This window comes from Micromonospora sp. NPDC047740 (assembly GCF_043204735.1).
In the GTDB taxonomy this organism is placed as follows: Bacteria; Actinomycetota; Actinomycetes; order Mycobacteriales; family Micromonosporaceae; genus Micromonospora.
Window position 1 is genome coordinate 1 of the sequence record NZ_JBIDCT010000007.1, and the last position, 42102, is coordinate 42102.

Consider the following 42102-nt stretch of genomic DNA (forward strand, 5'->3'; position numbering starts at 1 on the left):
CCGAGAACTCGTGCGGATACTGGTCGAACCGCTTCCCCGGCTGCGGAATCCCCACCCGACCCAACATGTCCACCGCCCGGCCGCGGGCCTCCCGCCGGCTGGCCCTCGGGTGGTGCACCCGATACGCCTCAGCGATCTGCCTACCCACCGTGTAGTACGGATGCAACGCCGACAACGGATCCTGAAAGATCATCGCCATGTCCCGGCCCCGCAGCCGACGCACCTCCTCCTCCGGCAGCCCCACCAACTGACGGCCACCCACCGAGATCTCCCCGCTGATCGTGGTGCGCTTGGCGTTGTGCAGACCGAGGATGGCCAGCGAGGTGACACTCTTGCCCGAACCGGACTCCCCCACGATGCCGAGGGTGCGACCCCGCTCCACCGAGAACGACACCCCATCCACGGCGCGAACCACACCGTCCTCGGTGTCGAACCGCACCCGCAGGTCCTTGACCCGCAGGTAGGGACCCTCGCCAGAGCGCTGCTCCGGCACCGCTGGGCGGTCCGGTTCCCCGGACGGCGCCGACTCCGACCTGCCCACGACCGCCTCCCCCTCAGTGACGAAGAGAACTTACAGCAAAGTTCTGGAGGCGAAAATAAGCTACAAAACGTGGGATGTCAGCGGCCTGAGCGTAACGAGTGGGTTTCGGGCTTGACCAGCCCCTCAGCAGGAGATTCACGTCCGCAACTCGATGTCTTCGTGCCGTGAGCGCACCGCAAGTGCGACGATGAATGCGCCAGTCACGTGAGGATTCCCGCCGGCATGAGGTGGAGGTGACCATGACCGCGGCGGTGTTCGACCACAACGGCCCGTGGACCGAAGAGGAGTACCTCGCCCTCGGCGAGACGCAGCAGCGCGTCGAACTCTTCGACGGGAGCCTTCACGTGACGCCAGCCCCCACGCCGCGGCATCAGCGGATCTCACGCAAGCTCGGCAACATTCTCGAGGCGGCCGCCGAAGCCGTGGGGCTGGAACTGCTGGAGGCGGTGAACGTGCGGCTCCGGCCCGGCCGCATCCCCATCCCCGACCTCGTCGTCACCGAGCCGGTTGACCTCGATGAACTCATCATCGAGGCGGATGCGGTGCGGCTGGTCTGCGAGATCATCTCGCCGAGCAATGCGGCCACCGACAAGGTGCTCAAGATGCACTACTATGCCGCCGCCGGCATCGAGTGGTACCTACTGGTCGAGCAGGAGACTGGCAGCTTGCGCCCTTACCGTCGCCGGGGCGGCCACTACACCGAACAGTCCGTCGCCAAGCGGGGCGAGGTGCTGGAGCTGAGCGACCCCGTGCGGGCGACGATCCGGCCCGAGGATCTCGTCTCCTGACGGATGTCGGTGCGCTCGCCTAGGGTCGGGCGCATGAGCGAGTTCGACGCGGCGAGCGCCGCCGTCCAGGCCGCCCTCGACGCGGGAGCCCGATACGCGGACGCCCGGGTGATGCACCGCCGCTACGAGTCGATGTCGGCCCGCAACGGCGACATCGAGGAGCTGACCCAGGACGAGAGCATCGGGCTGGGTGTCCGGGCGCTGGTCGGATCGAGCTGGGGCTTCCACGCCGTACCCGATCTGTCGGACGCCGCGGCCCGCGATGCCGGGCGGCGTGCCGCGGCGATCGCCGCCGCGAGCGCGCGGGTCCCCGGCCCGCCGATCGACCTGGTCCCCGTCGCGGCCACCGTGGCGAGCTGGGCCTCCGGGTGCGAGGTGGACCCGCTCGGTGTCGCCCTCTCCGACAAGGGCGACCTGCTGGTCCGCGCCACGGAGACGATGCGCGCGCACGGCGCCGACCTGGCCGAGGGGCTCTACCAGATCTGGGACACCGCCAAGTGGTTCGTCTCCAGCGAGGGGCACCGGATCGACCAGCGCATCCGGGAGTGCGGCGGCGGCATCTCGGCGACCTCGATCGGCGACGGCGAGACCCAGCGGCGGTCCTATCCGAGTTACCGCGGGCAGTACGGCACCACCGGCTGGGAGCTGGTCACCTCGCTCGACCTGCCCGGGCACGCCGCCCGGATCGCCGAGGAGTCCCGGGAACTGCTCACCGCCCCCGAATGCCCGGCCGACGAGACCGACCTGATCCTCGGCGGCGAGCAGCTCGCCCTGCAGATCCACGAGTCGGTCGGCCACGCCATCGAGCTGGACCGGATCCTCGGCTGGGAGGCCGCCTTCGCCGGGACGTCCTGGCTCGACCTGACCCGGCTCGGCGCGCTGCGCTACGGCTCCGAGCTGATGAACATCACCATCGACCCGACCATCCCCGGGGCGCTGGGCAGCTTCGGCTTCGACGACGAGGGCTCCCCGGCGGTCAAGCGGGACGCGGTCCGCGCCGGGCGCTGGGTGGGGGTGCTCGCCGGCCGCGACTCGGCCGCCGTCGCGGGTCTCGGCTACGGCGGCAGCGTACGGGCGGACGGCTGGGCGCGGCTGCCGATGGTGCGGATGACCAACGTGGGCCTCGAACCGGGCCCGCACACCCTCGACGAGATCATCGCGGCCACCGACGACGGGGTGCTGATGGACATCAACCGCTCCTGGTCGATCGACGACAAGCGACTGAACTTCCAGTTCGGTTGCGAGGTCGGCTGGGAGGTCAAGAAGGGCCGGCGGGGGCGGATGCTGCGCAACCCCACCTACACCGGGATCGGGCCGGTCTTCTGGCGCTCGATGGACATGCTCTCCTCGGAGATCGTCCCGTGGGGCACGCCGAACTGCGGCAAGGGCCAGCCCGGCCAGGTCGGACACACCGGCCACCCGGCCGCACCGGCCCGCTTCCGAAACGTCCGGGTGGGGGTACGGGCATGAGCGAGCGTCAGCGAGCGAATCATCAACGCAGTGCGGAGGTGCCTCATGCCGGCGCCGAGCGGAGCGAGGTGACGGCATGACCGAGCGTCAGCGAGCGAATCATCAATGCAGTGCGGAGGTGCCTCATGCCGGCGCCGAGCGAAGCGAGGTGACGGCATGACCGAGCTGGACATCGCCGGGCACGTGGTGGAGCTGGTCCGCCGGCTCGCCGGGCCGGACGCGCAGGCCGAGGTCACGGTGACCCGCGCCGACCTGGCGCTGACCCGGTTCGCGAACTCGTTCATCCACCAGAACGTCGCCGAGTCGGGCACGGCGGTGCGGCTGCGGCTGCACGTCGACGGGCGGACGGCCGCCGGCAGCGGCAGCCTGGTCGACACCGACGGGCTGACCGCCCTGGTCGAGCGGACCCTGGCGGCCGCCCGGCTCTGCCCACCCGATCCGGCCTGGCCCGGGCTGGCCCCGCCGTCGCCGGTGCCGGCGGGCGCGGTCTTCGACGAGGCCACCGCGTTCGCGGAGCCCGATGAGCGAGCCGCCCGGGTACGCGCCTTCGTGGACGCGGTCGGCGGGCTGGAGGCGGCCGGCTACTGCCGGACGGCGTACCGGTCGGGGGCGTTCGCCAACTCGGCCGGCCATTCCGCGTCGGGTCGGATGGCGGAGGCGGCGATGGACGGCATCGCGCGTGCCGGCGGAGCGGACGGGGTGGCCCGGCGCTGCGCCGACCGGCTCGCCGAGCTCGACGGCGCCGCGCTCGGCGGCCGGGCGGCGGCGAAGGCGCGGGCCGCGGCGGATCCGGTCGAGCTGCCCCCGGGGCGCTACGAGGTCGTGCTCGAACCGGCCGCCGTCGCCGACCTGCTGCAGAATCTCTCCTGGTTCGGCTTCAACGGCAAGCGGTACGCCGAGCGGCAGTCCTTCGCCGAACTGAGCGTTGCCCAGTTCGACCCGGCCGTGACCCTGGTGGACGATCCGCTGCACGGCTCGGCCCTGCCGTATGACCTGGAGGGCACCCCGCGACACGCACTGACCCTGGTCGACGCCGGCACCACCAGGGCGGTGACCCACGACCGGCGCAGCGGCGCCGAGGCGGGGGTGGCGTCCACCGGGCACGGGATTCCTGGCGCCGCCACCTTCGGCCCGATCCCGACCAACCTCCGCCTGCTTCCCGCCGCCGCCCGCACGGCCGGTGGTGACAGCCCGGCCCCGGTGGGTGGACCGGCCGAGGGGATTGCGGCGGGCGGCCCGACCGGTGGCACCCCGGCGGGGGCGGTGGCCGATGCGGACACCGCGGCGCTGGTCGCCGGGGTGGAGCGCGGGCTGCTGGTCAGCGACTTCTGGTACACCCGGGTGCTGGACCCGAAACGCCTGGTCATCACCGGGTTGACGCGGAACGGGGTGTGGCTGGTCGAGGACGGGGTGCCGACCCGGGCGGTCCGCGACTTCCGCTTCACCGAGTCGTACCCCCGGGCCCTGGGGCCGGGCCGGGTGCTCGGCCTGGGCCGGCTGCCGCTCCGCCAGCCGGACCGGACGGACGGCGTCTGGTGGGAGGCGCCACCGCTACGGCTGGCGTCGTGGAACTTCACCGGCGGCGCGTCCGGGTGACCCGGGCCGGACACCCGGACGCGACCCTGCCTGCTGCGGCGGACAGCCGCGCTACCCGCTACGAACTTGATGGCGTGGCCGACTCACCGTCTCCCTGATTCATTGTCGTCATCAAGTTCGTAGCGTCCGGAGAGACTTGCCGGGGCCCGTGACGGTGTACCGGAGGCAGCCGCTGGCCCGGGCCGCGACAGCCGCTCGGATATTGATCATGGCTCGGGTCTTTCCAACGTGCGGGACACACGGGACACTGCGTTGCGCGGCCGGGCCGCGAAGATCGGCGTAACGTGTGTCATTTAGCTGCGCCGGTTCGCCGGCGCGGTCGCATGCGTGCGCAAGACGTGGCAGTGGACGCGGTCTCGCCCGGTCCGCTGGCCGGTACGGAAGGTGATCCGCCGCCCCCGCGAGGGCGCCGTCAGGGAGACGACTCGAATGACATCAACGGCAACGAGGCCGCGGGGGGCGCGGGCACGCGCCGCGATCGCGGCGAAGACGTTGCGAACCGACCGCTGGTGGCTTGCGCCACTGATCACCGTCGTCGGGCTCAGCGCCTGGGTCATCTACGCGACGGTCCGGGTCTTCATGCACAAGTGGTACTGGGTCGACGAGTTCCACTACCTGACGCCGTTCTACTCCCCCTGCGTGACCGACCGGTGCGTCGAGGGCTCCGCCCACGTCGGCACCTTCCTGCCCGGCTGGTGGATCATCCCGGACGCGGCGCTGACCCTGCCGTTCCTGCTGCTGTTCCGGCTGACCTGCTACTACTACCGCAAGGCCTACTACCGGTCGTTCTGGTTCACGCCGCCGGCCTGCGCGGTCCCGGACGGGCACCAGGCGTACGGCGGGGAGACCCGATTCCCGCTGCTCGGACAGAACCTGCACCGCTACTTCTTCTACGCCGCCGCGATCATCTCGATCATCAACACGTACGACGCGATCTACGCCTTCCACTCCCCCAAGGGCTTCGGCTTCGGGCTCGGCAACCTGGTCCTGCTGGCCAACGTGGTGATGCTCTGGGCGTACACGATCTCCTGCCACTCCTGCCGGCACATCATCGGCGGGCGGCTCAAGCACTTCTCCAAGCACCCCTTGCGATACAAGGGCTGGACGTTCGTCTCGTGGCTCAACGTCCGGCACATGCAGCTCGCCTGGATCACCCTCGGCACGCTGGCGCTCACCGACTTCTACGTCATGGCGGTGGCGGCCGGCTGGTTCAACGACCTGCGGTTCATCAACTAGAGGCCCGGACATGACTGAGACCCGAATCGAACGACACCACTACGACGTCGTCGTGATCGGCGCCGGCGGCGCCGGCCTGCGCGCGGCGATCGAGGCCCGGCTGACCGGCAAGAAGACCGCGATCATCTCGAAGTCGCTCTTCGGCAAGGCGCACACCGTGATGGCCGAGGGCGGCGCCGCCGCCGCGATGGGGAACGTGAACCCGCGCGACAACTGGCAGGTGCACTTCCGCGACACCATGCGCGGCGGCAAGTTCCTCAACAACTTCCGGATGGCCGAGCTGCACGCGAAGGAGTCGCCGCAGCGGATCTGGGAGCTGGAGACGTACGGTGCGCTCTTCGACCGGACGAAGGACGGGAAGATCTCCCAGCGCAACTTCGGCGGCCACGAGTACCCGCGGCTGGCGCACGTCGGCGACCGGACCGGCCTGGAGCTGATCCGGACTCTCCAGCAGAAGATCGTCTCCCTTCAGCAGGAGGACAAGCGGGAGTTCGGCGACTACGAGGCCCGGATCAAGGTCTTCGCCGAGACCACCATCACCGAACTGCTGCTCGACGGCGACCGGGTCGCGGGCGCGTTCGGCTACTACCGGGAGTCCGGCGAGTTCATCCTCTTCGAGGCACCGGCCGTGGTGCTGGCCACCGGCGGCGTGGGCCGCTCCTACAAGGTCACCTCGAACTCCTGGGAGTACACCGGGGACGGTCACGCGCTGGCGCTGCGCGCCGGAGCGACGCTGATCAACATGGAGTTCCTCCAGTTCCACCCGACCGGCATGGTCTGGCCGCCCTCGGTGAAGGGCATCCTGGTCACCGAGTCGGTCCGCGGCGACGGTGGGGTGCTGAAGAACTCCGAGGGCAAGCGGTTCATGTTCGACTACGTGCCGGACGTGTTCCGCAAGCAGTACGCCGACAACGAGGCGGAGGCGGACCGCTGGTACAAGGACCCCGACAACAACCGGCGTCCGCCCGAGCTGCTTCCCCGCGATGAGGTGGCGCGCGCCATCAACAGCGAGGTCAAGGCCGGTCGGGGCACCCCGGCCGGCGGCGTCTACCTGGACATCGCCTCCCGGCTGCCGGCCGAGGAGATCCGCCGCCGCCTGCCGTCGATGTACCACCAGTTCAAGGAACTGGCCGACGTCGACATCACCAAGGAGCCGATGGAGGTCGGCCCGACCTGCCACTACGTGATGGGCGGCGTCGAGGTGGACCCGGACTCCGGCGCGGCGGCGGGCAGCGTACGCGGGCTCTTCGCCGCCGGTGAGGTGTCCGGCGGCATGCACGGCTCCAACCGGCTCGGCGGCAACTCCCTCTCGGACCTGCTGGTCTTCGGCAAGCGGGCGGGTGGCCACGCCGCCTCGTACACCGATCAGCTGGCCGCGCGCCCGAAGGTCGCGGTCGCCGCCGTGGAGGCCGCGGTGGAGACGGCGCTGGCGCCGCTGCAGCGGGACACTGGGGAGAGCCCGTACGTCCTGCAGCAGGACCTCCAGGCGGTGATGGGGGAACTGGTCGGGATCATCCGGCGCGAGGGTGAGCTGGCCGACGCCCTGGGCAAGCTGGCGGAGCTGCGGGAGCGGGTGGCCAAGGTGAGCGCGGCCGGCGGACGGCGCTACAACCCGGGCTGGCACCTGGCGCTGGACCTGCGCAACATGCTGGTGGTCTCGGAGTGCACGGCGAAGGCCGCCCTGGAGCGGGCGGAGTCGCGCGGCGGGCACACCCGGGAGGACTTCCCGGCGATGGACCCGGCGTGGCGGCGGGTGAACCTGGTCTGCTCGCTGGACGGCGGCGCGGTCCGGTTGGAGCGCAAGCCGCTGCCGAAGATGCGCCCGGAGCTGATCACCTTGTTCGACCGGGCGGAGCTGGCCAAGTACCTGACGGACGAGGAACTCGCCGAGTTCGACGCCCTCACCGAGGAGGCGGGCAAGTAATGGGGAACAAGCGACAGTTCCGCATCTGGCGGGGCGACGAGAGCGGCGGCGACCTCCAGGACTACACCGTCGAGGTCAACGAGGGCGAGGTCGTCCTCGACGTGATCCACCGGCTGCAGGCCACCGACGCGCCGGACCTGGCGTGCCGGTGGAACTGCAAGGCCGGCAAGTGCGGCTCCTGCTCGATGGAGATCAACGGCAAGCCGCGGCTGAGCTGCATGACCCGGATGTCGACGTTCGAGGAGAACGAGACCGTCACGGTCACGCCGCTGCGGACGTTCCCGATCATCCGGGATCTGGTCACCGACGTCTCGTTCAACTACGAGAAGGCCCGGGAGACCCCGGCGTTCGCACCGCCGGCCGACCTGGCCCCCGGCGAGTACCGGATGCAGCAGGTCGACGTCGAGCGCTCGCAGGAGTTCCGCAAGTGCATCGAGTGCTACCTGTGCCAGAACGTCTGCCACGTCATCCGTGACCACGAGGAGAACAAGCAGGCGTTCTCCGGTCCCCGGTTCTTCATCCGGGCCGCCGAGCTGGACATGCACCCGCTCGACGCGAAGACCGACCGCAAGGAGTACGCGCAGTCCGAGATGGGACTCGGCTTCTGCAACATCACCAAGTGCTGCACCGAGGTCTGCCCCGAGCACATCAAGATCACGGACAACGGGATCATCCCCATGAAGGAGCGGGTCGTAGACCGCAGGTACGATCCCCTCGTGTGGCTTGGTAGCAAGATCTTCCGGAGGGGTCAGGTGCCTCAAACCAGCGTGACCAGCGAGCACCACAGCGGCGGCGCGGGCTCCGCCCAGAGCGGGGTGCACTCGCACGCCGGCGGCTCGCACGACGCCCGGTCCGAGGCGCAGGCGCAGAAGGGCGTCAACTGGCACCGCCAGGTGCCGCACCCGACCACGCCCCCGCTCGACGCCAACGGCAAGCTGCCGCTGACCGAGCTGACCTTCGACAAGGCCGCCGCGCCGTCGCCGTTCGGTGACGACGTCACCTTCCCGCTGCCGCCGGAGCACCTCAACTTCGCGCACCCGCAGCAGGACCAGCCGAAGCACTGAGCAGCACGACAACGAAGACGGGGGCCGCGGCACACGCCGCCGGCCCCCGTCCCGTTTCCGCCCCCGCGTCCCCTTCCCCCGCTCAGGGGTTGGTGAGCAGGGGGCGCAGGGCGGCGACGATCGGCGCGTCGGCGGGGAGCCAGGCGACGGTGTCGAGCTCGGCGACCGAGAGCCAGCGCAGCTCGGAGTGCTCCAGGGCCTTCGGCTGGTCGCCATGGAGGAGGCGGGCCACGTACACCCGGAGGACGGAACGGCCGTGGGCCATCCGGACGTCCCGGCCGACCCGCGCGCCGATCTCCACGCGTACGTCGAGTTCCTCGGCGCACTCGCGGACCAGCGCGGTCGTCTCGTCCTCCCCCGGCTCGACCTTGCCGCCGGGGAACTCCCAGCGGCCGGCCACCTCCGGAGGTGCGGACCGTTCGCAGGCCAGGACCCTGCCGTCCGCGATGATGGCCGCCCCGACGACCACCTTCGGCTCCCGCCCGCCCTGCCCGTTGCCGCTAACCCGTTCGGTCCGCACGGGCGTCCAGGGTGCCAGATCAATCGGCGGTTTGGGTAGCTGAGCATCGCCGTCAGGTCAGCAGAACACGGAAGTGTGGGCGTGGACACACGATCTGTACGACGACAGACTAGAGGGCGTCGACTGGGACACGGGATGGCGACGATTTGGCCACAAGCCAGCAACGACGCCTGGGAGGTGCGGTGATGCGCGTGCTGTTCAGCGGCCGGGCGAAGCACGACTACCTCAGCGACGCGCTCGCCCTGCTGTCCGGGTGGACCCGGGAGGGTGAGGAGATCCGCCGGACACTCGTCCTGGACGACACCCAGCACGCCGCGTTGACCGAGCGGGTCAAGGTGGTCGCGGACGCGCTGCGCCTGCGGCCCGAGATCAGCCGCCGTGCCGACCGTACGCAGATCCGGGTGGGCCACGGCGACGGCGAGCCGCTGACGGAGGGTGAGGTGCTGCTGGCGGCCCGCATCGAGGACGCCGTCCGTGCGGTCACCGCACCCTGAGCCGGCTGGCGCGCGCCACCTACCGTCGGGGACATGACCACCCCGACGTACGACCGCAAGGAACAGTTCCAGCAGATCCAGAGCGGGCTCCTGGCCGGCGAGCAGATCATCGCCGTGTACGACGCGGTCGGCGCCGGCACCGGATTCATCGGCCTCACCGACCGCCGCGTGATCATTCAGGACCGGTCCTTCATCGGCAAGCGGTACGCCATCACCAGCATCCCGTACTCGAAGATCACCAGCGTCAGCGTGGTGAGCAACAAGTCATGGGGCGGCTCCTTCTTCTCCACCGGGGCGATCGCCATCCACGTCGGCGCGCAGACCTACGAGGTCGAGTTCCGGGGCGCGCAGAAGAGCCACCACGTGCACAACGTGATCCTCCACCACATCTCCTGACCCCTATCCTGATCAACCATGGCGGACCTGCACGCGCACCGGCCAGCGGACGTCGACCGGTTCCTGGCCGAACTTGACCACCCGTTGAAGGCCGAGGTGGTCGCACTGCGGGCGATCATCACCGGGGTCGACGTGCGGATCACCGAGCAGATCAAGTGGAAGGCGCCGTCGTTCAGCCGGGGCGACTACATCGCCACCTTCAACCTCCGCGACCGCAAGCGGGTGCACCTGGTCTTCCACAACCCGCACCTGGCCACCATCGACAGCCCACTACTCGAGGGCACGTGGCCGGACCGCCGGATGGCGTACTTCGCCGACCTCGCGGACGTCGAGGCCAAGCGGGCCGAGCTGGAACGGGTGGTCGCGGAGATCATCCGGCGTAACGAGGCGGCGTGACGCCGGCCGACCGGCTCTTGGCGGCTCTCTACGACGTGGAGAACCCGTGGGGGCGCGACGACGAGTTCTTCCTCGGCGTGGTCGGCGCGGCTCCGGCGGCCCGCGTGCTCGACCTGGGCTGCGGGACCGGGCGGCTCACCCTGGCGCTGGCCGCCGCCGGTCACACCGTCACCGGGCTGGAGCCGCATTCGGCGTCCCTGGCCGCGGCCCGCAGCAAGCCGGGCGCCGACCGGGTCACCTGGATCGAGGGCAGCTCTGCCGACCTGCCCGACGCCGCGTACCAGGTGGCCCTGATGACCAGCCACGTGGCGCAGGAGATCCGGGGCGACGACGAGTGGGCGGGCACCCTCGCCGACCTGCGCCGGGCCGTGATGGACGGCGGGGCGCTGGCGTTCGACTCGCGCGACCCGGCGGCCCGCCGCTGGGAGCGCTGGACCCCGAGCGCTTCCCGCCGCCGGCTCACCCTGCCCGATGGCACCCCGGTGGACGCCTGGACCGAGCTGACCGAGGTACGCGACGGCCTGGTCAGCTACGTCCACCACTACCGGTGGCTGGACGGCGCGGAGCTGAGCAGCCCGGGCACGCTGCGCTTCCGGGCCGAGGCGGAGCTGCGCGAGTCCCTCGCCGGTGCCGGCTTCACCGTGGAGCGGGTGTGCGGCGGTTGGGCCGGCGAGCCGGTCGGCGCGAGCGACGACGGCGAACTGATCGTGGCCGCTCGGGCGGCCTGATCTCAGGCACTGTCCGGACCTGCGCGCTGCCCCTGGGGACTCCGACGGCGTCAGCGCCGGTAGGTCAGCTCGAAGTCGAGCGTCCAGTCGACCCCGTCCGCCGACTTCTCCCAGCTCGCGTCGATGGTGTCGCCGTCGGCGCTAAACGTCCCGGTGAACCGCTGGTGGAAGCCGGCCGCGTCGCGCCACATCCGCCAGACGCCGCCGGCGAACGTCATCCGGTAGACCCGGTGCACGCCGCGCGCATCGGCGTACAGCACGGAAAACTGCTCGTCGGCGTCGTCGAGGCCGACGTGTTGGGTGGTGGGGAACGGTGCGTTGTCCCGCCACGCCTGCGGCGCCGTGTCCGGCACCGGCTCGGCGTCGGTGAACATCCGCAGGTACTGGCCGCCCTCCACCCAGGTGACGTCCGTCCACCCGGTGCCGAGTCCCTCGACCTTCGGCCGCACCGTCCACCGTCCGACGAGCACGTCCAGCCGTGCGAGCGCGGGATGGCGTTCCCTCATCTCGGACCTCCTCCTGCCAGCGTCGGACTCACGCTAAGGCCCGGGCCCGACATCGGGGTGCCCGGCACAGGAACCTGCCTGGGATACTCGTCCGCATGCGGGGGCGGTTCGGGGTCGTCAAACGGTGGTGGAACGTCCGCCGGGTCCGTTGGGCGCTGCTCGCGGTCGCGGTCGGCGCGGTGGTGGCGACCGGCGGCAGCGTGGCCAGCGTGGCGTGGCTCCGCGGTGGCGCCGAGGGGCACATCTTCACCGAGGCCGACGTGCCGGAGGCGCCGGTCGCTATGGTCCTGGGCACCAAGGTGGAGGCGGACGGCAGCCCGTCGGCCTTCCTCACCGCCCGGCTGGAGCTCGCCCAGCGGCTGTTCACCGCCGGCAAGGTCCGGGCGATCCTGGTGTCCGGCGACAACATGAACGCCGACTACAACGAGCCGGAGGCGATGCGGCGCTGGCTGGTCGACCGGGGCGTGCCGACGGGCAAGGTGGTGCTGGACTACGCCGGCTTCGACACGTACGACTCGTGTGCGCGGGCCAAGCGGATCTTCGGGGTGGACCGGATGACGGTGGTGACGCAGTCGTTCCACCTGCCCCGCGCCGTGGCGCTGTGCCGGCACTTCGGCATCGAGGCCAACGGCGTCGGCGACGACACCGTCCGGCAGTACTCCAAGTGGCGGATCGGCTCGGTTCGCGAGTACGGCGCCTCGGTGAAGGCGGCGGTGGACGTGCTCTCCGGCCGCGACCCCGTCCGCCTCGGGCGCCGCGAGACCGGCGTCGACGACGCCCTCCGCGCCGGCTGACGGCGCTCAGCATGGCGGCCAGCCGCTCAACGCGGCAACTTTCCCGGAACTGCTGCCTCCCCCGCACTGCAGGCAGCAGTTCCGGGGAAGTTGCGTGAGATCACCCTGATCGCTTCGGCGATCATGAAGCCCTCCGGCGCGACCCGGACGGCGAGCGATATTCGCTTGTCAGCACCGGGAGAGTGAGCAGGTGGACGCCTTCGAGGATCTGCTCGCCCGCGCTTACGCCGACCCGGCGGTCGTCGGTCTGGTGTTGACCGGCTCGTACGCGCGCGGGATGGCGACCGTCCACTCCGACCACGATGTGCATGTGGTGGTCCGTTCCCGGGACGAGCGGTGGCACGCCACCCGGCGGACCGCCGAGCTGGACGAGATCGTCTGCACCGTGGACGAACTGGCCGACACCTCCGACCCCTGGCAGCGGTACGCGTTCCGCGGCGCCAAGGTGCTGCTGGACCGGCTCGGCGGGAACGTCACCGCGTTGGTGGAGCGACAGGCCGTACCCACCGAGGCGGAGGCGACCGCCTGGGCCCGGGACGCCCTCGACGGCTACCTGAACCTGGCGTACCGGGCGGCGAAGAGCCGGCGCGACGGGAATGAACTGGCCGCCACGCTGGACGAGCGGGAGAGCGTGCCGTGGCTCCTCACCGCGGTGTTCGCCCTGCACGGGCGGCTGCGGCCGTACAACAAGTACCTGCACTGGGAGCTGGAGACGTACCCCTTGCCCGGGCCCTGGACGGCAGTGGCCTTCCCAGCGCGGGCGCTGCGTGACCCGGTCGGGCTGTTCTCCGACGTGGCACGCCTGGCCCGGGAGCGCGGACACGGCGACGTGCTGGATGGTTGGGGCGACGATCTTGCGCTGCTCCATCCCGGCGCCTGAGTACGCGACCTGCGACGCGATCATTCACGGTCCGCACAAGTTGACGGGCGCGCCCGCGGTGGGCTTCGACACGTTCGGAGCGGCGTGCAACCGGGGGTCCGGTCACCGTGTCTTGTGCCCCGTGTCCGCCCCGGTTGGGATGGAGCAGGCCGCCGACAACGCGGCCAGCACACCAGCCGGATCATGCACGATGCGATGCCCCTCAGTGATGACTCGGCGGGTGCCTGAGTCGACCGGATCGGTGTCGGCCCAGCTCACCGGCACGACTCCCAGCTCGACCTCGAGCCCGGACGGACGTCGTACCCGGACCTCCCGCAGCGGCCCCCACTCGGCCAACCGGACGACCTCACCACCGAGCAGATCCGCCCAGACACCCGCCTCGGCGTGGCCCGAATTGTCCGTCAGGACCACGATGTCGACGTCGGAGTCCATCCGCGCGGCCCCGCGTGCCCAGGAGCCCACGACCACCACCCCAGCGACGTCCGCGCGCTCAGCCGACCACCCCGTCACCAGATCCACCATCGAACGCACTTCCCGGGACCGCTCCTCCGTCACCATGATGTGGAGTCTGGCACGCACCTCAAAACGGCTGTGTGGACCTAGGCTGCCGATATGGACGGTCAGCCGGCGAAGACGGCGTTCGACTTCGAGCGGTACGGGCGTCGCGTCCGGCTCGGTCCCTGCTTCGTCTGCGCCTTCGTGCGCGGTGACCCCGACTACCGGCACCACGTCGTCTACGGGGACGACGACGACACCATCGCCTTCCTCGCCCGCAACCCGACGCTGCTCGGCTACTGCCTCGTCGCGCCGAAGCAGCACGTCGAGTGCTGGGTGCTGGAGATGCGGCAGGACGAGTTCCAGCGTTTCCAGGGCGTCGTGCACGCGGTCGCCACGGCGCTCGCGGCGACCCTGCCGACGGAGCGGATGTACTCGATGAGCCTCGGCAGCCGGCAGGGCAACGCCCACCTCCACTGGCACCTCGCGCCGTTGCCGCCCGGCGTGCCCTATCACCAGCAGCAGTTCCACGCACTCATGGCCGAGAACGGCGTTCTCGCGGTCGATGACGGCACCCAGTCAGCCCTGGCCCGGAAGATCCGCGCCCACCTTCAGGTCTGAGGACCACGGACCAGGGTTGCCCGACTGGACGATCAGCTCCCGGTCCGCGGCGGATGCGGGCAGTACGTTGACCGTATGTATTCGACACGCGTCTCTCAGCATGTCAAGGCCTCGCGTCCCGCCGTCTACCGGGCGCTGGTGGATGGCGATGCGATCGCCAGGTGGCGGGTCCCCTCCGGCATGAGGGGCCAGGTCCACCAGTTCGAAGCCCACGAAGGTGGCGCATTCCGCGTCTCGCTCACCTACGAAACGACGGAAGGCACCGGCAAGTCGACGTCCCGCACCGACACCTATCACGGCCGGTTCCTCAAGCTCGTGCCGAACGAGCAGGTGGTCGAGGTGTTCGAGTTCGAGACCGCAGATCCCGCGTTCGGCGGCACCATGACGATGACCACCACGCTTACCGACGCGGACGGCGGCACCGACGTCCTTGTCGTACACGAAGGGATCCCCGACAGCATCCCCGCTGCCGACAACGAGACCGGTACGCGCATGGCGCTGGCAAACCTCGCCCGGCTCGTCGAGTCCGGCGAGCCCTCCCGGTGACCGCACGAAGTGTCTGTTGACCGCTCGGCGTCGCCGTCGGTGCGGTCATCACGCTATCTGCGGCGTCGCTGATCGCCGGCCTGCTTGCCGGGGCCCCGGCTCCGCGAAGTACCCGGCTCAGGCCGGAGTCTCAGCCGCCTTCCCTTGCCCGCCCGCATGATCCACCATGGTGTCTCCATTCATGATCCTCGGGCGGTCGGGCTCGTGGCGCCGCAGCCGGAGTATCCGAGCGGCGAAGGGAAGGTAGGACGTGCCATGACCGGTCAGCTCTCCGAGAATCAGCGAAGGTACAGCCTCCTGGCGATCGTGGCCTGCTGCCTGGGCCTGGTTCCGCTGCTGTACGTCAGCGCGGGCTATGCCTTGCTGATAGACCTGGACATCAGACTTCTCCTCCCTGCGCTGGGGCTCGGCATCTGCGCGGTGGCCGTAGGCGTCGTGGGAACGAAGGAGATCAAGACGACTGGGCAACGTGGTCGCGGTCTGGCGATTGCCGGGTGCGTGGCTGGCGCAGCCGTGTTTGCGGTCCTGGCCTTCTCCTTCGTGTATCTGATGGTGGTGGGCCCTTCGCCTGTCGGCTGCGGCCCGCCCGACCCCTGCTGGTAGGCGGCCCAGGTCGATCCAGGAGCTTGACCTGACCGCAGCGAGAGGGGCATTGTGGTCGAGCGAGTTGGCCTTGACTGAGGGCTCGCGACTCGTTCGGTGCGAACGAACGATCATGAACCGTCGACCTGGCCCGAAAGCAGGTCTGGCCCAGGGCAACTACCAGACTGGCTGGTGACGGATGCGACTCGTCGTCGGGCGACACCTTCTCATAGCGGGGGTGGTCGCGGGGTGCATGACCGGTTGTTCCGAATCACCTGGCCAGAACGCCGACGCTGAAACTCCGAATTTCGCCCAATACTACGACAAAGAGCCCGGCGTCGGCGACAGCGCGCTACTAGAGGGCACTGCGGCGTTTGCCCATGACTGTCTGACCATTACCGATTCCGGTTCGAGCATCACATATGTGCCGGTATTCCCTACCTCTTTGGGTGGTCAAGCGAGGTCCCTGCGGGCGGGCGACAAGGTATCGCTCGGGGGAGGAGCCATGGAAGCACGTCCGGACGGTGTCGACTTGCCCAGCCAGTGCCCAGCATCAGGGCCGTTTTGGATGGTCGTAGCTTCGGAATAGGGTGTGCCCTCCCGCTCGATCTACGCAGCGGCGGTGCTGGCTCGGCTCGTGGGCCGCTCCCCCGTGCTCCGGGTCAGCCTGCCGTCAGCCCACCGGGAACGCATTGTGCCGCTCACCGTGCCTGCGACGAGGCCCATGAATGGCTCTCGACCCAGTTCCAGCGCCCGTTACGGCTGGCGTGGCTCGACGACCCCCGCCGCCGGCCGGTGGCGGCCGACCATGGCGGCCACACAGGCGGCCCACTGAACCTGTCTGACGCCGGACCGCTGCTCGCCACACCACGGGGAAGGAGCCGATTCGCACCCTCGCCCGCTATCGAAGAGAGCACGGGCGAACCTGGTTCGGCGTCCGGCTGGTCCCGATGAACGCGGGTGAGATCCGCCTGGACGACGAGGTCAGGGCCAACTGAGCGCGAGGCAGCGTCCCCCTGGGCAAGGTGCGCGCTGTGCGGTCGATGAGGCGTGGGGTTGTGCCCCTGGTGTGCCCCGGGGCGAAGGCACAGCCTTCTGACCTGCCAAAACGGGCCGGATTCAGACGTTGAAGCGGAACTCCACGACGTCGCCGTCCTGCATGACGTACTCCTTGCCCTCGATCCGGACCTTGCCGGCGGCCTTCGCCGCCGCCATCGATCCGGCCGCGACCAGGTCGTCGTAAGAGACCACCTCGGCCTTGATGAAGCCGCGCTGGAAGTCGCTGTGGATGACCCCCGCGGCCTCCGGCGCGGTCGCGCCGACCGGGACGGTCCAGGCCCGCGCCTCCTTGGGGCCGGCCGTCAGGTACGTCTGGAGCCCGAGCGTCCGGAAGCCGACCCGGACGAGCTGGTCCAGGCCCGGCTCGGACTGCCCGATCGACTCCAGCAGCTCGCGGGCCTCCTCCTCGGGCAGGTCCACCAGCTCGGACTCGATCTTGGCGTCCATGAAGACCGCCTCGGCCGGGGCGACCAGGGCGCGCAGTTCGTCGAGGAACTCGGCGTTGCCCAGCTCGGCCTCGTCGACGTTGAAGACGTAGAGGAACGGCTTGGTGGTGAGCAGGTGCAGCTCACGCAGGTGTTCCAGCTCGATCTTGGCGGCGGCCGCGCCCGCGTACAGGGTGACGCCGCTGTCCAGGAGGTCGACGGCCTTCTTCGCGGCCTCGGCGGCGGCGGCCCGGTCCTTGCGGAGCTTGGCCTCCTTCTCCAGCCGGGGCAGCGCCTTCTCCAGGGTCTGCAGGTCGGCCAGGATCAGCTCGGTGTTGATCGTCTCGATGTCGTCGGCCGGGGAGACCTTGCCGTCGACGTGCACCACGTTCGGGTCGGAGAAGGCGCGCACCACCTGGCAGATCGCCGTGGCGTCGCGGATGTTCGCGAGGAACGCGTTGCCCCGGCCCTGGCCCTTGGAGGCACCCCGGACCAGGCCGGCGATGTCGACGAACGAGACCGGCGCCGGCAGCACCTTCTGCGACGAGAAGATCTCGGCGAGCTTGGTCAGCCGCTCGTCGGGCAGCCCGACCACGCCGACGTTCGGCTCGATGGTGGCGAACGGGTAGTTCGCCGCGAGCACGTCGTTCTTGGTCAGCGCGTTGAACAGGGTGCTCTTGCCGACGTTGGGCAGGCCCACGATGCCGATGGTGAGACTCACGACGAGCCAGCTTACGCGGTTCGCCGCCCGTCCCGGACAGGCAGGCCCGCCGCCGAGCGAAAAGGGACTCCGAGCGCGGCGGGCCCTGCCCAGCAGGCCGGGCTCAGGAGGGCTGAGCGGTCAGCAGCCGGGGCTCGATCCGGGTCTCCCGGACGCTGCCGTCCGCTTCCCTGGTCACCTGGTAGGCGGCGACGCCCTCCTTGTCCGCCACCGCCTCGGCCAGCCGGGTGCCCCGGTAGACCAGCCCGACCCCGTCGTCGGTGCAGTGGCTGGTCGGCAGCGTGCCGTCGCCGACCAGCTTGTGCATGAGCGGCCGGCGCTGCCCCTCGCTGTCGTAGTGCACCCCGTTGCCGTACGGGAGCCAGCCCAGGCCATCGGTGAAGGGTCGCAGGCTCGGGCCGTAGCTGTCGGTGGCCCCGCCGAGGTGCCAGCAGATCGACCCGGCGGAGACGCCGCTTAGCACCACCCCGGCCTGCCAGCACTCGTGCAGGATGTCCTGGAGGCCGTGCACCCGCCAGACCGCGCAGAGGTTGGCGACGCTGCCGCCGCCGACCCAGATGAGGTCCTGGGCGAGCAGGTGGGCCCGGATGTCCTCGACGTTGGGCATCGGGAACAGGGCCAGGTGGGAGGGGCGGAACCGGGTGCCGGCGAACGCGCCGTAGAACACGCTGAACGAGGTGGGCTGGTCGCCGACGGCCTGGTTCAGGTAGCAGATCCGCGGCGCGGGGCCGGCCTCCGCCAGCTCGGCCATCAGCTCGAAGATCGGCCCGGGCTGCGCGTCCCAGGGGCCGCGGCGGCGGCTGCTGAAGCCTGTGCTGGTGGCGACGATGGTCGGTTCGGCAGCCGGCATGAAGTCCTCCCGGTCGGTGGTGTGGCGATCTCCGATCATCCTGCGCCACCGGCCCCGGGCACCCGCAGCCCGCCCGGGTCAGCGACCCGTCTCGGCGGCGGCCAGCAGCGCGCGGAGCAGGTCGGCGAGGCGTTCCTGGTCGGCGGGCGGGAGGGCGTCCAGGAGGCGCCGCTGCACCTCCAGGCCGGCGTCGGCGGCCTCCTCGACGAGGCGACGCCCGGTGTCGGTGAGGGTGACCCGCAGGCCCCGCCGGTCCTCCGGGTCGGGTGATCGGCGGATCAGCCCGGCCCGCTCCAGCCGGTCGAGCCGCCCGGTCATCCCCCCGGAGGTCAGCATCAGCGAGGCGCTCAGGGCCTTCGGTGCCAGGGTGTACGGGTCGCCGGCGCGTCGCAGCGCGGCGAGCACGTCGAACTCGCCCCGGCTGATCCCCCAGCCCGCGTACACCTTCTCCTGGCCGTCGCCGACCAGGCGGGCCAGCCGGTAGATGCGACCGAAGACCGCCATCGGCTCGGGCCGCATGCCGGCCCGCTCCCGGCGCCACTGCTCGACGATGACGTCCACGTCGTCCGCTGCCACGGAGGGATTGTGCCGCACCTCGCACTTCCTTCTTCACTCGGTACTGATTAGCTTAGCTCTAAGCTACTTAGCAGCGAGGGAAGAGGGTCGCCATGCACCGCCGCTGGACCGACGTCGCGCTCACCGCCGTCGCCCCGACCACGTGGGGCACCACCTACCTGGTCACCGCCGAGCTGCTGCCGGCCGAGCGGCCGCTCTGGTCCGGCGCGTACCGGGCCCTACCGGCCGGGCTGCTGCTGCTCGCCCTGACCCGCCACCGACCGCACGGCGACTGGTGGTGGCGGGCCGCCCTGCTCGGCGCGCTGAACATCGGCGCCTTCTTCCCGCTGCTCTTCGTCGCCGCGTACCGGCTGCCCGGGGGCACCGCAGCGGTGCTGGGCGCGACCCAGCCCCTGCTGGTCGTCGCGCTCACGGTGGCCGCCCTGGGCATGCGGCCCGGCCGGCCGGCGCTGCTCGCCGCGCTGGCCGCGCCGCTGGGCGTAGCACTGGTGGTGCTGCGGCCCGGCGCCGGCCTGGACCTGCTCGGCGTGGCGGCCGGGCTCGCCGGCACCGCCGCGATGGCCACCGGGCTGGTGCTCACCCGCCGCTGGGGGCGGCCCGCCGGCGTCGGCACCCTCACCGCGACGAGCTGGCAGCTGGTCGCCGGCGGCCTGCTGATCCTGCCGGTCGCCGCCGCCGTCGAGGGTGCGCCGCCCGCGCCGGACCGGCCGGCCCTCCTCGGGTACGCCTGGCTCGGGCTGGTCGGCACCGCCCTGGCGTACGCGCTCTGGTTCCGGGGCGCGGCGCGACTGCCCGTCACCCGGGTGTCGGTGCTGGGCGCGCTGAGCCCACTGACCGCCGCCGCCCTCGGCTGGCTGGTGCTCGGGCAGGCACTCAGCCCGCTCCAGCTGGTCGGCTTCGCGGTGGCGGTCGCCGCGATGGTGCTCGGTCAGCTGCCGGGCCGGCCCCGCCCGGGCGAACCGTCGGGCCGGCTCACGCCCGCCGCGCCGGGCTCCGGGTCCGCTGCGGGAACTGCCCCGCTCACGTCCCCGGCGGGGGCCGGCCGGCCCGCGTCCGCCGCGGAGGCGAGCCGGCCGGCGCTCAGCCGGCGAGCAGACGGGGCCAGTCCGGCGCCTCGCCGCCCCGATCCGGCAGCGCCCCGGGCGGCAACTCGGCCGCGGCGGCGAGCGGCAGCGTGAACCGATGGGCGGCGGCCGGGCCGGCCGCGTACGACTGGTCGAGCAGCCAGCGCACCTCGTCGACCGTCCAGCCCAGCCCGGCCCGGCCGGCGATCTCCCGGACCAGCCGCAGGCCCACCCGGGTGTCGTCGTCGTAGAAGCGCATGCACCAGTGGTGCGCCCACATGCCGAGCGCCCGCAGCCCCGCCCGGTCGAGCGAGCCGACGAGCCGGCCGCAGGCGGTCTCGGCGAAGGCCCGCCCCGGGTCGTCCGCCCGGTCCCGTTCGATCGCGCCGTACGCGGCCGGCGCCACCACCCGCATCCGGTCGTAGAAGCCCTGCACCACCGCGCGATCCACCCGAATCCGCCCCGACCGCATCAGCGGGCACCTCGCCCGGCCACGCTCGCCATCTCCCCGCACCCTCTTCTTGAGTTGGTTGGCGGGACCGTACCGACCACTACCGACACTTTCGGTGCCGAAAACCGTTGCCGCGTCAGGGATAGCTGGACTGAGCTGGGGCGTCTGTATCACTGACAGACAAGCGCGGGAGGGTGCGTGGACGAGGACGACCGAGCCCGGCTGGCCGCACAGCCCGAGGTCGGCTCGGTCGATCATGAGGTTGACGGCGAAGTGGATCTCCCGGACTGCCGCCAACCTCATGATCGACAGGGCAGGCAGGGAAGGGCGTGCCGGCGGGGGTCAGGCGGGTGGTGGGGAGGGGGCGGGGCGGGGAGTACGGCCGGGTCCGAATCCCGCCAGCCGGGGGCTGGACCTGCGAGGCAGGATCGATGGCGTGGAGTTGGACTTCGAACGGTGCTACCGGGCCGTCGACAGCCGTGACCAGCGCTTCGACGGCTGGTTCTACACCGGCGTGACGTCGACCGGGATCTACTGCCGGCCGTCCTGCCCGGCGATGACGCCGAAACGGCAGAACGTCCGTTTCTTCCCGTCCGCCGCCGCGGCGCAGGGCGCCGGCCTGCGGGCCTGCCGTCGCTGCCGCCCCGACGCCGCCCCCGGGTCACCGCAGTGGGACGTCCGGGCCGACGTGGTGGGGCGGGCGATGCGGCTGATCGCGGACGGGGTGGTCGACCGGGACGGCGTACCGGGGCTGGCCGCCCGGCTCGGCTACACCGAGCGGCACCTGCACCGGATGCTCCGCGCCGAACTCGGCGCCGGGCCGCTCGCGCTCGCCCGGGCGCAGCGCGCCCAGACCGCCCGGATCCTCATCGAGACCACCGGGCTCGGCCTGGCCGAGGTCGCGTTCGCCGCCGGCTTCGGCAGCGTCCGGCAGTTCAACGACACGGTCCGGGAGGTGTACGGGGCGACGCCGTCCGAGCTGCGGGTCAGCCGAGCGGGACGGCCGGCAGCGGGCGGGGCGGGCACGATCACGCTACGGCTGGCGTACCGTCCGCCGTTGCACGCGGCGGCGCTGCTGGACTTCCTCGCGCTGCGGGCGCTGCCCGGGGTGGAGGAGGTACGCGACGGGACGTACCACCGGGGGCTGCGGCTGCCGCACGGAGCCGGCACGGTCGCGCTGACCCCGGCCGACGGCCACGTGGGCGCGACGCTGCGCCTGGCCGACATGCGTGACCTGGCCCCGGCGGTGGCCCGCTGCCGCCGGCTGCTCGACCTGGACGCCGACCCGGTCGCGGTCGACGGCACCCTGGCCGAGGACCCCGCCCTCGCCCCGGCAGTCCGGACGGAACCGGGCGTCCGCCTCCCGCACGCCGTCGACGGCTTCGAGATGGCCGTCCGTGCCATCACCACCCAGCAGATCTCCCTCCAGTCCGCCCGCACCACCCTCACCCACCTCCTCGCCGCCGTGCGGCACGGCCGCGTTGATCAAGAAGTTTGCGTCGAGGAAACAGTCCCCGCTGGACGCGAACTTCTTGATCAACACGAACGGGGGGCGGGGCTGGGGGCGTTTCCGGGGGCGGAGGAGGTGCTCTCGGTGGGGGACGAGGGGTTTCGGATGCCGGGGGCGCGGCGGGAGACGATCCGGGCGGTGGCGCGGGCCGTGGCGGACGGGTCGCTGGACCTGGCGCCGGGCGGGGACCGGGAGGAAGCCGTACGGCGGCTGGTCGCCCTGCCCGGGATCGGCCCGTGGACGGCCGGCTACGTGGCGATGCGCGCCCTCGGCGACCCCGACGTCCTCCTCCCCACCGACCTGGGCGTACGCCGGGGCGCCGCCGCGCTCGGCCTGCCCGACGACCCGAAGAACCTCGACGCGTACGCCGACCACTGGCGCCCCTGGCGCTCGTACGCGGTGATCCGACTCTGGAGAGCAGCATGACCACACTGGACAGCACCGTCATCGACACCCCCGTCGGCCCACTGAGCGTCCTCACCGGACCCGACGGGGCGGTACGCGCGGCCGGGTTCACCGCCGAGCCCGCCGGCCTGGTCCCGCTGATGCACCCGAGCCTGCGCGGTGAGCTGCGGGAGCGCGCCGAACTGGGCCTGGTGACCACCGCCGTACGCGCCTATCTGGACGGTGACCTGACCGCGATCGACCCGGTCCCGGTGGCGCAGCACACCGACGGCATCTTCCTGGCGCACGCCTGGCAGGTGCTGCGCGACGTGAAGCCGGGCGAGCCGGTGACCTACACGGGATTCGCCGAGTTGGCCGGGCGGCCGGCCGCGGTCCGCGCCGCCGCGGCGGCCTGCGCCCGCAACGCGGCCGCCCTCTTCGTCCCCTGCCACCGGGTGCTGCGCACCGACGGCACGCTCGGCGGCTACCGCTGGGGGCTGGACGTGAAGAAGTGGCTTCTCGGGCATGAGGGACGGGTGACGGCTAGCTGACAGCGCTACCGTCGCACCCTGCCGCTACCGTCGCGTAGTGCCTGCGCACGGCGACGGCAACCCCTCGGCGCCTCACCCCCCGCTGCGCAACCTCTGGCGGCTGCGTCCCTACCTGCGGCCGTACGCGGCCGAGTTCGCCTGGCTGCTGCTCGCCGCCGTGGCCGCCACGGCGGCGAGCCTGGCCGTGCCACTGGTCGTGCAGCGGGTGGTGGACGGGCCGGTGGCCCGGCACGACCCGGCCGGGCTGTTCCGGCTCGGCGCCCTCGCCCTGCTGCTCGGCGTGGCCGAGGCGGTGCTGATCTTCATCCGGCGGTGGACCCAGTCGTCGTCCTCGGTCGGCATGGAGGCGGCGATCCGCGCCGACGTCTACGCCCACCTGCAACGGCTCCCGGCCGGCTGCCACGACCGCTGGCAGTCCGGCCAACTCCTCTGCCGGATCACCAGCGACCTGTCGGTGATCCGCCGGTTCCTCTCCTTCGGACTGCTCTTCCTGGTCCTCAACCTGGTCACCTACGCCGCCGTGGTGGTGCTGCTGATCCGGCTGCACCCGTGGCTCGGCCTGCTGGTGGCGACCAGCGCGGTGCCGCTGTTCCTGATCAGCCGCCGGTTCGCCCGGCACTACCACGCGGCGTCCCGGCGGATGCAGGACCAGCAGGGCGAGGTGGCCACGCTGGTCGAGGAGACCGCGCAGGGCCTGCGCACCATGCGGGCGTACGGGCGGGGGCCGGAGTTGGCCGCCCGGTTCGCCGGCGGCGCCCGGCGGCTGCACGACATCGGGATCGGCAAGGCGCGGCTGCTGGCGCGTACCGCGGCGCTGTTCGACCTGGTCCCCAACCTGACCCTCGGGGTGGTGCTGGTGGCCGGGGCGGCGGCCGCCGCCCGGGGCGTGCTCACCATCGGCGAACTGGTCGCCTTCGTCAGCCTCCAGCTCATGCTGGTCTGGCCGGTGCAGTCGCTCGGCTGGATCATCGCGAACGGGCAGGAGGCGGCGACCGCCGCCGACCGGGTCCAGGAGGTGCTGGACACCCCGCCGACCATCGTGGCCGCCCCGCACGCCCGGGCGCTGGATCGCGCCGACGTCCGCGGCCGGCTGCGCTTCGAGCGGGTGACCTTCCGCTACCCCGGTACGGCCGCGCCGGTGCTGCGCGAGGTCGACCTGACCGTCGAACCGGGCGAGACGCTGGCCCTGGTCGGGGCCACCGGCTGCGGCAAGAGCACGCTGCTGTCGCTGGTCCCCCGGTTGCACGACGTGACCGGCGGCCGGATCACCCTCGACGGGCACGACCTGCGGGACCTGCGGCTCGGCTCGCTGCGCCGGCTGGTCGGGATGGCGTTCGAGGAGCCGACCCTGTTCTCCATGTCGGTGTGGGAGAACCTCACCCTGGGCCGGCCGGACGCCGGCGAGGACGAGGTCCGGGCCGCGCTCGCGCTGGCCCAGGCGGAGTTCGCGTACGAGCTGCCGTGGGGGTTGGCCACCCGGGTCGGCGAGCAGGGGTTGTCCCTCTCCGGCGGGCAACGGCAACGGCTGGCGCTGGCCCGGGCGGTGCTCGGCCGACCCGCGCTGCTCGTCCTCGACGACCCGCTCTCCGCCCTCGACGTGCACACCGAGGCGCTGGTCGAGGCGGCGCTGCGCCGGGTCCTGCGGGACACCACCGCCCTGCTGGTGGTGCACCGCCCCTCCACGGTGGCGCTCGCCGACCGGGTCGCCCTGCTCGCCGGCGGGCGGATCGTCGCCGTCGGTACCCACTCCGAACTGCTGGCCGGCGTGCCGGCGTACCGGGCGGTGCTCTCCGCCGCGCCGGAGCGGCGGCCGGACGGCGTCGGCCTGGTGCACTCGTGAGCGGGGCGGACGGTCCGCTCCGCGTACCCCGGCCGCGCCGCGGTGGCGGTTCCGCCCCGCGCCGAGGTCGGGACGGCGGCCCCGCCCCGGGCCGGCCACGGGACGACGGCCTCGACCTGTCCCGGTGGCGCGGGCGGGCCACCGACCCGGACGCCGACCGCAGCCGCGCCGAGGTCGCCACCCCGGAGGCGGTGGCCCGGCTCCGGGCCCGCAGCCGGGCGCTGCTGCGCGGGCTGCTGCGCCCGCACCGGCGCCGGCTCGGCTGGGCCGTGGCGCTGCTGCTGCTCCAGAACGCCGCCACGATGGCCGGCCCGTACCTGGTGATGCTGGGCATCGACCGGGGCATCGGGCCGCTGCGGGCCGGCGACGCCGGCCCGCTGGTCGCCGTCGCCGCCGCCTTCGTCGTCGCCACCGGCACCGAGTACGCGGCCCGGCGCGGCTTCCTCACCCTCGCCGCTCGGATCGGCCAGGCCGTCCTGCTCGACCTCCGCCAGCGGGTGTACGGCCACTTCCTCCGCCTCGACGTCGGCTTCCACGAGCGCTACACCTCCGGCCGGATGGTGTCCCGGCTGACCAGCGACCTGGACTCGATCGCCGAACTGGTCGACGGCGGGATCGACAAGCTGGTGATGGCCGCGCTGTCGGTGCTGTCGGTGGCGGGCATCCTGCTCTGGCTGGACCTGCCGCTGGCCGCGGCCACCCTGCTCGCCTTTCCGTTCCTGTTCTGGCTGTCCCGCTGGTTCGCCCGCGCCTCCGCCGGGGCGTACCGGCGGACCCGGGAGGCGGTGGCGCTGGTCATCGTGCACTTCGTCGAGTCGCTACGCGGCATCCGGGCGGTGCAGGCGTACCGGCGGGAGCCGCGCAACCAGCGCATCTTCGCCGCGGTGAACGACGACTACCGGCAGGCCAGCCTGGACGCGTTCCGGCTGATCGCGGTCTACTCGCCGGGCATCCGGATGATCGGCAACCTGACCGTGGCGGTGGTGCTCGGCTACGGCGGCTGGCGGGTGCTGGGCGGCCGGACCGAGGTCGGCGTGCTCGCCGCGTTCCTGCTCTACCTGCGCCGGTTCTTCGAGCCGATGGAGGAGCTCAGCCAGTTCTACAACGCGTTGCAGTCGGCCACCGCCGCGCTGGAGAAGCTGGCCGGGGTGCTCGACGAGCGGCCGGCGGTGGCCGAGCCGGAGCGGCCGGTGCCACTGCCCGCCGGCGGCGGCCGGGGTGCCGTGGTCTTCCGGTCGGTCTCCTTCGGTTACCGGGCGGAGGCGCCGATCCTCGCCGGACTGGAGCTGGCCGTGCCGGCCGGACAGACGGTCGCGCTGATCGGGCCGACCGGCGCGGGCAAGTCCACCATCGCCAAGCTGGTCGCAAGGTTCCACGACCCGGACACGGGCGCGGTCAGCCTCGACGGGGTCGACCTGCGGGACCTGGTGGACGCCGAGCTGCGCCGGGCGGTCGTGCTGGTGACCCAGGAGAACCACCTGTTCAGCGGCTCGGTTGCGGAGAACATCCGGTTCGGCCGCCCGGACGCCGACGACGCGGCCGTGGAAGCCGCCGCCCGGGCCATCGGCGCGCACGACTTCATCGCCGCGCTCCCCGACGGGTACGCCACCGACGTGCACCGGCGCGGCGGCCGGCTCTCCGCCGGGCAGCGGCAGCTCGTCGCGTTCGCCCGCGCGTTCCTGGCCGATCCGCGGGTGCTGATCCTGGACGAGGCGACCTCGTCGCTGGACGTGCCGACCGAGCGCCTGGTGCAGCGGGCGCTCGGCAGCATCCTGCGGGACCGCACCGCGCTGGTGATCGCGCACCGGCTGTCCACGGTGGAGATCGCGGACCGGGTGCTGGTGCTCGACGGCGGACGGATCGTGGAGGACGGTCCCCCGGCCGAGTTGGCCGCCGCCGGCGGCCGGTACGCCGCCCTGCACCGCCAGTGGCGCGACTCGCTGATCTGACCCGCTCCCACACGGGGTCACGGGCGGCCGGCCCTGCCGATAGACTTCCGGACCGTCGATCGGCCGCATGCACCGGCCGCCGGGAGCGGCCCTGCCACGACAACCGTCACGCCGATCGGCTTCGCCGGACACGGGGAGGTTCACGGCGTGCGGATCCGCAGAAGTCTTGTCGTTGCCGGAGTGGCCATCGCCTGCACGGTCGGGGCGACCGGCGTGGTGCTGGCCCAGGGCGGCGACGCCGACCCGGCACCGGTGGCCGGCACGGCCGCCGCCCCGCCGAGTGCCGACGCCGCGACCGGCGAGCCGGCGCCGGGCGCCCAGGCCGGCATGGGCAGCCGGGCGACCGGCGGCGCCACCCGGGACGGGACCCCCGTGGCCACCGCCGCCCGACCGGCTCGCGCGGTGGCCGAGGCCGCCCCCGCGTCCGTCGCCTACCTGCGCGAGCGCTACCGCGTCTCCGCCACCGAGGCTGCCCGCCGACTCGCCCTGCAGGAGTTCTCCGCACCGCTCGCCGCGAAGCTGGCCGGCGACCACCCCGACACGTACGGCGGCATGTGGCTGGACCAGGCCGCCGGTGGCGTGCTCATGATCGGGGCCACCGACGCCGCCCCGGTGCGCGCGGCCGTCGCCGGCGCCCCGGACGCCGCGCACGTCCGGGTGGTCCAGGTACGCCACCCGCTGCGGCAGCTCACCGACGCGGCAGCCCGGCTCGCCGCCTCGCTCGGCCTGACCGCCGGCGAGGACGTCCTGGTCGACCAGGAGCGGAACGCGGTCGTGGTGCTCACCGGGGACGGGATCGCCGCCGACGACTCCCGGCTCGCCGGGGCGCTCGCCGGCGCCGGGGTGCCCGCGCAGGCCCGGCCCCGGCTGGCCGGCGCTGCCGTGCCGAAGGCGTGCGACCCGCGCTACTGCGCCCAGGCGCCGATGCGGGGCGGGATCCGGCTGGATGTGCCCCGCGACGACGGCACGGTCGGCGGCTGCACGACCGGCTTCAACGTCCGCTCCCGCAGCGGGAAGGCGTACCTCCTGACGGCCGGGCACTGCGTCGTCGGCGGGCGGCACACGCAGGTGGACCGGACCTGGCACCAGTTCCTCGGCCCGAAGATCCCGGTCTCGGTCGAGTCGACCGACCCGGTGCTGGCCGAGAACGCCTTCCCGTACGACTACGCGATCATGCCGTACCAGCCGGGGGCGCTGGACCGCTGGGCGTACCAGGGGGGCACGACGAGCACCCCCAGCCTGGTCAACTACTGGTGCGTGGCCGACAACCCGCGCTGCACGACCAGCCGGGACGTGGCGATCACCGGATACGTGGCGTACAGCGCCATCCAGGTCGGCTGGGTCGTCTGCGCGACCGGTTCGGCGTACACGCCGAAGTCCGGCGAGGTCTACGTCGACTCCGGGGCGGGCGCCGGCTACCTGCCGGGCACCCGGTGCGGCGAGATCACCGGCAAGGGCAGCGGCGGCATCGACGTGCGCATCTGCGCTCGGCCAGGGGACAGCGGCGGACCGCTCTTCACCGAGTCGGACGGCAAGGCGCTGGGCATCCTCTCCAACGGCGACCCGGGCCAGGGCCCCTGCAGCAACCCGAACGAGCACAACTCGTACGCACCGGTCTCCACCATCCTGGACCGGGCCAACGCGCGGCTCGGCGGTCGGCCCTACTTCCAGCTCGCCACCAGCGGCCCGCTGCTCGGCCCGATCGCCCGCTGACCGCCGGCGCCCGGCACCGCCAGCGGCGCTACTTGCCGTGGGCTACCCACCAGGCCTGGCCGGTCTCGGGCAGGGTGTCGATCGCTGAGCTGACCGGCTGGCCGCCCGCTCAGCCCGGGGGCGAGGTCTCCTCCGCATCCAGGTCCGCCGGGCCGTCCGTCGCGGTCGGCGGCGGCCGGGCCGCTGCCGACCGCGACGGACGGTGTGGCGAGGGCATAACTCGTGGCTGGAAGGTCACCGGCTGCCTACGATCGGCTGATGACGGATACGGCGAGGACGGGCCGCGCCGGCGTCCCCGAGCGTCCGACCCTGGACGGCATCGAGGAGACCTGGGCGCGCCGCTGGCAGGAGGAGGGCACGTACGCGTTCGACCGCTCGAAAGCGGCTGTCCGGGGTCGCGGCGCGGCGTCAGACGCGCCGAGCCCGGATGGTCGTAGCTCGGACGTGTACGCGATCGACACCCCGCCGCCGACCGTATCCGGCGAACTGCACATGGGACACGTCTTCTCCTACACGCACACCGACACCGTGGCCCGGTTCCAGCGGATGCGCGGCCGGACGGTCTTCTACCCGATGGGCTGGGACGACAACGGCCTGCCCACCGAGCGGCGGGTGCAGAACGTGTACGGGGTGCGCTGCGACCCGGCCCTGCCGTACGACCCGGAGTGGCAGCCGCCGGCCACGCCGGTGAGCGAGGCGGCCCGCAAGGACCCGGCCCCGATCTCCCGGCGCAACTTCATCGAGCTGTGCGAGCAGCTCACCGCGGCGGACGAGCAGGCCTTCGAGGCGCTGTGGCGGCGACTCGGGCTGTCGGTGGACTGGTCGCTGACCTACACCACGATCGGGCGGGTGGCCCGGGCGACCAGCCAGCGGGCGTTCCTGCGCAACCTGGCCCGGGGCGAGGCGTACCAGGCGGAGGCGCCGACGCTCTGGGACGTCGGGTTCGCCACCGCCGTGGCCCAGGCCGAGCTGGAGGACCGGGAGCGGCCCGGCGCGTACCACCGGCTGCGCTTCCACGGCCCGGGCGGGCGCGAGGTGCTGATCGACACCACCCGGCCGGAGCTGCTGCCGGCCTGCGTGGCGCTGGTCTGCCACCCGGACGACGAGCGGTACGCGGACCTGGTCGGCGCGTCGGTGCGTACCCCGGTCTTCGGGGTCGAGGTGCCGGTGCGCGCGCACCCGCTGGCGGACCCGGCCAAGGGCACGGGCATCGCGATGGTCTGCACGTTCGGCGACCTGACCGACGTGACCTGGTGGCGGGAGCTGCAGCTCGACACCCGGGTGGTGATCGGCCGGGACGGGCGGCTGCTGCCCGAGCCGCCGGTCGGGGTGCCGGCGGAGCCCTACGCGGCGCTGGCCGGGCAGACCGTCAACGGCGCCCGGCGCACCGTGGTGCAACTGCTGGCCGACGCGGGTGACCTGGTGGGCGAGCCGCGCCCGATCACCCACCCGGTGAAGTTCTACGAGCGGGGCGACCGGCCACTGGAGATCGTCTCCACCCGGCAGTGGTACCTGCGCAACGGCGGGCGCGACCCGGAGCTGCGCGACGAGCTGCTGGCCCGCGGCCGGGAACTGCGCTGGGTGCCGGAGCACATGCGGCACCGCTACGAGCACTGGGTGGGCGGCCTGACCGGAGACTGGCTGGTCAGTCGGCAGCGTTTCTTCGGCGTGCCGGTGCCGGTGTGGTACCGGCTCGACGACGCTGGCGAGCCGGACTGGTCCCACCCTCTCACACCGGACGAGTCGATGCTCCCGGTCGACCCGTCCGGCGAGCCGCCACCCGGCTACGAGGAGGCGCAGCGCGGGCTGCCGGGCGGCTTCGTCGGCGATCCGGACGTGCTGGACACCTGGGCCACCTCGTCGCTGACCCCGCAGATCGTCGGTGGTTGGGAGACCGACCCGGGCCTGTTCCGCCGGGTCTTCCCGATGGACCTGCGGCCGCAGGGGCAGGAGATCATCCGGACCTGGCTCTTCGCCACCGCGGTCCGGTCCCACCTGGAGCACGGCGTGCTGCCGTGGCGCGACGCGGTGCTCTCCGGCTGGATCCTCGACCCGGACCACAAGAAGATGTCCAAGTCCAAGGGAAACGTGGTCACCCCGATGGACCTGCTGGTGCAGCACGGCTCCGACGCGGTGCGATACTGGGCCGCCAGCGGCAAGCCGGGGATGGACCTGGCCTTCGACCCGGCGCAGATCAAGGTCGGGCGGCGGCTCGCCACCAAGCTGCTCAACGCGTCCCGGTTCGCGCTCGGGCTGGGTGCCGCCGACGCGTTGCGCGCGCCGGCGACCGAGCCGTTGGACACCGCCATGCTCGCCGAACTGTCCGGCGTGGTCGCCGCCGCGACCGCCGCCTTCGACGGGTACGACCACACCGCCGCGCTGATGGCGACGGAGGCGTTCTTCTGGCGGTTCTGCGACGACTACATCGAACTGGTGAAGGAGCGCGCCTACGGCTCCGGGCCGGGGGCGGACTCGGCGCGGGCCGCGCTGGCCACCGCGCTCTCGGTGCAGTTGCGGCTGTTCGCCCCGGTGCTGCCCTTCGTCACCGAGGAGGTCTGGTCCTGGTGGCGGTACGGCTCGGTGCACCGCGCGCCGTGGCCCACGACCTACGAGGTGGGTCGAGCCACCCAGGGACCGGGTGACCCGCAGCTGCTGCGGCTGGCCGCGGACGCGCTGGGCCAGGTGCGCCGGGCCAAGTCGGAACGGAAGCTGTCGATGAAGGCGGATGTGCCGCTGGCCGAGGTGCTCGGCCCGGCCGCCCAGCTCGACCAGCTCACCCTGATCGCCGACGACCTCCGGGCGGCGGGCCGGATCGCCAAGCTCGACCTGCTCCCCGACCGCACCCCCGAACTCGTCGTCGCCTGCGCCTTCTGATCCCCGCCCTGCCCCCTGCCCGCGCTCGCCGACGGCGGGCGGCCAGCGGGGAGCGTGGGCGGGGCGGGAGACAGGTCCGCCCGCCGAGGGTTGGCCTCGGCGGGCGGACGGCGCCGCCCCGGGGAGGGTGGGGCGGCGGTGCGCGGTCAGCTCGTCTCGCCGGCCACGCTGAACGAGCGGAGGCGGTCGATGGCCAGGATGGTGGAGCCGATCGCCACCAGGGCGGTCAGCACCGCGGCCACCGGCACGGAGACGGTGGTGCCGAGCAGTTCGGTCGGGGCGATCCGGTCGGCGATGGCGATCACCCACTGCTGGATGGAGAGCACCTTGGTGCCGTCCACGAACCGGCCGAGCAGCCCCTCCCAGATCAGCACGTAGACCAGCCCGAGCAGCACCGGCCGCCGGGTCAGCAGGCTGAGCACCAGGAACAGCGCCGAGTACGCCAGCGCGCCCAGCGCCGACGCGGCGGCCAGCCCCAGGCCGAGGCGTGCCGAATCGGCGAGCACGCCCGCGACGTAGAGCGGGACGGCGACGGTGGCCGCGCTGACCCCGGTCGCCACCGCGAGCTTGGGCAGCACGATCTGCCAGCGCGGCAGCGGCTTGGTGAGGATGTGCACCACCGTGCCGTCGTCGATCTCGGCACCGAGCACCCCGGTGCCGACGATCAGCGCGACCACCGGCAGCACCACGGCCAGCCCGAGCCCGACCAGCACCGGCGGCCCCCACTGGCCCGGGTCGACCCCGAGCGAACGGGAGACGATCGCGAGCACCAGCAGCAGCGCGGGCAGCGGGAGCAGCAGCAGGAACCGGCGCCGGCCGAACAGCCCGCGCGCGGTGATCCAGGAAACGGTCGACATGAGTCAGCTCCCCACCAGGTAGGAGAAGACGCTCTCCAGCGATTCGTCCTCGGGCGTCAGGGACCGGACCCGGATGCCCCGGGTCAGCGCGATCTTCGGCAGTGCCCGGGTGAAGGCGCCGTAGTCGCCGGCCCGGACCGTGAGCCCGTCCCGGCCCAGCTCCACCCCGGTGACCGACGACTCGGCGATCAGCGCGACCGCGAAGGCCCGGTCGTCCGTCGAGCGGACCGCGAAGACGTGCGGCCGGTTGGTCATCAGCCGCCGGATGGTCCGGTAGTCGCCGGAGGCGGCCAGGCGGCCGGCCACCATCACCTGGACGGTGCCGGAGACCTGCTCGACCTCCTCCAGGATGTGTGAGCTGAACAGGATGGTCCGGCCGGCGTCGCCGAGGCGGTGCAGCAGGGCCATCATGTGCAGCCGCTGCCGCGGGTCCATCCCGTTGAACGGCTCGTCGAGCAGCAGCACCTGCGGGTCGTGGACCAGCGCGGCGGCCACCCGGGTGCGCTGCCGCATGCCCTTGGAGTAGGTGCCGATCCGCCGGTCCTGCGCGTCCGCCATCTCGACCAGGTCGATGGCCCGGCGGGCCGCGGCCGCCGGGTCGGGCAGCCGGTGCAGCTTGGCGCTGGCCAGCACGAACTCGTACGCGGAGAGGAAGGCGTGCACCGCCTCCCGCTCGCTGACCAGGCCCAGCCGCCGGTAGACGCCCGGATTGCGCCAGGTCGGCTCCCCGTCGAGGGTGACCGCGCCCCGGGACGGGGCGAGGAAGCCGGCCATCATGTGCAGCAGGGTGGTCTTCCCGGCGCCGTTCGGCCCGAGCAGCCCGGTCACCCCGGGCCCGAGCCGCATGGTGATGTCGTTGACCGCCACCACGTTGCCGTACCAGCGGGAGACCCCGGCCAGGTCGAGAGTGGACGCGGGCGTGGTCGGCGCCGCCGCCTGGGTGCCAGCGCTGATCGTGGTCATCGGGCGGCCACCTTCCGGTATCGCAGCAGGAGCAGGGCGACGCAGCCGGCCACCAGCAGCACGGCGGCGGCGACATAGACCGGCCCGAAGCCGCCGATCATCTGGTCCGCCGCCGCGCCGGGCGCCAGCAGGTCGCCGAGGGCGTAGCGGCCGACGGCGTGAACCAGGGCGGTGGGCGAGCCGAGCATGGCCAGCTCGTTGACCGTCCGGGATGGCATGATCGAGAGGATGCCGACGATCGGGGCGGTCATCAGGAACACCGCCACGATGCCGCCGGCCGCGAACGCCCGCTTGCCGGTGAGCGAGGCGATGAGCAGCCCGATCGAGGCGAAGACCACCGCCCAGAGCGCCGCGTAGAGCAGGCCGGGCAGCAGGTCGAGCAGCTCGTCCCAGACCCCGTGCATGCCGTTGTTGGTGGTGAACGCGGCGCCGAGGAACATCACCAGCTGCGGCGCGCCGAGCAGCAGCCAGAGCGCGCTGACCAGCGCGCCGAGCTTGGCCAGCGCGTAGTCGCCGCGGGGCAGCGGCCGGGAGAAGTAGAGCGGCAGCACGCCGCTGAGCAGGTCGCGGGAGACCAGCTCCGGGCCGACCACCGCGACGAAGAAGATGACCAGCCAGCTCATCGCGTCGGCGAACTGGGCGTACGTCATGACGGTCTGCCCGGTCTGGGTGCGCACCGCGGTCAGCCCGGCGGCGACCACCACCACTATGCCGACCACCAGCCACGGGAAGATCTTCGCCTTGGCGGACCGGCCGAGGCCGAACGCGGTCCGTAGGCCGTGCAGGTAGAGCGCGCCGAAGACGTGCCGGCGGCCCAGCCGCGGACCGGTGTAGCGCTGGTAGCCGATGTCGTGGATGACGCCGGTCGGCTCAGACATGGCTGGGCTCCCTCGTGGCGAAGAGTTCGGCCACCCGGTGCCGCCGCTGGTCCAGCCGGTGCAGCGGCAGGTCCAGCTCGGCGACCGCGCCGAGGATCAGGTCGTAGGTGGCGTCGTCGGCGAGCGGGACGAGCAGCAGCCGCCCCTCCCGGGACACCGGCAGCTGGAGCGCGGCGAGCCGGGCGGCCAACTCCTCCGTGCCCTCGCTGACCTCGACGGCGAGCACGTCGGTGGCGGAGGTCATCGCGGCCACCCGGTCGGCGCGCAGCAGCCGCCCGCCGTCGATGGCGACGAGGGTGTCGCAGATCCGCTCGACCTCGCCGAGCAGGTGCGAGCAGACCACCACGGAGATGCCGAACTCGGTGCCGATCCGGTGGATCAGGGCGAGCATGGCGTCCCGGCCGGCCGGGTCGAGGCCGTTGGTGGGCTCGTCGAGCAGGAGCAGGTCGGGGTCGTGCACCAGGGCCTGGGCGAGCTTCACCCGCTGCTTCATGCCGGTGGAGTAGCCACCGACGGCCCGGTGGCGCTCCTCGTGCAGGCCGACGTGGCGCAGCGCCTCGGAGGCCCGCTCCCGGGCGACCGTCCGCGGCAGGCCGCTGATCCGACCCAGGTGGGTGACCAGTTCGGCGGCGGACAGGTCGGGCGGGAGGGCGTCGTGTTCGGGCATGTAGCCGACCCGGGCGCGGACCGCGGCCGGGTCGGTGGTGGGGTCGAGGCCGAGCACGGAGACCCGACCGCTGGTCGGGGCGAGCAGGCCCAGCAGGATCTTGATCAGGGTGGACTTGCCGGCGCCATTGGCACCGACCAGCCCGATGATCCCCGGCTCCACCGACACCGTGAGGTCGGCCAGCGCGGTGACCCGACCTCCGTACGTCTTGGTCAGCGACTCGGTCGCGAGCAGTGTCACGACGACCAGCGTAAGAAGTCGACGCCGCCCCGGGTATCGGGAAACGCTCGGGGATGCCCCTGATTCCGCCCGTACGGTCGGTAAGGGTTTCGTAAGCGCGGCGACCGGTGACCGCGGGCGCCGGGCGCGGAAGACTCGGCACATGCCGAGCCGACTGCTTCGCACCCCGCTGACCTGGGTCGTGGTCGCCGTCCTCGCGGCCGGCGCCGCCGCCGGCCTGTACTGGTTCCAGCCCTGGGCGCTGGTCACCGACACCGAGGTGCACGAACGGCTCACCGCGGTCGAGGAGATCACCCCGGCCCCGACCGCGTCCACCGCGAGTCCCGCCACCGCCGCCCGGGCGGCGCCGACCCTGGTGAGCCGGGGCGAGTTCGTCAGCCATGAGCACGACACCCGGGGCAGTGCCCGGATCGTCCGGACCACCGGGGATCGGTACCGGCTGGAACTGGCCGGGCTGGACACCTCGAACGGTCCGGATCTTCAGGTCTGGCTGACCGACCAGCCGGTTCGTACCGGGCCGTCCGGGTGGCGCGTCTTCGACGACGGGCGCCACGTCGCGCTCGGCCCGCTCAAGGGAAATCGGGGAGACCAGGCGTACGAGATCCCCGCCGGAACCGATCTCACCGGGCTGACCAGCGTCGCCATCTGGTGCCAGCGCTTCGCCGTGTCATTCGGCGCGGCCCCGCTCACCCCCGCCGGCTGAGCCGATCGACGACCGCCGCGCCAACGGGCGGTGGCCGGGAGGTGGAGTGGCGCTCTCGACCGATCGCCGGTGGGCTGAGAAACTGTGTGCCGGCCGGTGAGTTGGGGGTTCGATGAGCAACGGGTGGGTGCTGCCCGAGGACGTGTTGCGGGACGCGCCGGCGTACGCGCCTCGCCCCGGTGAGCTGGCCGATCTGGAGTTGCTGCTGACCGGGGCGTACGCCCCGCTGACCGGCTTCATGGCCCGCGCCGACCTGGCCTCGCTGAGCCGGCGCGGTCGACTCGCCGACGGCACGCCGTGGCCGGTGCCGGTGACCCTCCAGGTGCCAGCGGCGCTCGCCGACGGGCTGGAGCTGGACGACCCGTTGCGCCGAGCGCTGGTGCTAACCGACGGTGAGGGTGCCCCGGTGGCGGCGATGGACGTGACCGACGTCTGGCCGGTCCGCGACGGCATGGCGGGCGTGGGTGGTGCGGTGCGCCGGCTGGGCGACGGCGGTCACGGGCCGTTCCAGCGGCTGCGGCGCAGCCCCGACGAGGTCCGCGGGCTGCTGCCGCCGGGGCGGGTGCTCGGCGTCTTCGCCGACCGTCCGCTGCACCGGCCGCAGCTCGCGCAGATCGCGCACGCCGCCCGCACCCTGGCCGCGCACCTGCTGGTGATGATCCCGGTGGGTGAGGCGGCGACCGGCGGGCTGCCGTCCGAGGCGCTGGTGCGCAGCGTGTTCGCCGCCCGGGACCGGATGCCCCCGGCCACCCTGCTGGCGGTGCCACTGGTGCGGCGGCGCGACGAGATCAGCGACGCCCTGCTCCGGGCCCGGGTCGCCGCCGCGTACGGGGTGACCCACCTGCTCTCCACCGAGGGGATGCTCTCCGGGGCCGGGCTGCGCGTGCTCGTGCCCCGGGAACTGGCGTACGACAACCGGGACGGGCAGTGGCGCTGGCGGGAGGACATCCCGCCGCGCAACCGGCGGCTGGCGCTCAGCCAGGAGGAGATCGACGACCTGCTGGACCGGGGCTTCCCGCTGCCCGAGTGGCACACCCCGCCGGCGGTGGCCAAGGAGCTGTCGCGGGCCCGTCCGGCGCGCCGGCACCGGGGCCTGGTGATCTTCCTCACCGGCCTCTCCGGCTCCGGGAAGTCGACCATCGCCCGGGGCCTGGCCGACCTGTTGCGCGAGGGCGGCGACCGGAGCATCACGTTGCTCGACGGGGACGTGGTGCGCCGGGAGCTCTCCGCCGGGCTGGGCTTCACCAAGGCCGACCGGGACGCCAACGTCCGGCGGATCGGCTGGGTGGCCGCCGAGATCGCCCGGCACCGGGGGGTCGGCATCTGCTGCCCGATCGCCCCGTACGCGGCCGCCCGGGCCACCGCCCGGGAGATGGCGCAGGCGGCCGGGGCCGGCTTCCTGCTCGTCCACGTCGCGACCCCGCTGGAGGTCTGCGAGCAGCGCGACCGCAAGGGCCTGTACGCCCGCGCCCGGGCCGGCCTGATCACCGGGATGACCGGCATCGACGACGCGTACGAGGAGCCCACCGATGCCGACCTGGTGGTGGACACCACGGACCTGACGGTCGAGGAGGCGGTCCAGCGGGTGATGGAGCACCTGACCGAGACCGGCTGGGTGGAACCCCGTCTCCAGCCGGCCTGACCCGGGCCTTCGCCCCTGCCCGACCCCGGCCCGACGCGCCGGCACGGCTACGGGCCGAGCAGTTCGTGCTGCCGCCGTCCGGTCGCCCGAGCGGCGGCGGCCGGCGACCGCGCACCCCTTTCTTCCGCTGTTTCCACCTGCGCGCTAGTGTTCATTCTTGTTGGAACACGTTCGACCACGTGAGCACGGGGTCGGGAGGCGGAGGTGAGGTCGGGTGCTGGCACGGCAGCGGCAGGCGGCCATCCTGGAACGGGTCCGTGCCGCCGGAGGCGTACGCGTGACCGAGCTGGCCGGCGAGTTCGGCGTCTCCGACATGACCATCCGACGCGACCTGGAGACGCTGCACGAGCAGGGCCTGTTGGCCAAGGTGCACGGCGGGGCGACCCTCGCCGGCTCGACCGACGAGCCGGGCTTCCGGGCCAAGTCGGTCCGCCAGTCGGCGGAGAAGGCGGCGATCGCCGCCCGCGCCGCGAAGCTGGTCCGGCCCGGCGCCGCGGTCGCCCTCTCCGCCGGTACGACCACCGCCGAGCTGGCCCGCCGCCTGGTCGACGTGCCCGGGCTGACCGTGGTGACCAACTCGCTGCCGGTGGCCGAGATCCTGCACGTCGCCGGCCGGCCGGACCAGACCGTGGTGCTCACCGGCGGGGTGCGTACCCCCTCCGACGCGCTGGTCGGCCCGCTGGCCGTGGCGGCGCTCGGGGCGCTCCACCTGGACCTGCTCTTCCTCGGCGTGCACGGGATCAGCGAGCGGGCCGGGTTCACCACGCCCAACCTGATGGAGGCGGACACCGACCGGGCGCTGGTGGCTGCCGCCGACCGGCTGGTGGTGCTCGCCGACCACACCAAGTGGGGCACGGTCGGCATCTCCTCGATCGTCGGGCTGGACGCCGCCGACGTGCTGGTCACCGACGAACGGCTGGCGCCGGAGGCGCGCCGGGTACTCGAGGAACGGGTCGGCGAACTGCTGATCGTCCGCGGCACGGAAGGGACGAAGTGAAGCGTACGCGGATCGAGCTGGCCGACGGCCGCGAGCTGATCTACTTCGACGACCGGGACGACGCGGTCCGGGACCAGCCGGACCGGCGGGACCTGCCCCCGCCGCCGCAGGCGTCGCAGCTCCGGTACGACCCGCTGACCGACGAGTGGGTGGCGGTGGCGGTGCACCGGCAGACCCGCACCTTCCTTCCCCCGGCCGACCAGTGCCCGCTCTGCCCGTCCCGCGGCGACCGGCTCAGCGAGATCCCCGCCCCCGACTACGACGTGGCGGTCTTCGAGAACCGGTTCCCGTCGCTGAGCCAGCGGGTCGCCGCAGAGCCCGCCGAGATCACCCCGTTCACCCCGGTACGGCCCGGGCACGGCCGGTGCGAGGTGGTCTGCTTCACCGACGACCACCACGCCTCGTTCGCCAGTCTCTCGCCCCGCCGGGTGCGGACCGTGCTCGACGCGCTCGCCGACCGGACCACCGCCCTCGGCGAGCTGCCCGGCGTGGCGCAGGTCTTCCCGTTCGAGAACCGGGGCGTGGAGATCGGCGTGACCCTGCACCACCCGCACGGGCAGATCTACGCGTACCCCTTCGTGACGCCCCGGACCCGCGCCATGCTCGCCGCCGCCCGCCGGCACGCCGAGCGCACCGGCGGCAACCTGTACGCGGACGTGCTCGCCGCGGAACGCGCCGCCGGGGACCGGGTGGTGGCGCGCAACGCGCACTGGACGGCGTACGTGCCGGCGGCCGCCCGCTGGCCGTTCGAGGTGCACCTGGCCCCGCACCGGCCGGTGCCGGACATCCCCGCGCTGGACGACGCCGAGCGGGACGCGTTCGGTCCGCTCTACCTGGACGTGCTGCGCCGCTTCGACGGGCTGTTCGACGTGCCGATGCCGTACATCGCGGCCTGGCACCAGGCCCCGCTGCACGTCGACCGCGAGCTGGGGCACCTGCACCTGCAGCTGTTCAGCATCCGGCGGGCCGGGGACAAGCTGAAGTATCTGGCCGGCTCGGAGTCGGCGATGGGCGTCTTCATCAACGACATCGCCCCGGAGCGGGCCGCCGAGCTGCTGCGGGCGGCCTGAAAGGAAGGGTCCCTGGGTGGCGACGGCCGCGTGCCGACACTCGGGGCGGAGCGGGTGCCACAACAGGGCGCGGGGGGCCCGGGACAGGGCCCCCCGCAAGGGAAGGGACGGCTGGCTGTGCGCGACAGCCGGGAAGGCTGGCTGATCGGCACTCTGCCGCGAGGCGACCGCAGTCAACCTTCCTGGATGGGACTGGCATCCCGTCCACCCAGCTCAACGAGGCGCGCCACCGCTTGGTGACGCCGGCACGCGACGACGGAGCCCGCCGGCGGGTGCCGGCGGGCTCGATCGGTGACGGGTACGGGAATCAGGCGGCGAGCTTGCGGGCCAGGTTCTCGTCGAGCGCGTTCATGAACTCGTCGGTGGTCAGCCACGGGGCGTCCCGCGAGATGAGCAGCGCCAGGTCCTTGGTCATCTGGCCACCCTCGACGGTGTCGACGATGACCTGCTCCAGGGTGTTGGCGAACTCGGTGACCGCCGGGGTGCCGTCCAGCTTGCCCCGGTGGGCCAGGCCCCGGGTCCAGGCGTAGATCGACGCGATCGGGTTGGTCGAGGTCTTCTCGCCCTTCTGCCACTGCCGGTAGTGCCGGGTGACGGTGCCGTGCGCGGCCTCGGCCTCGACGGTGCGGCCGTCCGGGGTCATCAGCACGGAGGTCATCAGGCCGAGCGAGCCGAAGCCCTGGGCCACGGTGTCGGACTGCACGTCACCGTCGTAGTTCTTGCAGGCCCAGACGAAGCCGCCCTCCCACTTGAGCGCGGCGGCGACCATGTCGTCGATCAGCCGGTGCTCGTAGCTGATGCCGGCCTTCTCGAACTCCGCCTTGAACTCGTTCTCGAACACCTCGGCGAAGATGTCCTTGAACCGGCCGTCGTACGCCTTGAGGATGGTGTTCTTGGTGGACAGGTAGACCGGGTAGCCGCGGTCCAGGCCGTAGCGCATCGAGGCGCGGGCGAAGTCCCGGATCGACTCGTCGAAGTTGTACATGCCCATGGCGACGCCGCCGCCGGGGAACTTGGCGACCTCCATCTCCATCGGCGCGCCGCCGTCGGCCGGGGTGTAGGTGATGGTCACCGTGCCCGGGCCGGGGACGACGAAGTCGGTGGCCTTGTACTGGTCGCCGTGCGCGTGCCGGCCGATGATGATCGGCTTGGTCCAGCCCGGGACGAGCCGCGGCACGTTCGACATGATGATCGGCTCACGGAAGACGACGCCGCCGAGGATGTTGCGGATGGTGCCGTTCGGCGACCGCCACATCTTCTTCAGCCCGAACTCCGCCACCCGAGCCTCGTCCGGCGTGATGGTGGCGCACTTGACGCCGACGCCGTGCTCCTTGATCGCGTTGGCGGCGTCGACGGTGACCTGGTCGTCGGTCTCGTCGCGGTACTGGATCGACAGGTCGTAGTAGTGCAGGTCGACGTCGAGGTACGGCAGGATCAGCTGCTCCCGGATCTGCTTCCAGATGATCCGGGTCATCTCGTCGCCGTCGATTTCCACGACCGGGTTGTTTACCTTGATCTTCGCCATCGGCCGGCGCTCCTCTCGGGGGACACGTGCTCAAGCAGTACGAGCGTACTGGAAACTGACCGGGGCTTCTCAGCCGGCCTCACCCGATGAAATCGGGGTCACCCGGGACGGGTCGGGATGGCATCCTTCCCGGATGCCGCTGACGCACACGATCGGGTCTATCACGGTCACCGCACTGGTCGACGGGGCGGGGCCGTTCTTCCAGCCCCGCGAGGAGGCTTTCCCGGACGCCACCGCGGACCAGTGGCGCGCGGCCGACCGCCGGGACCCGGACACGGTCACCCCGGACGGCCGCTGGTGGCTGCCGTTCCGGTGCTTCGCCCTGCGTGCCGGGGACGGGCCGGTCACCCTGGTCGACGCCGGGATCGGCCCGGCCGACTCCCTGGCCGCGAGCTGGGCGCCGGTCCCGGGCCGGCTGCCGGCGGAACTGGCCGTCGCCGGCATCGACCCGGCGGACGTCCGGACCGTGGTGCTCACCCACCTGCACAGCGACCACGTCGGCTGGGCGGTGCTCGGCACGCCGTACTTCCGCAACGCGGACTACCTGCTGCAACAGGCCGAGCTGGCGGCGCTGGACCGGTTCCACCCCGAGTTGCCGGCCCGACTCCTGGGGCCGTTGCGCGCCGCCGGCCAGCTCCGGCTGGTCGACGGCGACACCGACCTCACCCCCGGGGTACGCGTGCTGAGCACGCCCGGGCACACCCCGGGCCACCAGTCGGTGCTGGTCGACTCGGGCGACGAGCGCCTGCTGGTCACCGGCGACCTGCTGGTGCACACCGTGCAGCTGGTCGACCCCACCCTGGCGTACGCCCACGAGGAGAACCCCACGGCGGCACGCGGGGTCCGTACGGCTCTGCTACGCGAACTGGCCGGGCACGGCCGGGCGGTGCTGGCGACGCCGCACCTGGGCGCGCCGTTCACCCAGGTGGCGGGCCCCCGGGGGAACGGGCGACCCCGGATGAGCCCCCCCCCCCCCGGGGGTGGAACCACACCCCCACCAGGATGATAAACCCCGG

General features: G+C 72.6%; 39 protein-coding genes and 2 pseudogenes. 28 read left to right on the forward strand and 13 right to left on the reverse strand.

Annotation, left to right across the window (positions count from 1 at the left end):
• Window positions 1-541: ATP-binding cassette domain-containing protein (locus tag ACGF4F_RS14445; RefSeq protein ID WP_393077675.1), on the reverse strand; the 541-nt coding region annotated here is incomplete at its 3' end.
• 239 nt (window positions 542-780) lie between these two features.
• Here ACGF4F_RS14445 and ACGF4F_RS14450 point away from each other — a divergent pair.
• From ACGF4F_RS14450 to ACGF4F_RS14475, 6 genes are all read left to right on the forward strand, one after another.
• Window positions 781-1329, forward strand: coding sequence for a Uma2 family endonuclease (locus tag ACGF4F_RS14450; protein ID WP_393077678.1), 549 nt, complete (start codon window positions 781-783; stop codon window positions 1327-1329).
• 33 nt (window positions 1330-1362) lie between these two features.
• Window positions 1363-2799 carry a TldD/PmbA family protein gene (locus tag ACGF4F_RS14455; RefSeq protein WP_357446489.1) on the forward strand — a complete coding sequence of 479 codons (1437 nt, stop codon included), beginning with the start codon at window positions 1363-1365 and terminating at the stop codon, window positions 2797-2799.
• 156 nt (window positions 2800-2955) lie between these two features.
• Window positions 2956-4395, forward strand: a complete 1440-nt coding sequence (locus tag ACGF4F_RS14460) for a metallopeptidase TldD-related protein (RefSeq protein ID WP_357446486.1) — start codon at window positions 2956-2958, stop codon at window positions 4393-4395.
• A gap of 429 nt (window positions 4396-4824) precedes the next feature.
• Complete coding sequence (locus ACGF4F_RS14465; RefSeq protein WP_073834789.1) at window positions 4825-5631, forward strand: hypothetical protein; 807 nt, start codon at window positions 4825-4827, stop codon at window positions 5629-5631.
• 10 nt (window positions 5632-5641) lie between these two features.
• A complete protein-coding gene (locus tag ACGF4F_RS14470; RefSeq protein ID WP_393077683.1) occupies window positions 5642-7555 on the forward strand; it encodes a fumarate reductase/succinate dehydrogenase flavoprotein subunit in 1914 nt (637 codons plus the stop codon).
• Window positions 7555-8619 carry a succinate dehydrogenase/fumarate reductase iron-sulfur subunit gene (locus ACGF4F_RS14475; RefSeq protein WP_357446480.1) on the forward strand — a complete coding sequence of 355 codons (1065 nt, stop codon included), beginning with the start codon at window positions 7555-7557 and terminating at the stop codon, window positions 8617-8619. Before ACGF4F_RS14470 ends, ACGF4F_RS14475 begins: the two co-directional genes overlap by 1 nt.
• A gap of 82 nt (window positions 8620-8701) precedes the next feature.
• Here ACGF4F_RS14475 and ACGF4F_RS14480 read toward each other — a convergent pair whose 3' ends face one another.
• Window positions 8702-9139, reverse strand: a complete 438-nt coding sequence (locus ACGF4F_RS14480; RefSeq protein ID WP_357446477.1) for a (deoxy)nucleoside triphosphate pyrophosphohydrolase — start codon at window positions 9137-9139, stop codon at window positions 8702-8704.
• A 185-nt stretch (window positions 9140-9324) separates the two neighbouring features.
• On the opposite strand from ACGF4F_RS14480, the gene ACGF4F_RS14485 reads away from it, so the two are divergent.
• The 4 genes from ACGF4F_RS14485 to ACGF4F_RS14500 are packed head-to-tail and all read left to right on the forward strand — an operon-like array spanning window position 9325 to window position 11153.
• Window positions 9325-9633, forward strand: a complete 309-nt coding sequence (locus ACGF4F_RS14485; RefSeq protein WP_357446474.1) for a 4a-hydroxytetrahydrobiopterin dehydratase — start codon at window positions 9325-9327, stop codon at window positions 9631-9633.
• A gap of 33 nt (window positions 9634-9666) precedes the next feature.
• Window positions 9667-10029: a PH domain-containing protein gene (locus tag ACGF4F_RS14490; RefSeq protein ID WP_073834793.1), complete on the forward strand. Its 363-nt coding sequence runs from the start codon at window positions 9667-9669 to the stop codon at window positions 10027-10029.
• Window positions 10030-10047: 18 nt separating this feature from the next.
• Window positions 10048-10425 (forward strand): DUF1801 domain-containing protein, encoded by a 378-nt coding sequence (locus tag ACGF4F_RS14495; protein ID WP_357446471.1) that lies wholly within the window; start codon window positions 10048-10050, stop codon window positions 10423-10425.
• The gene (locus ACGF4F_RS14500; RefSeq protein WP_357446468.1) at window positions 10422-11153 is read left to right on the forward strand and encodes a class I SAM-dependent methyltransferase; all 732 of its coding nucleotides are present in this window, start codon (window positions 10422-10424) and stop codon (window positions 11151-11153) included. The genes ACGF4F_RS14495 and ACGF4F_RS14500 overlap by 4 nt, the downstream gene beginning before the upstream one ends.
• A 50-nt stretch (window positions 11154-11203) precedes the next feature.
• On the opposite strand, the gene ACGF4F_RS14505 is transcribed toward ACGF4F_RS14500, so the two are convergent.
• A complete protein-coding gene (locus tag ACGF4F_RS14505) occupies window positions 11204-11659 on the reverse strand; it encodes a hypothetical protein (protein ID WP_393077688.1) in 456 nt (151 codons plus the stop codon).
• Window positions 11660-11754: 95 nt separating this feature from the next.
• Between ACGF4F_RS14505 and ACGF4F_RS14510 the strand changes: the two genes are divergently transcribed.
• Both ACGF4F_RS14510 and ACGF4F_RS14515 read left to right on the forward strand, forming a co-directional pair.
• Entirely contained in the window at window positions 11755-12453 is a 699-nt protein-coding gene (locus tag ACGF4F_RS14510) for an ElyC/SanA/YdcF family protein (protein ID WP_357446462.1), read from the forward strand.
• Between the two features lie 190 nt (window positions 12454-12643).
• Complete coding sequence (locus ACGF4F_RS14515) at window positions 12644-13333, forward strand: nucleotidyltransferase domain-containing protein (protein ID WP_357446459.1); 690 nt, start codon at window positions 12644-12646, stop codon at window positions 13331-13333.
• Window positions 13334-13435: 102 nt separating this feature from the next.
• Here ACGF4F_RS14515 and ACGF4F_RS14520 read toward each other — a convergent pair whose 3' ends face one another.
• Window positions 13436-13891, reverse strand: coding sequence for a nucleotidyltransferase domain-containing protein (locus ACGF4F_RS14520; RefSeq protein WP_357446456.1), 456 nt, complete (start codon window positions 13889-13891; stop codon window positions 13436-13438).
• A 54-nt stretch (window positions 13892-13945) separates the two neighbouring features.
• Here ACGF4F_RS14520 and ACGF4F_RS14525 point away from each other — a divergent pair, with 54 nt between their 5' ends.
• The 3 genes from ACGF4F_RS14525 to ACGF4F_RS14535 all read left to right on the forward strand — a co-directional run bounded on the left by ACGF4F_RS14525 (window position 13946) and on the right by ACGF4F_RS14535 (window position 15598).
• On the forward strand, window positions 13946-14449 hold the full coding sequence (locus ACGF4F_RS14525) for an HIT family protein (RefSeq protein WP_393077692.1): 504 nt from the start codon (window positions 13946-13948) through the stop codon (window positions 14447-14449).
• Between the two features lie 75 nt (window positions 14450-14524).
• Window positions 14525-14995, forward strand: coding sequence for an SRPBCC domain-containing protein (locus tag ACGF4F_RS14530; RefSeq protein WP_357446450.1), 471 nt, complete (start codon window positions 14525-14527; stop codon window positions 14993-14995).
• A gap of 255 nt (window positions 14996-15250) precedes the next feature.
• Window positions 15251-15598 (forward strand): DUF4190 domain-containing protein, encoded by a 348-nt coding sequence (locus ACGF4F_RS14535; protein ID WP_357446447.1) that lies wholly within the window; start codon window positions 15251-15253, stop codon window positions 15596-15598.
• Window positions 15599-16696: 1098 nt separating this feature from the next.
• Here the strand turns inward: ACGF4F_RS14535 and ychF are convergent.
• The 3 genes from ychF to ACGF4F_RS14550 form a co-directional block, all read right to left on the reverse strand.
• Entirely contained in the window at window positions 16697-17782 is a 1086-nt protein-coding gene (gene ychF / locus ACGF4F_RS14540; RefSeq protein WP_393077696.1) for a redox-regulated ATPase YchF, read from the reverse strand.
• A gap of 103 nt (window positions 17783-17885) precedes the next feature.
• Window positions 17886-18632, reverse strand: a complete 747-nt coding sequence (locus ACGF4F_RS14545) for a peptidase E (protein WP_357446501.1) — start codon at window positions 18630-18632, stop codon at window positions 17886-17888.
• A 78-nt stretch (window positions 18633-18710) separates the two neighbouring features.
• Entirely contained in the window at window positions 18711-19208 is a 498-nt protein-coding gene (locus ACGF4F_RS14550; protein WP_387418551.1) for a MarR family winged helix-turn-helix transcriptional regulator, read from the reverse strand.
• A 92-nt stretch (window positions 19209-19300) separates the two neighbouring features.
• On the opposite strand from ACGF4F_RS14550, the gene ACGF4F_RS14555 reads away from it, so the two are divergent.
• Complete coding sequence (locus ACGF4F_RS14555; protein WP_357446437.1) at window positions 19301-20386, forward strand: EamA family transporter; 1086 nt, start codon at window positions 19301-19303, stop codon at window positions 20384-20386.
• On the opposite strand, the gene ACGF4F_RS14560 is transcribed toward ACGF4F_RS14555, so the two are convergent.
• Complete coding sequence (locus tag ACGF4F_RS14560; protein WP_357446434.1) at window positions 20289-20744, reverse strand: hypothetical protein; 456 nt, start codon at window positions 20742-20744, stop codon at window positions 20289-20291. The genes ACGF4F_RS14555 and ACGF4F_RS14560 overlap by 98 nt on opposite strands.
• Window positions 20745-21159: 415 nt before the next feature.
• On the opposite strand from ACGF4F_RS14560, the pseudogene ACGF4F_RS14565 reads away from it, so the two are divergent.
• From ACGF4F_RS14565 to valS, 7 genes and pseudogenes are all read left to right on the forward strand, one after another.
• Window positions 21160-22182 (forward strand): annotated as a pseudogene (locus tag ACGF4F_RS14565) (bifunctional transcriptional activator/DNA repair enzyme AdaA); the annotation flags it as partial.
• Window positions 22183-22278: 96 nt separating this feature from the next.
• Window positions 22279-22659: pseudogene (locus tag ACGF4F_RS14570) on the forward strand (DNA-3-methyladenine glycosylase family protein); the annotation flags it as partial.
• Window positions 22656-23168 (forward strand): methylated-DNA--[protein]-cysteine S-methyltransferase, encoded by a 513-nt coding sequence (locus ACGF4F_RS14575; protein ID WP_393077701.1) that lies wholly within the window; start codon window positions 22656-22658, stop codon window positions 23166-23168. The pseudogene ACGF4F_RS14570 and the gene ACGF4F_RS14575, both read left to right, overlap by 4 nt.
• Before the next feature lie 37 nt (window positions 23169-23205).
• Window positions 23206-25008, forward strand: a complete 1803-nt coding sequence (locus tag ACGF4F_RS14580; RefSeq protein ID WP_393077704.1) for an ABC transporter ATP-binding protein — start codon at window positions 23206-23208, stop codon at window positions 25006-25008.
• Window positions 25005-26957 (forward strand): ABC transporter ATP-binding protein, encoded by a 1953-nt coding sequence (locus ACGF4F_RS14585; protein WP_393077707.1) that lies wholly within the window; start codon window positions 25005-25007, stop codon window positions 26955-26957. The genes ACGF4F_RS14580 and ACGF4F_RS14585 overlap by 4 nt, the downstream gene beginning before the upstream one ends.
• A gap of 147 nt (window positions 26958-27104) precedes the next feature.
• Complete coding sequence (locus ACGF4F_RS14590; RefSeq protein ID WP_357446422.1) at window positions 27105-28670, forward strand: trypsin-like serine protease; 1566 nt, start codon at window positions 27105-27107, stop codon at window positions 28668-28670.
• A gap of 258 nt (window positions 28671-28928) precedes the next feature.
• A complete protein-coding gene (gene valS, locus ACGF4F_RS14595; RefSeq protein ID WP_357446419.1) occupies window positions 28929-31544 on the forward strand; it encodes a valine--tRNA ligase in 2616 nt (871 codons plus the stop codon).
• Between the two features lie 146 nt (window positions 31545-31690).
• Here valS and ACGF4F_RS14600 read toward each other — a convergent pair whose 3' ends face one another.
• Genes ACGF4F_RS14600 through ACGF4F_RS14615 form a run of 4 tightly spaced genes read right to left on the reverse strand, consistent with a single transcriptional unit; the run spans window position 31691 to window position 35149 of the window.
• A complete protein-coding gene (locus tag ACGF4F_RS14600) occupies window positions 31691-32401 on the reverse strand; it encodes an ABC transporter permease (RefSeq protein ID WP_393077711.1) in 711 nt (236 codons plus the stop codon).
• A 3-nt stretch (window positions 32402-32404) separates the two neighbouring features.
• Complete coding sequence (locus tag ACGF4F_RS14605) at window positions 32405-33364, reverse strand: ABC transporter ATP-binding protein (protein WP_393077714.1); 960 nt, start codon at window positions 33362-33364, stop codon at window positions 32405-32407.
• Complete coding sequence (locus ACGF4F_RS14610) at window positions 33361-34242, reverse strand: ABC transporter permease (protein ID WP_393077716.1); 882 nt, start codon at window positions 34240-34242, stop codon at window positions 33361-33363. The genes ACGF4F_RS14605 and ACGF4F_RS14610 overlap by 4 nt, the downstream gene beginning before the upstream one ends.
• Window positions 34235-35149, reverse strand: coding sequence for an ABC transporter ATP-binding protein (locus ACGF4F_RS14615; protein ID WP_073834815.1), 915 nt, complete (start codon window positions 35147-35149; stop codon window positions 34235-34237). Before ACGF4F_RS14615 ends, ACGF4F_RS14610 begins: the two co-directional genes overlap by 8 nt.
• 142 nt (window positions 35150-35291) lie before the next feature.
• Between ACGF4F_RS14615 and ACGF4F_RS14620 the strand changes: the two genes are divergently transcribed.
• From ACGF4F_RS14620 to galT, 4 genes are all read left to right on the forward strand, one after another.
• Window positions 35292-35852, forward strand: a complete 561-nt coding sequence (locus ACGF4F_RS14620) for a DM13 domain-containing protein (RefSeq protein WP_393077719.1) — start codon at window positions 35292-35294, stop codon at window positions 35850-35852.
• A 112-nt stretch (window positions 35853-35964) separates the two neighbouring features.
• Window positions 35965-37494, forward strand: a complete 1530-nt coding sequence (gene cysC / locus ACGF4F_RS14625) for an adenylyl-sulfate kinase (RefSeq protein ID WP_393077722.1) — start codon at window positions 35965-35967, stop codon at window positions 37492-37494.
• Window positions 37495-37708: 214 nt separating this feature from the next.
• Window positions 37709-38491, forward strand: coding sequence for a DeoR/GlpR family DNA-binding transcription regulator (locus ACGF4F_RS14630; RefSeq protein WP_357446400.1), 783 nt, complete (start codon window positions 37709-37711; stop codon window positions 38489-38491).
• Window positions 38488-39561 carry a galactose-1-phosphate uridylyltransferase gene (galT, locus tag ACGF4F_RS14635; RefSeq protein ID WP_357446397.1) on the forward strand — a complete coding sequence of 358 codons (1074 nt, stop codon included), beginning with the start codon at window positions 38488-38490 and terminating at the stop codon, window positions 39559-39561. The genes ACGF4F_RS14630 and galT overlap by 4 nt, the downstream gene beginning before the upstream one ends.
• A 307-nt stretch (window positions 39562-39868) precedes the next feature.
• On the opposite strand, the gene ACGF4F_RS14640 is transcribed toward galT, so the two are convergent.
• Complete coding sequence (locus tag ACGF4F_RS14640; RefSeq protein WP_357446394.1) at window positions 39869-41086, reverse strand: NADP-dependent isocitrate dehydrogenase; 1218 nt, start codon at window positions 41084-41086, stop codon at window positions 39869-39871.
• A gap of 133 nt (window positions 41087-41219) precedes the next feature.
• Here ACGF4F_RS14640 and ACGF4F_RS14645 point away from each other — a divergent pair, with 133 nt between their 5' ends.
• Complete coding sequence (locus ACGF4F_RS14645) at window positions 41220-42092, forward strand: MBL fold metallo-hydrolase (RefSeq protein ID WP_393077725.1); 873 nt, start codon at window positions 41220-41222, stop codon at window positions 42090-42092.
• The last annotated feature ends 10 nt before the right edge of the window (window positions 42093-42102 follow it).

What these genes read in the sequence shown, in the direction of transcription:
- cysC (WP_393077722.1), top strand. Translation starts at nt 35,965, where the DNA reads ATGAGCAACGGGTGGGTGCTGCCCGAGGACGTGTTGCGGGACGCGCCG.
- ACGF4F_RS14490 (WP_073834793.1), top strand. Translation starts at nt 9,667, where the DNA reads ATGACCACCCCGACGTACGACCGCAAGGAACAGTTCCAGCAGATCCAG.
- ACGF4F_RS14620 (WP_393077719.1), top strand. Translation starts at nt 35,292, where the DNA reads ATGCCGAGCCGACTGCTTCGCACCCCGCTGACCTGGGTCGTGGTCGCC.
- ACGF4F_RS14475 (WP_357446480.1), top strand. Translation starts at nt 7,555, where the DNA reads ATGGGGAACAAGCGACAGTTCCGCATCTGGCGGGGCGACGAGAGCGGC.
- ACGF4F_RS14465 (WP_073834789.1), top strand. Translation starts at nt 4,825, where the DNA reads ATGACATCAACGGCAACGAGGCCGCGGGGGGCGCGGGCACGCGCCGCG.
- ACGF4F_RS14450 (WP_393077678.1), top strand. Translation starts at nt 781, where the DNA reads ATGACCGCGGCGGTGTTCGACCACAACGGCCCGTGGACCGAAGAGGAG.
- ACGF4F_RS14530 (WP_357446450.1), top strand. Translation starts at nt 14,525, where the DNA reads ATGTATTCGACACGCGTCTCTCAGCATGTCAAGGCCTCGCGTCCCGCC.
- ACGF4F_RS14495 (WP_357446471.1), top strand. Translation starts at nt 10,048, where the DNA reads ATGGCGGACCTGCACGCGCACCGGCCAGCGGACGTCGACCGGTTCCTG.
- ACGF4F_RS14575 (WP_393077701.1), top strand. Translation starts at nt 22,656, where the DNA reads ATGACCACACTGGACAGCACCGTCATCGACACCCCCGTCGGCCCACTG.
- ACGF4F_RS14610 (WP_393077716.1), bottom strand. Translation starts at nt 34,242, where the DNA reads ATGTCTGAGCCGACCGGCGTCATCCACGACATCGGCTACCAGCGCTAC.
- ACGF4F_RS14460 (WP_357446486.1), top strand. Translation starts at nt 2,956, where the DNA reads ATGACCGAGCTGGACATCGCCGGGCACGTGGTGGAGCTGGTCCGCCGG.
- ACGF4F_RS14505 (WP_393077688.1), bottom strand. Translation starts at nt 11,659, where the DNA reads ATGAGGGAACGCCATCCCGCGCTCGCACGGCTGGACGTGCTCGTCGGA.
- ACGF4F_RS14645 (WP_393077725.1), top strand. Translation starts at nt 41,220, where the DNA reads ATGCCGCTGACGCACACGATCGGGTCTATCACGGTCACCGCACTGGTC.
- ACGF4F_RS14510 (WP_357446462.1), top strand. Translation starts at nt 11,755, where the DNA reads ATGCGGGGGCGGTTCGGGGTCGTCAAACGGTGGTGGAACGTCCGCCGG.
- ACGF4F_RS14535 (WP_357446447.1), top strand. Translation starts at nt 15,251, where the DNA reads ATGACCGGTCAGCTCTCCGAGAATCAGCGAAGGTACAGCCTCCTGGCG.
- valS (WP_357446419.1), top strand. Translation starts at nt 28,929, where the DNA reads ATGACGGATACGGCGAGGACGGGCCGCGCCGGCGTCCCCGAGCGTCCG.
- ACGF4F_RS14455 (WP_357446489.1), top strand. Translation starts at nt 1,363, where the DNA reads ATGAGCGAGTTCGACGCGGCGAGCGCCGCCGTCCAGGCCGCCCTCGAC.
- ACGF4F_RS14470 (WP_393077683.1), top strand. Translation starts at nt 5,642, where the DNA reads ATGACTGAGACCCGAATCGAACGACACCACTACGACGTCGTCGTGATC.
- ACGF4F_RS14555 (WP_357446437.1), top strand. Translation starts at nt 19,301, where the DNA reads ATGCACCGCCGCTGGACCGACGTCGCGCTCACCGCCGTCGCCCCGACC.
- ACGF4F_RS14485 (WP_357446474.1), top strand. Translation starts at nt 9,325, where the DNA reads ATGCGCGTGCTGTTCAGCGGCCGGGCGAAGCACGACTACCTCAGCGAC.
- ACGF4F_RS14640 (WP_357446394.1), bottom strand. Translation starts at nt 41,086, where the DNA reads ATGGCGAAGATCAAGGTAAACAACCCGGTCGTGGAAATCGACGGCGAC.
- ACGF4F_RS14545 (WP_357446501.1), bottom strand. Translation starts at nt 18,632, where the DNA reads ATGCCGGCTGCCGAACCGACCATCGTCGCCACCAGCACAGGCTTCAGC.
- ACGF4F_RS14605 (WP_393077714.1), bottom strand. Translation starts at nt 33,364, where the DNA reads ATGACCACGATCAGCGCTGGCACCCAGGCGGCGGCGCCGACCACGCCC.
- ACGF4F_RS14560 (WP_357446434.1), bottom strand. Translation starts at nt 20,744, where the DNA reads ATGCGGTCGGGGCGGATTCGGGTGGATCGCGCGGTGGTGCAGGGCTTC.
- ACGF4F_RS14520 (WP_357446456.1), bottom strand. Translation starts at nt 13,891, where the DNA reads ATGGTGACGGAGGAGCGGTCCCGGGAAGTGCGTTCGATGGTGGATCTG.
- ACGF4F_RS14525 (WP_393077692.1), top strand. Translation starts at nt 13,946, where the DNA reads ATGGACGGTCAGCCGGCGAAGACGGCGTTCGACTTCGAGCGGTACGGG.
- ACGF4F_RS14600 (WP_393077711.1), bottom strand. Translation starts at nt 32,401, where the DNA reads ATGTCGACCGTTTCCTGGATCACCGCGCGCGGGCTGTTCGGCCGGCGC.